The sequence below is a fragment of the Mycobacterium sp. genome, from assembly GCF_044370595.1.
GTDB lineage: Bacteria > Actinomycetota > Actinomycetes > Mycobacteriales > Mycobacteriaceae > Mycobacterium.
The window spans coordinates 1-55,058 of record NZ_JBILVF010000001.1; the positions used below are offsets into that span (position 1 = coordinate 1).

Here is a 55,058-nt window from a genome sequence, read left to right on the forward strand (position 1 = left end):
CGCGTACACCGGCACCTCGGGATCAGCCAGCAGCGCCGAGACCGGCCGGTGCAGGGTGGGCCGGCCCAGCATGATGACCTGCCGGGGCCGCAGCAGGGTCAACGCCAGCGGATGCAGCGGGTTGGCCGCGGGCGGGGCCGTGGGCTCAGAGACGGTGGGCAGGTGGGACAGGTCAGGATGCACCCCCGCACCGTGCCCGGCGATGACCACGGTGTCGGCGGTCAGGTCGATCTGCACCGGCTCGTCGAAGTTCACCGGCGGGGTGTAGGTCCACGGCATACCGTCGGGCCGACCCTGCGGGAAGTCCTCAGGGTTCGAATCTGCTTCCGGCACAAGGGGTTCGCGCAGCGGTATGTCGAACTGCACCGGCCCGGCGTTGGCGCTGCGCGCGCCGGTGGCCGCGGCCAGCACGCGGCAGGTGGCCGAACGCCACTGGGCGTTGAGGCCGTCGAGCCGGTCCGGGGCATCTTCAGCGAGTCCGAGGCTGATCGCCGCGCGGGCCTGACTGCCGAAGTAGCCCAACTGTTCCATGGTCTGGTTGGCACCGGTGCCGAGCAGTTCGTAGGGCCGGTTCGCCGACAGGACGATCAGTGGCACCCGTGCGTAATTGGCCTCCACGACCGCCGGGCCGAGGTTGGCCACCGCCGTCCCGGAAGTCATGGCGATCGGAACCGGCCGCCCGCTCCCGACGGCCAGTCCCACGGCCAGGAAGCCGGCGGTCCGCTCGTCGATGCGGACGTGCAGTCGTAGCCGGCCGGCCCGGTCGGCGTCAGCCAGCGCGAACGCCAGTGGCGCATTACGCGAACCGGGGCAGAGCACCACATCGCGCACGCCGCCGCGGATCAATTCGTCGACGACGACCCGCGCCTGTGTCGTCGAGGGGTTCACCCTTACAGCGTGGCACAGCCCCTCCGATGATCACAGGCGGCTGTTACACGGGCGTTCCGGCGAAGAAGTCCAGCATGGTCCGGTTGACCGGGTCGTAACGTTCCAGAAAACCCAGATGGCCGGCGTTGGCGATCTGGACGTACCGGCCGCCCGGGATGGCGTCGGCCACCTCCCGGCCCAGTGCCGGCGGGGTGATCACATCGTCGGCGAAACCGATCACCAGGACTTCGGTGGGGATTGACCGGTAGGCCGGCAGTCGGCTCTCATGCGGTGCGACGCCCAATTGTGCGCGCCACCCGGGGGTCCGTTTGAGCGGGAACGCGGTGAACATCTGCAGCCACTCGTCGATCGCCGGGGAGTTGATGGTCTTCGGCGAGAAGTTCTCCAGGATCCGCACCTTGGCCGCGTAGGAGTTGGGCAGTTCGATGCCGGCCTCGGCGAGTTCCTCGTCGGCGGTCCGGAAGGCGATCCGGGTGGTGTCGACGCGGCCGCGGGTGCCCATCAGCACCGCCTGCCGGACCAGGTCGGGACGAACCAGCATCAGTTCCTGGGCGATGAAGGCGCCCATCGACATCGCCACCACCCGAGTCGGGCCGCCGATGACGGTCTCGATGATCTCGACGGTGTCGGCGACCATCTGGGCGGTGGAGAATCCGTCGGCGTTCTCGGTGGCGCCCACCCCGCGGTTGTCGAAGGTGACGCAGCGGTAGCCGGCCCGCTGGAAAACCGGCACCTGGTGGATGTGCCAGGTGCGTCCGGCGCCGCCGGTTCCGGCGATGAACAGCACCGGGTCACCGGTGCCGGTGTCGTCGTAGGCCAGGTTGGTCACGGCCGCGACGGTAGCAGTGCGTGGCACTGCCGCACGCGGGCGATCCACCAGTCGCGGCGCTCAGCCGGGGCGGCCAGGTCAGACACCCGCGCCGGATCCGGGATGACGGCGCTGACGGTCAGGTAGCCGTCGAGGGGTTGCAGGTCGGCGACGTCGGTGACGAACAATCCGCCGGTGCCCAATCCGCAGGCGTGCTCCAACCGGGGCAACGCCGACGCGGCGGCCAGGCCGGCGGCGATGCCGACCGCGGAGTCCAACGCGCTGGAGACCACTACCGGGACGTCGATCTGGCCGGCGATGTCGAGCAGGGCGCTCACCCCACCGAGGGGTGCAACTTTGAGCACCGCGATGTCGGCGGCACCGGCCCGCACCACCGCCAGCGGGTCCTCGGCTTTGCGGATGCTCTCGTCGGCGGCCACCGGCACCTGCACCCGGCGCCGCACCTCGGCGAGTTCGGGCACCGTCCGGCACGGCTGCTCCAGATACTCCAGGGGCCCGTCGGCGGTCAACGCCTTCGCCGCCGACACCGCCTCAGCCACGGTCCACCCGCCGTTGGCGTCCACCCGGACGGTCGGCATCACCGCGCGGACGGCGTTTACCCGGGCGATGTCGTCGGCCAGCGTCTGCCCGGGCTCGGCCACCTTGACCTTGGCCGTTGTGCAACCGGGGAACCGGGCCAGCACCCCGGGCACCTGCTCGGGGGTAACCGCCGGCACGGTGGCGTTGACCGGAATGCGCTCCCGTAACCCCGAAGGCCCTGCGGTGTAGGCGGATTCGATCGCCGAGGCCAGCCAGTGCGCGGCCTCCGAAGCCGGGTATTCCAGGAACGCGCCGAACTCACCCCAGCCGAACGGGCCGTCGATGAGCGCCACCTCACGCACAGTGATACCGCGGAACCGCACCCGCATCGGCAGTGCGACGACGTGCAGGCGGTCCAGCAGGTCGCTCAGCGGCGGCAGCATCGATCAGCGCGCCGACGCCATCAGATGGCGCGTTCGCGGTTCTCCCAATACGGCTTACGCAGATCCTTCTTGAGCAGTTTCCCGGTGGGGTTGCGGGGCAGCACATCCATGATGTCGACGCTGCGCGGGCACTTGTAGCCGGCCAGCCTGTCCCGGCACCATGCGATCAGTTCCTCCGGTGACGCTTGCTGCCCGGCATAGAGTTCGACGACGCCCTTCACCGACTCGCCCCACTTTTCGTCAGGGATACCGAACACGGCGGCGTCCATCACGGCGGGATGGTCGGTCAGCGCCCGCTCCACCTCCACCGAATAGATGTTCTCTCCGCCGGAGATGATCATGTCCTTGAGTCGGTCCTCGACGAACACGAACCCGCCGTCGTCGATGCGGCCGATATCGCCGGTGCGGAACCAGCCGTCCGCGGTGATCGCCTCGGCGGTGGCCTCCGGCCTGTTGTGGTAGCCCTCCATCAACTGCGGTGTGCGGAACCACAATTCGCCCGGTTCGCCGGCGGGGACGTCTTCGAGGGTGTCGGGGTTGACCACCCGCACCTCGACCTGCCGGGAGGGTTGGCCGGCGCTGGTGATCCGCTCCGGCCGGGATTCGTCGCGGTGGGCCTCCGGGGACAGTTGGGTGACCGCGCCGCACACCTCGGTCAGGCCGTACACCTGGACGAATTCGGTGTTGGGGAACTCCGCCAGTGCCTGCTTCAGCAGGGTGGGCGGCATCGGCGAGGCGCCGTAGACGAAGGTGCGCAGTCGGTTGAACAGCTTGATGGCGTCGGGCCCCATCTCCATCACTTTGGCCAGCACCGCGGGCACCAGGAAGGTCCGGGTGGCCCCGGCCAGCATCGCCCCGGCCAGGGAGGCCCCGTCGACCTCGCGGGTCATGATGCTCGGGATCCCGGCGTGGATACCGAACTGCATATAGGACGAACCGCCGACATGGAACAACGGCATCGACACCATGCTCTTGTCGTCGGCGTCGAACTCGAAGGTGTTGGAGTTGATGGTGTGCGCCATCAGATTGGCCTGGCTGAGCCGGATTCCCTTCGGGTTTCCGGTGGTGCCCGAGGAGTACATGATCACGCAGACGTCCTCGGGGGTGACGTCGGCGCCGCGGTCACGGGGGGTTGCGGCGGCCAGCATCGCCTCGTACTCGTCGCCGTCCGCTCCTTCCGGGGTGACGGTGATGACGTGCTCGACGTGGGTGAGCCGGTCGCGGATCGCGTCGATCGAATCCTTCAGTTCGGCGCCGACGATGATGATTTTGGCGCCGCAGTCGCCCAGGACGTAATCCATTTCCGATCCGGCGAGGCGGAAGTTGATGATCGCGGTCGCCGCGCCCAGGCTGGCGGCGGCCATGGTGGTCTCCACACAGGCCGGGTGGTTCTTGTCCAGGAACGCCACCACGTCGCCGCGGCCGATGCCGCGGTCGGCCAGCGCCCCGGCAAGTCGGCGCACCCGGTCGTTGAACTGTGCCCAGGTGAAGCTGCGGCCCAGGTAGCTGATGGCCTCCTCGTCGGGCTTGACCTGAGCCCAGTGGGCCAGCCGTTCATCGAGAAAAAGCGGTTCGGCAGTCTGCTCCATACCGGACAGGGTGCCACTCCGAGCATCGTTCTTGGCCGATTTCCCCCAATCGGTTGATACCGGTGTCCCCTCCCATAACGGCCAGCCGGTTGACGGTCGTGGCGAACAACGCCCTGCAGAGTGGGCTTCACCAGCCCGGGAAACCAGCCGGGAGGGCCGACCAGAGCAAAGGAATCGAGATGACCACCACCATCACCCGCCGCATCGTCAACGCACTGACCGGATCGGCTCTCGCGGCCGGGATCATGGCCGGCGGCATAGCCCTCGGTGCGCCGGCCCAGGCCCAGCCGGGCACCGGCTCGGCCGCCACCTGCGTGACCGCGCCCGTCTCCGGCATGGCCCCCACGATGCTCAACCCGCTGACCCGGGCCGCCCAGGTAGCCGCCTACGACGCCCCGGGCCAGCCGACCGCAGCAGCCAGCAGCTGCATCGGCCACTGACCGGTCAGCGCCCTGGTCACTGCCCGGGGCTCCGAGGTCGCAGCAGCACCAGCGCCGCGACGATCGCCGCGGCCGGCACCACCGCCATGATGAGGCTCACCTCCCGGATGGCGCCCAGCCAACTGTCAGCGGCCTCGGAGACCACCCACCGCGCCTGGTCGGGGTCGAGGACCTCACTGCCAGACGCCGGGCTGGGTGCGCCTCCGTGGGCGACTCGCAGCGCTTCACGGGCCTGTTCCTCGCTGATCCCGGACCCTTCCAGCTTGCGCCGGGCGTCATTCAGGAACAGGGTGGTGCCGACAAGAGCGAACAAGGCCGGCCCCAGCGAATAGGCGGCCTGCCCGATCGCGGGTTTGACCGCCGAAACCGCACCGCCAAGTTCAGGTGGGGCGCTGGACATCATGATCGTCGACTGCGGTGTCTGTACGACCGCTCCGCCGATCGCATTGAGGGCGACGGCGACACCGAGAACCGCGATCGGGGTGCGCCCGTCGAGGCCAACCAGCATCACCATGCTGACGACCAGTACCGCCAGGCCGGCCACCAGCACTGCCCGCTCGCCGAACCGGATCACCGCCTTGCCCGCCGCGACCGCGGCGGCCGAGGCCACCAACATGGCGGGGATGAGCAGCAGGCCGAGCAGTTCCGGTGACTTGCCGCGGATGGTCACCAGGTAGTAGGCGAACAGCAGCGTGCCGCCGCCGCCGAGAAAGTTGAATGCGGCACCGGCGATCAGAGCGGCGTTGAACCGGCCCGACCTGAACAGCCGCATGTCCAATGCCGGGGCTTGGGCGCGCAGTTCCCACAGCACGAAGGCCACACCGAGGGCGAGCCCGATGGCGATCAGTGCCAGTGCCCCAGTGCTGAAACCGCCCTGCAATTCGGTGAGGCCATAGATGACGGTGATCAGCGCCGCGGCGATCAGCAGGATGCCGGGGATGTCCAGTGTGCGTTCGTCCCGGGCGGTCTCGGGAACGAAGCGCGCCGTGATGAACAGGGTCAGCAAGGCCAGCGCGGGCGTCACCAACAAGCAGGCCCGCCAGCCGTACTGGCCGGCCAGCCAACTGCCCAGAGCCGGCTGGAACACCGCCAGTGCGTGCCCGGCACCGAGGTAGGCGGCGATGGCGGCGGCTCGGCCGCCGGGCGGAAAGACGGCGTTGACGATCGCCAGCGACAGTCCCAGAACGAACGCGAACGCCACGCCCAGACCCGCCCGGGCGATGATCAGGACCGCGACGTGCGGCGCCGCCGCGCCGAGCAACCCGAAGACGATCGAGCCGCCGACGCCGATGACGAACATGCGCTTCATCCCGTGCAGGTCGCCGAGCGCACCGGCGCCCAGCACCGCCGCAGCCAGCGTCAGAGTGCACAGGCTGGCCAGGAAACTCGCTGTGCCAGGGCTGAATTGGAGCCCCTTGCGCACTTCGGAAAGGTTCGTCGACAGCGTCGCCGGATCGGCAGCGGTGATGCTGTAGCCCAGTCCCATCGCGACGATGGTCATCGTGGCGGCTACACCGCTGACGTGGTTCGGCGCCGCCGGGTTCGTCATTCGCCGATGCTAGTCCCACTCCCGGCCCGGGTGGCCCGGATGCGGATCGGTCCGCGCCACTGTCCGTCGGGGTCGACGACAGCGCCCTTCTGGGTGATCTCGACCTCACCGGCCCGGGCGAGCACGCGCGCCGCTTCCCGGACGGGTGTCATCAATTCACGCCACTGTGTCCCGCCGACCACCCGGGCGGCCTCTGACGGGCAGATGCTTCCCGGGCGCAGGCCGAGTAGTTGGCGTATCGCTACCTGGAGAGCTTCGGACTCACTGGCTCCGAATTGGAACACGTTCTAATGTTGCACCCATGACCGACGATCTGCTGCGCCACCCCCTGCATGCGGGGCACCTGACTGTCGGAGCGCTGAAGCGCCACCGGGACAAGCCTGTGCTGTTCCTCGGTGACACCACCCTCACCGGCGGCGAACTGGCGATGCGGATCAGCCAATACATCCAAGCTTTCGAAGCCCTGGGGGCGGGCACCGGCGCGACGGTGGGCCTGCTGTCGCTCAACCGCCCCGAGGTGCTGATGATCATCGGGGCCGGGCAGACGCAGGGCTACCGCCGCACCGCGTTGCACCCCCTAGGGTCGCTGGACGACCACGCCTACGTCCTGTCCGATGCCGGGGCGACAGCGTTGATCATCGACCCCAATCCGATGTTCGCCGAACGGGCGGTGGGCCTGCTGGAGAAAGTTCCCTCGCTGAGCCGGATCCTCACACTGGGGCCGGTCCCCCCCGAACTCGCCGAGGTGGGTGTCGATCTGATCGCCGAGGCGGCGAAGTATTCACCGAAACCGTTGGTGGCGGCTGATCTTCCGCCCGACCACATCGGCGGGCTGACCTACACCGGCGGCACCACCGGCAAACCCAAGGGCGTGATCGGAACGGTGAGTTCGATCCTGACGATGACCACCGCGCAGCTTGCCGAGTGGGAATGGCCGCAGCACCCCCGGTTCTTGATGTGCACACCGCTCTCGCATGCCGGTGCGGCGTTCTTCGTGCCGACGATCGTCAAGGGCGGAGAGATGATCGTGCTGCCCAGATTCGACCCGGCCGAGGTGCTTCGGGTGATCGAGGAACGCCGGATCACCGCCACCATGCTGGTGCCATCGATGATTTACGCGCTGATGGACCATCCTGACTCCGACACCCGCGACCTGTCGTCACTGGAGACGGTGTACTACGGCGCGTCGGCAATGAACCCGGTGCGCCTGGCCGAAGCCATCCGCCGGTTCGGGCCGATCTTCGCCCAGTACTACGGGCAGTCCGAGGCTCCGATGGTGATCACGTATCTGGCCAAAGGCGACCACGATGAGAAGCGGCTCACCTCGTGCGGACGCCCGACCCTCTTCGCCCGCACCGCCTTGCTGGATGCCGACGGAAATCCGGTGCCACAGGGCGACGTCGGCGAGATCTGTGTGTCCGGGCCACTACTGGCCGGTGGGTACTGGAATCTGCCCGAGGAGACCGCCACGACGTTCACCGGCGGCTGGCTGCGCACCGGCGATATGGCCAGGGAGGACGACGAGGGCTTCTGGTACATCGTCGACCGGGTCAAGGACATGATCGTGACGGGCGGCTTCAACGTGTTCCCCCGGGAGGTGGAGGACGTCGTCGCCGAGCACCCGGCCGTCGCGCAGGTCTGTGTGATCGGCACCCCCGACGACAAGTGGGGTGAGGCGGTGACGGCGGTGATCGTGCTGCGGCCGGGACACCCGTCGGACACTGACGCGGTTGCGGCCCTGACCGCCGAGATCCAGGCCACGGTCAAGGACCGTAAAGGGTCGGTGCAGGCACCCAAACAGGTGATCGTCGCCGAGTCGGTTCCGGTGACCGCCCTGGGTAAGCCCGACAAGAAGGCGGTGCGCGCGCAGTTCTGGAAGGGTACGGAGCGGTCCATTGGGTGAGGTGCGGGCGGTCCTGTTCGACTTCTCCGGCACCCTGGCCCGGCTTGAGGAGAGCGACAACTGGTTCGCCGGCATGGGACTCGACCAGCAGATGCGGGCGACGGTGATGGACCGCCTGACACACCCCACCGCGACGGTCACCCATCACGCCTGGGATCTCCGCGACCTCGACCCGGAGTCACACCGGGAGGCCTACCTCCATGTGCTGCGGGAATCCGGACTGGCCCAAGGGCACGCCGAATCGCTCTACCAGCGCTGCATCGACCCGGCGGAGTGGCAGCTGTACCCCGACACTGCTGCGGTGTTGAAAACCCTGCGGGCCAACGGTATTCGTACCGCCGTTGTGTCGAACATCGCCTGGGATATTCGCAGCGTCCTGACCTCCGCCGGGGCACAGGCCGACGAATACGTGCTGTCTTTCGAAGTCGGTGCCGCCAAACCCGACCCGCGGATCTTCCAGGCGGCGCTGAGCGCGTTGGGTGTGGCGGCCGCCGAGACCCTGATGGTCGGCGACAGCGTGGAGAACGACGGGGCGGCCTGCGCCCTGGGGTGTTCCTTCGGGTTGGTCGATCCGCTGCCGATCAGCGAACGGCCGGCCGGGCTGGTAGCGGCGCTGCGCGAACACCGCATCGCCCTCTAACGCCAAGCGTTACGCCAGCGTCACGCTGGGCACCGAATGTGACGCTGGGTTAACGCTCGGCGGGTCGAACGCGGTGGACTACCGTCACGTGCGTGAGCGACAACCCGTTCACTCCCGCACTCTGGACCACCGTCGGGGGTTTCGAGGACCTCACCGACATCACCTACCACCGACACGTCCATGACGGCGAACGGCAGCCGACGGTACGGGTGGCCTTCAACCGGCCTGAGATCCGTAACGCCTTCCGGCCGCACACCGTCGACGAGCTCTACCGGACGCTGGACCACGCTCGGATGTCCCCGGATGTGGGGGTGGTGCTGCTCACCGGAAACGGGCCGTCGGCCAAAGACGGCGGCTGGGCGTTCTGCTCGGGTGGGGATCAGCGCATCCGGGGACGCACCGGCTACCAGTACGCCGCGGGCGAGACGGCCGAAACCGTCGATCCCGCCCGCGCCGGCCGCTTGCACATCCTGGAGGTTCAGCGGCTGATTCGGTTCATGCCCAAACCGGTGATCTGCCTGGTCAACGGCTGGGCGGCCGGCGGGGGGCACAGCCTGCACGTGGTGTGCGACCTCACCCTGGCCAGCCGCGAGCATGCGCGGTTCAAGCAGACCGACGCCGACGTCGGCAGCTTCGACGGCGGCTACGGCAGCGCCTACCTGGCCCGCCAGGTGGGGCAGAAGTTCGCCCGGGAGATCTTCTTCCTCGGCCGCACCTACACCGCCGAACAGATGCACCAGATGGGTGCGGTCAACGAGGTGGTCGATCATGCGGACCTGGAGGACGTCGCCCTGCGCTGGGCCAAGGAGATCAACGGCAAATCCCCTCAGGCGCAACGGATGTTGAAGTTCGCGTTCAACCTGCTCGACGACGGCTTGGTGGGCCAGCAACTGTTCGCCGGCGAGGCCACCCGGCTGGCCTATATGACCGACGAGGCGGTCGAGGGCCGGGACGCATTCCTGCAGAAGCGCGAGCCCGACTGGACGCCGTTCCCCCGCTACTTCTGACCAGCCGCCGACTATAGACTCGGCACCCGTGAATCCTCTGCGCCGCAAGCTCACCGAGGCGATCGCCCTGACGGGCATGCGGCCGCCGCTTCGGATACCCAGCACCTCCCGGATTCCCCTGCGCGGCAAGCGGGTGCTGATCACCGGGGCGTCCTCTGGAATCGGTGAGGCGGGGGCCGAACGGTTCGCGCGCGAGGGTGCGGAGGTGATCGCCGTCGCCCGACGGGCCGATCTGTTGGAAGCCCTTTCCGAGCGGATCGGCAAGGCCGGCGGCACCGCGAGCCCCATCCCGTGCGATCTGTCCGACCTCGACGCGGTCGACGAACTCGCCGACACCGTCGCGACCCGCTTCGGCGGGGTGGACATCCTGGTCAACAACGCCGGCCGTTCGATCCGCCGGCCGCTGGCCGACTCCCTGGACCGCTGGCATGACGTCGAACGCACCATGACGTTGAACTACTACTCCCCGCTGCGCCTCATCCGTGGCTTGGCACCCGGGATGATTGAGCGCCGGGACGGCCACATCATCAACGTCGCGACCTGGGGAGTGCTCAGCGAGGCCTCACCACTGTTCGGTGTCTACAACGCTTCCAAGGCGGCACTGTCGGCGGTGAGTCGGGTGATCGAGACTGAGTGGGCCCGCTACGGCGTGCATTCCACGACGCTGTACTACCCGCTGGTGGCCACCCCGATGATCGCCCCCACGAGGGCCTACACCGGTATGCCCGCGTTGAGTCCGGGCGAAGCCGCGCAGTGGATGATCGACGCCGCCCGATACCGCCCGGTGCGGATCGCCCCGCGGTTCGGCGTCAGCGCCCGCGCCCTGGATGTCGTGGCGCCCGGCGTGCTGAACGCGGTGCTCAAACGTCAACGGATGCAACCGAGTTGATGGGGACAGCCATGGAGATTCTCGCTAGCCGTGTTCTCTTCCGCCCGAAGGATTACCAGAGTTCTCTGGCCTTCTACCGCGACGCGATCGGACTGGCGATCGCGCGCGAATATCCCGGTGGCACAGTCTTTTTTGCCGGTCAGTCGCTGATCGAACTCGCCGGTCACGGACGGCCCGACGATGCCGAGGGGCCCTTTCCGGGCGCGTTGTGGTTGCAGGTCCGCGATATCGAAGCCGCCCAGCAGGAATTGCGCGGCCGCGGGGTCGCGATCGCACGCGAGGCCCGCCAGGAACCGTGGGGCTTGTTCGAAATGCATGTCGAGGACCCCGACGGAATCACCCTGATTTTCGTGCAGGTGCCCGAGTACCACCCGTTGCGCGGTGCGATGCCCCGCCCCTAGCTGAGGTCAGCGGCCGTTCTCCAGTGGCCAGCCCACCGAGGCCAGTCGAGCGGCGACCTGATGAACCTCTTCGGGGTTGGGTTCCTTCTCGGTGACCTCGTGGATGGCGTCGCGAATCTGCTGCTCGCTCACCGGCGTATCGGCATCACCCTGCCGCACGATCGTCCGCGCCGCCTTGACCACTTCCTCCTCGGTGAGCGAGCGCATCAGCAACGCCAGCAGCGGGAAATAATCCTTGGGCGGCACCCCGTGCGGATAGCCCTCATGTAGCCATCCGACGACGTTGTCGACGAAACCGTCCTGGTGTTCCACGGACATCTCGGCTACCTCACTTCTTCGGGAACATCGGAAACAGGTCCACCCCGAAGTGGTGGTCGATCGTCGATCTGGTGATCCAGGCGACCGCCGTGACGATCACCAGGGCGACGAACACGAACAGCAGGATCCCGAGGTACTTCAACACCGGGTTTGGCTTGTGGATGAGGTGATCGGCCTCCTCGCCGCCGGCGCCGAAGGAGTAGGCCAGCATCCCGGTGGCGAACAGCGCAGGCAGTCCGGCCCCGAGAACCAATCCCACCACCAGCACGTTGAGAATCGACTCCAGATAACGCATCAGCTAATCCCCTCCTAGACCGGCGTCTTTGGTTGAGCAACCTCGGACGACTTCACAGTGACCTTGGCGCTGCTGGCCTCGCGAACATCTGCGGGCACAACGGAATTCGTTGTCTCGTCCCAATCGGCGTTGACGTTGCTGTGATCGACCTTCTGCTGCTGCGCCCGCCACCACATGTAGAAGGACAATCCCACCAGGATCAGGAAGATCAGACCGTCGCCGGCCAGCGCCGACCCGGTGGCCGACTTCACGAAGTAGGACAGCCAGTACGACAGTGCACCGACCAGCGCGGCGGCCGGCAGGGTCACCAGCCAGGCCACCGCCATCCGGCCGGCAACGGCCCAACGCACCTGCGCACCGGGCTTTCCGACACCGCTGCCCAGGATCGAGCCGGTCGCAACGTGGGTAGTGGACAACGCCATCCCGGCCGCGCTCGAGCTGAGGATGATCGCCGCCGAGGAGGCTTCCGCGGCCAGGCCCTGCGGCGACTCGATTTCGACCAGACCCTTGCCCAGTGTCCGGATCACCCGCCAGCCACCGAGGTAGGTGCCCAAGCCGATGGCGACGGCGCAGCTAGCGATGATCCAGAACGGCAGGCCGTCATTCTTGACGTCGCCGGTGAGATGACCGGTGGTGATCAGCGCAAGGGCGATCACCCCCATTGTTTTCTGCGCGTCGTTGGTGCCGTGCGCAAGGGCCACCAGCGAGGCCGTCGCGATCTGCCCCCAGCGGAAACCCGCTTCGCGACGCCGGTGCAGCACCTTGCGGGTGATGCGGTAGACCAGCCAGGTTCCGCATGCGGCGACCAGGCCCGCGATCACCGGTGCAGCCACGGCGGGGATGAGCACCTTCTGCGTCACGCCGGGCCAGTTCACCCCGCCCAGGCCGAGGGCCGCCAAGCCGGCGCCGATCAGACCACCGAACAGGGCGTGCGAGGAACTCGAGGGGATGCCGAACAGCCAGGTGAGCAGATTCCAGAGAATCCCGCCGATCAGGCCCGCGAAGATGATCGTCAACCCCATCGAGGCATCGATGTCCGGCAGTAGCTGCCCGGTTTTACTGTCTTGAACCTTCAGTACCGACGTCGTCACCGTGATGGCGACCTCGACCGAGAGGAATGCGCCGATCAGGTTCAGGAAGCCGGCGAGTATCACGGCGGTTTTGGGCTTCAGGGCGCCGGTGGCAATCGAGGTCGCCATCGCGTTGCCGGTGTCGTGAAACCCGTTGGTGAAGTCGAACGCCAGCGCGGTGGCGATGAGCAACACCAGGATGATCATCTCTGTCCCCATGTCGGTCATTGTGGGCCTTGCCGAAGAATTTTGGCCAATTACCGCCAGAGTCGGGACCTTGGTCCACCTGCGGCTTTACCCGGGGGGATCAGGAGTTCATCAGCAGTTCACTGCGCGTACGTCGAGGCTTTGCTGAATCGCGGGAACGGACGGAAGGGACGGGCAGCGCTGAGCAACAACAGACCCTAAAATCGGGACGAGTGATTTCGGCGCGTCCAGCTTTGAGGAGTGACACCGGTGAACCGATTCCTCGGAAACATCGTCTCCTGGCTGCGGGCCGGCTACCCCAACGGCGTTCCGCGCAATGACTACCTGCCGATCCTGGCGTTGTTGTCCCGGCGCCTGACCGCCGACGAGATCATCGAGGTGGCCGGCCAACTCCGCCATCTTCCTCAGCTTGGCTTCATCGACATCGGTGCGGAGATTCTGCGGATCACCGACCAACTGCCCCAACCGTCGGAGGTCGAGCGGGTGCGGGCCAAACTCGCCGCTTACGGCTGGCCCCTCGATGACGAACGCAGTGACGAACGCAGTGACGAACGCGGCACCGAGGAGTTCGGATAGCTACCCTTCGGGCGTTGATCGTTCCGCCCGGTCCTTCGGCATTGTCGCTGATGACCGCCCTGCTGGGAGTCCTTGACGGTCGCGATTCCCCCCTGGTTCCGGTTCCGGCCTGCGATCTAAGAGTGAGCGAATCGCTGGCGGCAGCACTGCGGATCGGCGCCGAGATCGCCGATGACATCGCCCTGGTGATTCCCACCTCCGGCACCACCGGCACCCCGAAGGGCTCGATGCTGACTGCGGCGGCATTGATCGCCAGCGCCTCGGCCACCCATGACCGCCTCGGCGGCCCGGGGACCTGGCTGCTGGCCCTGCCGACGCACCACATCGCCGGCGTTCAGGTTCTCGTGCGCAGCCTGCTGGCCGGAACGGTTCCGGCCGAGTTGGACGTCTCCGGCGGTTTCGACCCGGCCGAACTGCCGAGGGCGGTATCCGAACTCGGCTCCGGCCGCCGCTACACCGCACTGGTGGCCAACCAACTGGCCAACGCGCTGACCGACCCTGACGCGACCGCAGCGCTGGCCGACTTGGACGCCGTTCTGCTCGGCGGCGGGCCGGCCCCGGCTCCGGTGCTCGACGGTGCCGCCGAAGCCGGGATCACCGTGGTACGAACCTACGGTTCCAGCGAGACGGCCGGCGGGTGCGTCTACGACGGGGTCCCCCTGGCCGGTGTGCAGGTGCACATCGACGACCCCGATCCGGCCGGGGAGGGACGCATCGTCATCGGGGGCGCCACCCTGGCATCGGGGTACCGCAATCCCCCGCATCCCGACCCGTTCGGCGAGCCGGGGTGGTTCCACACCGACGACCGGGGATGCTTCGACGCGTCCGGCCGGCTGTCGGTGCTCGGCCGCACCGATGACGCGGTCAACACCGGCGGGCTGACGATTCTGCCCGGCCCGGTCGAAGCGGTCTTGAATCGGCACCCGGGGGTGGCCGAATGCGCGGTGTTCGCCGTACCTGACGATCGACTCGGCCAGCGAATGGCCGTGGCGGTAGTGCCGGCCGCGGCTGCGGCGAGCCCCACCCTGGCCGAACTGCGCAAGTTTGTGGCCCGGTCACTGGACGCCAAAGCGGCGCCGCGGGAACTGCACTTCGTCGAGGAGCTCCCTCGCCTCGGCATCGGCAAACTGGACCGGCGGGCGTTGCGCCAACGGTTCTCACCGTGACGAAAGCGTGACGATAGAACCGGTTGCGTTGCCGCCACGGTTAGGCTCGAAATTATGACCGCCCGCGTTCTGATCGCCGACGACGACGCCGTGGTGCGCGACGTCGTCCGGCGCTACCTGGAACGCGACGGGCTCGAAGTGCGGGTGGCCGGCGACGGCAGCGAAGCTTTGCGGGTGCTGGGCACCGAACGGATCGACGTGGCCGTCCTGGACGTGATGATGCCCGGCCCCAGCGGGTTGTCACTGTGCCGGACCCTGCGCCAAGGCGGCGACTACACCGTGCCGGTGATCCTGCTCACCGCCCTCGGCGAGGAGGACGACCGGATCGCAGGCCTGGAGGCCGGCGCCGATGACTACCTGACCAAGCCCTTCAGCCCACGGGAACTCGCGCTGCGGGTGCGCTCTGTGCTGCGCCGCACCCCGGCGCCGCCGTCGACGGTGCCACTGGAGATCACGGTGGGCCAACTGACCGTCTCCACCGCGTCCCGATCGGTGACCATCGCCGGTGAACCGGTCGGCCTGACCAACCGGGAATTCGATCTGCTGTTGTTCTTCTTGACCCACACCGACACCGTGTTCTCCCGGGAGGAACTGCTCAAGCGGGTGTGGAACTGGGATTTCGGAGACTTGTCGACGGTTACCGTCCACGTCAAGCGGCTGCGCTCCAAACTGGGCGACCACCATCGCGTCCAGACCATCTGGGGGCGCGGTTACCTTTGGCGGGGCGAAGCCGGCGGCGGTGACCGTGCCTCTGCCTGAGTTGTTCGGGGATGCACTGCTCGCGCTGGGCTGCTCACTGCCGGTGGTGCTCTTCGGTGCGCTGATCATCAGGCTGGCCCGGTCGTGGTCGCTGTTGGTCAGCATGGTTGTCCTGGTGCTCATTCCGACGCTGGCTACGCTCGCCGGAGCGTTCTGCGCCAGCCGGTTCATGGCTCAACCGAGTTTCCGTGCGCTTGCGCTCGTGCTGCTGGTCGTCGCGGTCGTCACCGTGCCCTCCGCGGTGATGATGGCACGCTACCTCGCCCGAAGGACCGTGTGGGAACAGGAGATTCAAGACGCGGAGGCCGCCGCAGAGCAGTCCCGACGCCAACTGGTCGCCTTCGTCAGTCACGACCTGCGCACCCCACTGGCAGGGATCCGGGCGCTGTCTGAGGCGATCGCCGACGGTGTGGTCAGCGACGACGAGGTACGAGTTCAGGCCAAGCGGATCGAGGGCGAGAGCATCCGCCTGCAGGAGATGGTCGACGACCTCTTCGAGATGGCCAAGATCAACGCCGGCGCGGTCAACGCGCCCTACGAACGGGTGGCGCTCGACGAGGTGGTCGACGATGTGATGTCCGCGCACGGAATCGCCGCCGAACGCGCCGGGGTGGCACTGCAAGCCGAGTTGCCGGCACATCCGGTCCGGGTGATCGGCAGCGATCGCGCCCTGGTGCGCGTGTTGTCCAACCTGGTCGCGAACGCGATCGCGCACACACCCGCCGGCGGCACCGTCACCCTGGCCGTGGGCGTCGATCAGGAGGGCGCCTGGGCCCGGGTGGACGACACCGGGGTGGGGATCGACGCCGCTGACCTGCCTCGAGTGTTCGACGTCGCCTACCGCGGCTCCAATGACCGCGTGCCGCGATCGGATTCGTCACTGCCCAGCGGATCGGGACTGGGCCTGGCGATCGCGGCAGGCCTGGTTCGGGCACACCGGGGTTCGCTGTCGGCGCGCAACCTGGCACGTGGTGCCCGGTTTGAAGTGCGACTGCCACTGGCGGCCGAGTAGCCTTCTGCCGGCGTTCGGTTCAGTCTGAGTGGGAGACCGCACGCCCGACGATCAGCGGGTCGGGCTGACCAACCGCCTCATAGTCCTTGTCGGCATAGTCGAACTTACTCAGGACATGGCGCATGGCGTTGACGCGAGCACGCTTCTTGTCGTTGCTCTTGACGACCGTCCACGGTGCGACCTCGGTGTCGGTCCAGGTGAACATGTCGACCTTGGCGGCGGTGTAGTCGTCCCACTTGTCCAGCGAGGCAAGGTCAGTCGGTGAAAGTTTCCATTGCCGGACCGGATCAACGTGCCGGATGGTGAACCGGGTCCGCTGTTCGGACGGGGACACCGAGAACCACAGCTTGGTCAGGCTGATTCCGTCGTTGACGAGCATCTGTTCGAACAGCGGCACCTGCCTGACGAATTCAGCGTGTTGCTTGGGCGTGCAGTAGCCCATGACGCGCTCGACCCCGGCGCGGTTGTACCAGGACCGATCGAAGAGCACGATCTCTCCGGCCGACGGCAGGTGTTTGACGTAGCGCTGGAAATACCACTGCGTGCTTTCCCTTTCGGTCGGCTTCTCCAGTGCCACGACGCGCGCTCCGCGCGGATTGAGGTGCTCCATGAACCGCTTAATGGTGCCGCCTTTCCCGGCGGCGTCGCGGCCCTCGAACACGATCACATGCCGCAGTCCGTTGGCCTTGGTCCAGTTCTGCAACTTCAGCAGTTCGACCTGGAGGATGTGTTTCTGCTCTTCGTAGTCAGGTCGGGACATTCGATGGTCATAGGGATAGTTCTCCCGCCAGGTATCCACCGCGACGCCGCTGGGATCGAGCAGGATCGGATCGTCGTCCTCGTCGTCGACAACGGTGTAGCCATCCAGGTGTATCTGCACGCGCGCACCCTAACGCTCGTCGACGGCCCTGGGGTTACCGACAGGTGAACGCTTGGCGGCCCCGGTCAGCCGATGCTGGTGACCGCACTGGCGACCCGGGTCTGAAGTTCGGGCGGCAACGGGATGTAGCCGACCTTGTTGAGATCGGTCTGGCCGACGGTCACCGCCGATTGCAGGAAGGCTTGCACGGCCTCGCCGGTTTGTTTGTCCGGGTAGCGGGAACAGACGATCGCATAACCGGCCAGCAGCAGTGGATATCCGAACTTCTCGGTCGGCTGGTAGGCCGGGGTCATATCGAGGACCAGGTTGTTGCCCTGCCCGGTGATGGTGACCGGCGCGATGGACGTGCCGACCCAGTCGGTACCGATGTGGGTGACACCTGCGGGGGTCTTGATGTCGGCGGTCGGCAGACCCTGGTCGATGGCGAAGGACCACTCGTTGTAGGAAATCGCGCCGGGTGTGTTCTTGACCTTCTCGGCAGCGCCCTGGTTCCCGGTGGCTCCCTGGCCGACCTTGCCGTTGAAGGTTTTACCGGCACCGGCCTTCCACGCCCCATCCGATGCAGCCTGCAGGTATTGCTGGAAGTTGTCGGTCGTACCGGACTGATCGCTGCGGTGGACGACCTTGATGTCCATCGCCGGCATCGAGGTGCGCGGGGTGGGGTGCGCTCGGCCGGACGGCAGGTTGAGGGCGGAGATGGCTGGATCGTCCCAGCGGGTGATCGCCCCCGAGAAGATGCCCGCCAGCGTCGGTCCGTCGAGGATCAACACGTCGGCCCCGGGCAGGTTGTAGGTGATCGCGATCGGCCCGAAGACGATCGGGATGTTGAGGGCATCAGCGCCATCGCACCGCTTCTTGGCCGCCTCGTACTCACCGCCTTGAAGGGGTGAGTCCGAGTTGCCGAAGTCGGTCTTCCCGCTGATGAATTCCTGGACTCCCGCACCGGAGCCGTTGGCTGTGTAGTCAAGTCCCTTGTCCGGGCAGGCGCTCTGGTACGCCTTGACGAAGTGGGTGATGGCGTTGGCCTGAGCGGTCGAACCGCTGGCAGTCAGCGACTGTTTGCCGGCACAGACCACCCGGACGTCCTGGGCGTAGGGCTGCACCGGTCCGGTCTGCGAGCAACCTGCGGCCAGGAACGCGGCCACGGCGACGACAGCGGCAGGGTTCCGTCTGGATCTCATCTCGGTTGCCTCCAGGGGACGTGGCGCATCGGGGGTTCAGTCGCGCCGGTCGGCCGACGATGCACCGGGTCGAAGCGGAACCCTAGGCCCGCGAGGCGACGCAGCGGTGAAGTCTGATTGAACACCGGGTGCACGGTAGGGTCGGACGAACTGCCGTTCACGCGCCGTTCACGCGCTGTCGGCGATTGATTCTCCTCCGACCTCTACCCTCGCCACATGCGGTCCGCGTACGGTGCCCAACTTCAGGCCCTGACCGATCAGCTGGCGCACATTTGCCAGTTAACCGGTAGCGCAATGGAAAACGCGACTCACGCTGTTCTCCAAGCCGATCTGCTTCTTGCGGAGCAGGTTATCGGAAGTCACGAGACCATCACGTTCCTCAGCTGCAAGGCTGAGGAGGCCGGTTTCCAACTGCTCGCCCTCCAGTCGCCGATGGGCCGTGATCTGCGGGCGGCGGTCAGCTCGCTACAAATCGTCGCCGACCTTGAACGTATGGCGGCACTGGCTGTCCACGTGGCCGAGATCGCCCGACTCCGCCATCCACAACACGCCCTGCCCGAAGACGTCAATGGCTACTTCGCCGAAATGGGCCGTATCGCTGTTGATTTGGCAGGGAGCGCGTACCAAGTCATCCAATCGTGCGACCTCGGCAGGGCCCGTTACATACGGGACGCCGATGATGCGATGGACGACCTGCACCGGCACTTGTTCACGGTATTGCTGGACCGAGAGTGGCGACACGGCACAACCGCCGCAGTAGACACGACTCTGCTGAGCCGTTATTACGAGCGGTTCGCCGACCACGCGGTGGAAATCTCGCGGCGGATCATTTTCCAGGCGACCGGGCAGATTCCCGCCGCGACCAGATCCGCCGCCGTCACACCCCGTTCACCGATTGCCGGTGTACGGCTCCGTGGCACAGCGCCGACAGTCCCCCACGGCCGTCCCTAGGCAGGTGCAGTGGGAGCACCTGGACGTGAACGGTGGTACCACGCGCCCGGACGATGCGCCGTATCGACGCCCACAGGGAATCCTCTCCGAGGAAAGCAGTCGCGGTGGACGGACTGCCGTCCCGGTGGTGGTAGCTCAGACGCAGGGGTTGTACCGGTCGGACCGCGTCGATGGCGGCCTGGAACAGCGCGGGTCTGAAGTCACCGTGATCGGTGCCGCAATAGGTGGTGCCTTCCGGAAAGGCGACCACGGTGTGCCCGTTGCGCAGTCGGTCGACCACGGTGTCGACAACGGCGGGAAGCTGACGAAGGCTGGCCCGGTCGATGGGAATGACGCTGGCCATTCGCGCCGCGATGCCAACCGCCGGCCAGTCGAAGACATCGGCACGCGCCACGAAAGAGCCCGGTAGTACTGCTCCGATCGCGAAGATGTCGACCCAGGACACGTGGTTGCTGACGACCAGCATGCCCCGAAGATTGCGGATGGGGTCCCCGGAGAGGGTGAATCGGATGCCCAGGCATCCCAGCAGGGTCCGGCAGTAGAACCGCTGCGCGTGAGGCCGCCACGGCAGCGGGAGGGCGAGCACGGGCAGCGTCGTCACAATCAGCCCGGCGGCGACGATCCGCCGGGCGGCCCGGATCGCGGCCACCAGGCGATGGTCGGGCTCACCGAGCCCGGCACGCACACATTCCGGTGTGCACGACGTCTTCGGCAGCCAGGCATGCTCGGTCGCGGTCACCAGCGGTGCGTTCCCTGAGCGATCGCGGCGGCATGCTGACCTGCCGCAGCAGCAGACCGCAGCCGGGTGAGGAATCGCAGATCGACTCTGCGCTTGTCCAGAAGTGCGAGGAAGTCACCGACTCCGAACTGGGGATCGTGGGCGGGTTCACCGCAGATCTGTGCACCAAGCCGAAGGTAGCCACGCATCAGGGCGGGGATGGTCGTGCGTGCAGGCGGGTCGATGCTGTCAAGGGGGCGGCCTTCGAGTTGCACCGGCCGGTAGGGACGCACGGTGAACTCCGGGGCGGCCCCATGCCGCTGCAGGACCGCATCCCGGATTCCCCGAAGCTGACTCCCCGGCGGCCCCTCGGTGTGGGTGGGGACGGAGACGCAGCCGATGACGTAGTCGTAGCCGCAACGATCCAGGTAGGCCAGGATTCCGGTCCACATCATCAGAATCACCGCACCGTTGCGATGATCTGCACGCACCACGGCACGCCCCATCTCGACCGTGAAGGGCCGGAGCGCGTCCAGTGCGGAAATGTCGAATTCCCGCGCCGAGTAGAGTCCGCCTGCGGCGATGGCGCCGGGCGGGGGCAGCATTCGATAGCAGCCCACAAGTTCACCGGTGTGGTCTTCGCGGACGATGAGGTGGTCGCAGTAGTCGTCGAAACAGTCGATGTCGAGTTGGTCCTCATTGCGAAGCGTGAAGCCCGACTCGGTCGAGAACACTTCGTAACGGAGTCGCTGGGCGGCCAGGATGTGGCCGGGCTCGGACGTCAAGAGCAGGGTGTAGCGGGGATCGCGGTCGAATCTCGTTTGTTGCGGGGCGATGAGTACTGACGTTGCGCTCACAACCCGAACGATGTTCGGGTCAAATGTCTGTATCGAAACCGAACGATGTTGTGTCGGTGTACATAACGTTAATCATCGGAGCATCGCGCCCGCTTCGATGTCGGGCGGCGGAGCGTCAGGCCAACAGCGGGTAAACAAGACCGTCCACAGGCACCCCGGATAACGCGATCAGAACCAGTCGGCCCGAGTCGCCGGCCCGCCAGGGACCTTCGGTGCTGATGGTTCGCCGGGTGGCAACCCGATGGACCACCGTGCGTCGATCGGGCGACTCCTTCAGCTGGACAATGCCTTTCACGCGCAGCACCCCCTCCGGAAGCCCGTCCAGGAATCGTTCGAGCCGCGGCCGGTCGATGGGCTGTTCCAGCGGGACACTCACGGTGAGGTAGTCGTGGCCATGGTCGTGGGCGGTCGGTTCGATGCCCGGCAGGCCATCGTGGGCGAAGCCGGCCAGTGCCGACACCGGAACGTCGCCGTCGCGGGCATGAAGCACCGGCACACCCGGCGCGGACCGGGCCAGCCACTCATCGAGTTCAGCGAGTTGGGCGGCCGAGACCAGATCGGTCTTGTTGAGCACCAACACATCCGCAGCAGCGAGCTGGCGGCGGATGGTGCGGCCGACCACCGGATGGCGCTCCCGGCGGCGCACCGTCTCGGCGTCCAGCAGCACCACGATCCCGTCCAGATCGAATCCGGGTGTCAGTGCGTGGTGGGAGATCGGGGCCGGGTCGGCGATACCGCTGGCTTCGATGACGACGTGATCCGGGGGGTCCTCGCGGTCGCGGACCGACCACAGTGCCGTCATGAGGTCACTGCCGATCATGCAACACACGCACCCGTTGGTCAGCGTGATGGTGTCACCGTCGGCCGCGGCGATGAGGTCGCCGTCAATGCCGATGTTGCCGAAGTCGTTGACCAGCACGGCGATCCGGCGCCCTACCGTCTGACGAAGCACCCGGTTGAGCAATGTCGTCTTTCCCGAACCGAGGTATCCGCCGATCACCGTGACGGGGATCGACGGCTTCACCGGCGTGCGGCCTGAAACACCTCGCCGCCCACCACGGTGCCCCACACCTCGATGTCGCGGATCCCCATCGGTTCGACGTCGAGTGGGGAGTCTTTGAGCGCTGCGAAATCGGCATACTTGCCAGCCTCGATGGAACCGATCTCGTGATCCATGTGCAACTGGAAGGCAGCACCGAGGGTGGCCGCGTGCAGCGCCTCGTACGGGGTGATCTTCTCGTACTCGCCGAGCACCCGGCCGCTGGGAGTGATGCGGTTGACCGCGCACCACATCGTCATCAGGTGGCCCACCGGGGTGACACCGGAGTCGGTGTGGAACGACAACGGCACGCCCGAGTTCAACGCCGTGCGGCACGCCCACATCCCACGGGTCCGCTCGGGGCCCATGGTGAGTTCATAGTGCTGGTCACCCCAATACCAGATGTGGTTGGTGAAGATGTTGGCGCAGATACCCAGCCGACCCATCCGGCGGTACTGGGCGGCGGTGGTCATCTGGGAGTGCTGCACGACGTGGCGGTGATCCAGCCAGGCATCGGTGCGCAGCACCTCCTCGACGGCGTCGATGAAGATCTGCCCGGCGCCGTTGCCGTTGCAGTGGCAGTGCACATTGAGCTTGCGGGCATGAAACGCCCGAACGGCGGCCAACATGTCCTCCGGGGAGAACATCAGCAGCCCGTGGTCCTCGCCGGTGAAGTAGCCGGGCTCGTTGACCACCGCGGTCCAGCCCTGGATCGAACCGTCGGCGACCAGTTTGATACCGGGGGCACGCAGTTTGTCGGATTCGATCTCACGCAACCTCAGCGCGGCGTCGGCCACCGCGTTGTAGTCCACGGTGCTGCCCGGCATCACCGGCAGGTTGTAGAGCACCATTCGAGCCGGGAACGTCGGCGCGTTGACCGTGTCCTGCCAGACCTTCACCTGATCCGGCGCGATCAGGAGCATTCCGATGAGTTCGGTGGACGTCGTCACCCCGGCATTGCGGCACATCGCCGCATGGATCTCGATCGGCCTCGGTCCGAGGCTGGCGGCCATCAGCTTGTCGAACGCCGACTTGGCCAGGGTCATGGCCGGAGCCTCCTGAAGCTCGCCGTTGAGTTCACCGTCGGCGTCGCGGCCGATGCCCGGCGTCGGCGAATCTTTGGTGATGCCCTCCGCCTGCAGCAGCGCGGTGTTCACCGTCGCCAGATGTCCGCTGGCGTGCCGGACGAAAACCGGCCGGACAGTGGAGACCTGATCCAGTTCGCGCCTGGACAGCCGCGGCAGATGCGGGAAGTAAATCGGGTCGAATCCGTTGGCCACCAGAGGTTCTCCCGGCGGCAGGACGGAGTCTTGAGCCTTCAGACGTTCGATGAGGTCCTCATAGCTGCGGATGGGTGTGGTGGCCCGGCCGTCCGACAGCGGGTAAGGGTGGTAGCCGACGTAGGGCATGAGTTCGCTGGCACTGTCAGCGGTATGGCCGTGGGCTTCGACGAAGCCGGGGATCAGGACGTGGTCGGCGAAGCGGTCGTCGACCTCCGCCGGTCCCCAGGACTGGCATTCCGCCAGGCTGCCAGCACATACGATCCGGCCCTCTCGCACCGCGACCGCCTGAACCTCCGGGTTGGCCGGATTCATGGTGACGACTTTGCGGGCCGTGAAAATCGTGGTCACGGCTCCCGAATCTAGGCCAGAGTCAGTCGTCGAGGGTGCGGAACAGCCGCTCGGCGGCGTTGACGTAGTCCTCGATGAACTCCAGGACCACCTCCCGGGCGGGTTTGATCTTGTTCATCAGACCGACACCCTGACCGACCCAGTAGGTGGACAGCGCCTGGGCGCCGGGGTGCCCGCCCTCGGCGAGCTTGTCGATGCGGCGCAACGCCGGTTCGGCGATCATCGCCTGCAGCGGCAGTGGCAACGGTTGGCGGCCTTTCGGACTGGGCGCCCAGGCGTCGGTCCAGTCCGACCGCAACTGCCGCGACGGCTTTCCGGTTCGGCCGGCCGAGCGGACGGTGTCCCGCGAGGACGCCGCGAGCATCTTCTGCTTGGTGAACGGAGCGGTCTCAGCCTCGTCGGTGGTCAACCACACCGAACCGGTCCACGCTCCCGCGGCGCCCATCGCCACACAGGCCGCCATCTGCCGGCCGGTGACGATGCCACCGGCGGCGAGCACCGGCACGTCCTTACCGCCGGGGATCTCGGCGATGGCGTCGAGCACCTCCGGGATGAGCACCAGCGTCGTCACCTCGCCGCAGTGCCCGCCGGCCTCGGTGCCCTGGACCACGATGAGGTCGACACCCGCCTGAACCTGCTTGATGGCATGTTCCTTGGCGCCGACCAGAGCAGCGACCGGAATCCCGCGTTCCTTGCCGGCCTCGATCATGTAATCCGGCGGCACGCCCAGCGCATTGGCCATCATCGCGATCGGATGGTTGAGCGCAACGTCGAGTAATCCCTTGCCGGTGTCTCCACCGAGTGCGGAGGAACCCACTCGCAGTTCCTCGGCCTCGATGTCGTGTGCCTGGAGAAGTTCGTTGATGAAGTCCCGGTACTCCGCCGGGATACGTTCGGCCAACTGGTCGCGCGTGAGATTTTCGCCCTTGCCCTCGTACTTGGCCGGAACGATGATGTCCACGCCGTAGGGCTTGCCGTTGACGTGCTCGTCGATCCAGGTCAGTTCCTGCTCGAGTTGGTCGGGCCGAAACGCCACGCCGCCCAGAACGCCGAACCCGCCCGCGTTGGTCACCGCGGCAACCACGTCGCGGCAGTGACTGAAGGCGAACAGCGGGAACTCGATGCCGAACCGGTCACAAATCTCTGTCTTCACGCAGTCCAGTATGGACACGGGCGTGACCAGTCGTTACGGCAGGTCGAAGGGAAGCTCCACACCCTCATGGGCCAGGCAGTGCGTGCAGACGCGTTCGGCTCTCACCCCGTCGATGGCGCGGTGCACCAACTCCTTGAACGGGCCGATGTTGCGCTCGAACTCCCCGAAAACGTCGACGGCGCGAACCCCCGCCCCGACCGTCACCCCGGCGTCGATATCGGTCACCAAGGCGATTGCGGCGTAACACATTTCCAGTTCCCGGGCCAGCACAGCCTCGGGATATCCGGTCATGTTCACCAGCGTGAAACCCTGCCGGGCGAACCACTGACTTTCCGCGCGAGTGGAGAACCGCGGCCCCTGCACCACCACCATGGTGCCGCCGTCGACCACCCCGGGCTGGGCTGCGGCGACCGCGCGCAGCGTCGGGCAGTACGGGTCGGCGAATTCGACGTGGATGCCGCCGGAATCGAAGTAGGTGTCGGGGCGGCCGCGGGTGCGGTCCACGAGTTGGTCGGGGACCACGACCGCGCCGGGGCCCAACTCGGCGGTGAGGCTGCCGACCGCGCACGGCCCGAACACTCTGCGCACCCCCAGCGCCCGTAGCGCCCACATGTTGGGGCGGTACGGCACGGTGTGCGGGGAGAACTCGTGGCTGCGACCGTGCCGGGGCAGGAAGGCGACCTCGTGGCAGCCCACCCGCCCGACCGTGATCGGTGCGCTCGGCGGCCCGTAGGGCGTATCCACGGTGACGCTGCGCGCATCCCTGCCGAAGAAGGAGTAGAAGCCGCTTCCGCCGATCACGCCGATCATCCCTGCATTGTCGGGCACTAGGCTCCTTCGAATGTTCCGGATCGGCACGGCGATTGTCCTGGGCCTCTGCGCCGCAGTGGCGGTCGGGGTGACCCGCAACCTGACCACCCGGCGGATGGCCAGCACCATCAACCTCGTCCTGGAACTGGCCGTCTGATGGCAACCATCGCCCAGTGGGTCGAGGGGGCACGGCCGCGGACCCTGCCCAACGCCGTCGCCCCGGTCATCGCAGGCACCGGCGCCGCGGCATGGCTCGGGTCGGCGGTGTGGTGGAAAGCGTCACTGGCGCTGGCGGTTTCGCTGGCGTTGATCGTCGGTGTGAACTACGCCAACGACTACTCCGACGGGATCCGCGGCACCGACGACGAGCGGGCCGGTCCGCTGCGACTGGTGGGCTCGAAACTGGCCGCACCCCGGGCTGTGCTGACCGCCGCGCTGGTGAGCCTGGGCGTCGCGGCGGTGGCCGGCGTCGCGCTGGCACTGCTCACCGCGCCGTGGCTGATCGGCGTGGGGCTGCTGTGCATCGCGGGGGCATGGCTGTACACCGGGGGATCACGACCCTACGGATACGCCGGTTTCGGCGAGATCGCCGTCTTCGTGTTCTTCGGTCTGGTGGCGGTGTTGGGCACCCAGTACGCCCAGGCGTTGCGGGCAGACTGGGTGGGGGTGGCCGCCGCGGTCGCCGTCGGGGCGATGTCCTCGGCGGTGCTGGTGGCCAACAATCTTCGGGACATCCCGACCGACCGGGTGGCCGGCAAGATGACGCTGGCGGTGCGCCTCGGCGATACGCGGACCCGGATGCTCTACCTGTCGCTGCTCGGGGTCGCCGCGGTGATGACGGTGGTTTTGATGCGGGCCACCCCGTGGTGCGGGCTGGGCTTCCTGTCGTTGCCACTGGCGGTGCGGGCCGCCAGGCCGATCCGCACCGGAAAGGGTGGACGTGAGCTGATCCCGGTACTGCGCGACACCGGCCTGACCATGCTCGTGTGGTCGATCGCGGTGGCCGCCGCTCTGGCGGCTGCCGGCTGACCAAGGCCGCGCAGCCTTACTCCGGTTTCTCGCCGCGCAGCCTGGCTTCCAACTGCTCGCGGTCGCGGCGGCGGCGCTCGTCCACCTCGGCGATACCCTCGGTGGCCCGCCGCCGCAGCGGAGCCAGCACCCAGATACCCAGCGGCAGCGCGATCACGATCGCGAACAGCACCGCCACCGCGAGCGGGACCTGGACGCCGATCAGCTGCGCCACGAAGTAGATCCCCGCGGTGAGGATGGCGACGAGGCCCAGCCGGGCCAGCGTGTAGACGACGATGTCGCGCACCATGCGGCCGGTGCTGCCGCCTGCCTGATTTTCCGTCACGGCGGGAAGCCTACCGACGCGCGTATATTCGCAACCAAGGAGGTTTTCTGCGTGGTCTACCTGCTGCTCATCCTCGTCGCCGCCGCACTGGCTTATGTCGCCCTGCGGGCGATCCGCGCCCGGGCCAATCGGCCCACGCCGCGTGTCATCGGACCCGATGACGACCCGGACTTCCTGTGGCGGCTCAGCCACGGGGACAACAATCCGGGCTGAACGCGTCCGCCGCCAGGCGCGGCAGCGGTCAGCTCACTCCCGCGTAGGAGTGCAGACCGACGGTCACCAGGTTGATGAAGAACAGGTTGAACACCATTGCGGCGAACCCGGCGATGTTGATCCACGCCGCTTTTTTGTCCCGCCAACCCGCCGTCGAGCGGGCATGCAGGTACGCCGCGTAGATCACCCAGGCGATGAACGACACCGTCTCCTTGGGGTCCCAACCCCAGTAGCGGCCCCATGCCTCCTCGGCCCAGATGGCCCCGAAGATGACGCCGAACCCGAAGACCGGGAAGGCGAAGATGGTGGTGCGGTAGGCGATGCGATCCAGCGTCTGGGCGTCGGGCAACTTGGCCACGATGCCGGCCCAGGCGCCGTGCGCATCCGGCGCGGCGAACCGCGACATCTTGAGCAGGAACAGGATGCTGGCCACGCCGGCGACGAGGAACACTCCAGAGCCCAGGCTGACCACCGAGACGTGGATCGGCAGCCAGTAGGACTGCAGCGCGGGCATCACCGGTGCAGCGTGGGTGTAGAGCCACTTACCGGAAACCGTCAGCAGGACCAACACCGGCACCAGGACGAAGACCCACAGCGCCCGGTACTGCGGTTTACGCAAGACCACTGCCGCGGCAACCAGACCGCAGAAGCAGGTCAGGTTGATGAACTCGTACATGTTGCCCCACGGCGCCCGATGGGTGGCCAAGCCGCGCAGCACGATGCAGGCCAGCAGCAGCAGGACGCCGAGGTAGACCAGACTGAGTCCGGCCTTGCCGACCCGTTCGGACAACGGCGGCGCGGGGGTTTCGGCGACCACGCCGGGGCCCTCGTCCGTCGTTTTTTGGTCGGCCAGGTCCACGCCGCCGGTGGTGCCCGACACCGGAGCCGTGGCGGCAACCAGTTCACGCTCGTGGACCCGGCGGGAGCGACTGGAGGCGAGTTCGACCGCCAGCAGCAGCAGGGCCAGAACCAGGACGACGACTGATGCGGTGAAGGCCCAGTCCGAGAACCGGGCCAGACCGAGGTCGATATCGGTATTCATGCGCGATCCGCCTTCGCTACTCGCTGCGCCTCATGGGCGATCCGCTGTCGCCATTCGCAGGCCCCGATGCGCGATCCGCTGCCGCCACTCGCTGAGCCAGCTTGTCCAACTCCTCACCCCACCCCGAATTATCGGTGCGGGCAAGGCCTCCCAACTCGACTTTCACCGTACCGGGTCCTACCTGATGAATGCGCGCCCACACCCGCCGGCGGCGCACCACCAGCGACACCAGCAGACCACCCATCATGGTCATCGAGAACACCAGCACCCATACCTGGCCGGGGTCGTGGGAGACCTGCAGATTGACGAACTCGGTGGCACCGTCGAATCGCACCGTGGTGCCGTCACCGAGATCGACCTGCTGACCGGCGGTGAGGTTGACCCGCTTGAGCTTGTTCAGCCGCCCCTGCTCGACGAGCCGGGTGTCCAGACTGAACAGGGACTGAGGGCGGCCGCTGTCCAGGCCGGTGTCGCCGCGATAGATGTCGACGGCGACCGCCGGATCCCGCATTTCGGGAAAGCTCGATGACAGCAGTTTGCCGTCCATCTGCTGGGTCGGGGCGAACAGCCCGGTGATGGCGATCTGGTTCTTGCGCCGCTCATCGGCGGCATACAGCCCGGCCGGCGGATCGATGCGCATCGTGCCCGACGAGAGCAGGCTCTGCAGATCATTGGGTAGGAATTGCACAGTCTGGGTGCGCTGCTGGCCATTGGGGAACGTGACGGTGAAAGTCGGGGCGTAACCGTGCCCCTGTAGGTAGACCCGGTCCCCGCCGACCCGCAACGGGTGGTTGACCTGCAGCCGGTAGGACCGCCACGTGCCGGTGTTCAGATCGTTTCCGGCTTGATAGTCGATGTTGGAGGCGAAGGAGACGGCCTGCCCGGTCGGCAGGTAGCGGGCTTGGAAATCGTTGACCCGGATACACATCGGGTACAGCGAGGTGCCATCGACGTTGTTGCCGGCCCGGAAGGAGTCGAACGCCGCCGGGGATGCCGAACAGAATCCCGGACCGCCGTTGGCGAGCACGATCACGTTGCCCTCGTAGCCGAACAACTTGCCGACGGCGACGGCGGCGAGCAGACCGATCAGGGAGAAGTGGAAGACGATGTTGCCGAACTCTCGCAGGTAACCCTTCTCGGCGGAGATCTCGACGACGTCGTCGCCGGCGCGGGTGACGCGCCGCCAACCCCGCAATTGCGCGCCGATGCCGGTGGCGATCTCTGCAGGGTTCCCGCTGAGGGTCATGGTGGTGTGCCGGGGCAGTCGGCTCAGATTTCGGGGCGCCGGCACCGGTGTGGCGCGAAGGCCACGGAAGTGCTCGACGGTGCGCGGCGTCAGACATCCCACCAGCGAGATGAACAGCAGCGCGTAGATGGCCGTGAACCAGAAACTGGAGAACACGTCGAACAGTTGCAGCCGATCGAACCATGGGCCGATCACCGGGTGCTGGTCGAGGTACTGCTGAACCTTGGACGCGTTGAGACTGCGCTGGGGAAACAGCGCTCCGGGAACCGCGCCGAGCGCGAGCAGGAAGAGCAACACCAGGGCAGTGCCCATGGAGGTCAATGCCCGCCACGGTCGCAGCGCGAGCAGACGTAAACGTCCCGCCAGCGGCGGCCTATCGGGAACGCCTATGTCTGTCTGCTCCAGGGAATGAGAAGTCAAATCGGCAGCCTCACATCGCTGACGAAGGCGTCGCGAACCCAGGAGGTGAAGTCGTTCCACAGCCCGGTCACCAGGGCGACGCCGACGGCGACCAGGAGCAGTCCGCCGAATACCTGGATAGCGCGGCTATGCCGGCGCAGCCAGCCGAAGGCATTCAGCGCCCAACCGGATCCCAGCGCCAGGAGCACGAACGGGATTCCCAGGCCCAGGCAGTAGGCGATGACCAAAACCACCCCACGGGCCACGCTCGCGCCGTCGGTGGCCGACGCGACCGCGATCACCCCGGTCAACGTGGGCCCCAGACACGGGGTCCACCCCAAACCGAACACCGCCCCGAGCAGCGGCGCCCCCGCCAGACCGGCCCACCTCCGCGGAGTGAACCGGGCCTGGCGTTGCAGCGCGGGGATGAAGCCGATGAAGACCAGACCCATGATGATGGTCACGACACCGCCGATGCGCTGCAGCACAATCTGATTGGTGATCAGTGTCGTCGTCATGCCCAATACCGCCACGGTGCCGAGCACGAACACGGCGGTGAACCCGGCGACGAACAACAGCGCCGACCCCGCCACCCGCCAGCGGGTCCGGGTGCCGGAGCCGGACTCGGGCGCAGCACCGGCGGCACCGGGGGCACCGGGGGCACCGGGGGCACCGGGAGCACCGACGACCGCGGCTAGGTAGGACAGGTAGCCCGGCACCAGGGGCACCACACACGGGGACGCGAAGGACACCAGGCCGGCCAGAACACACAGCCCCAGGGCCAGCGCGAGGGGGCCAGCGGCAGCGGTCTCCGCCAGACCGGTCACGAGGATTCCGGCGCTGGTTCGGCCGCCAACCGTCTCACAAGCGCAAGCAGATCATCGTCGAGCAACTCCCGAAGGAACACCGCGGCCACCCGGTGTTCCCGGTCGAGCACCACAGTCGACGGGATCACCGTGGTCGGGTATTTGCCGCCGAAGGCGATCATGGTGCGCATCGCCGGGTCGTAGATCGACGGAAAGCTGACCTTGCGGTCGATCACGAAGTCCCGCGGAGCTTGGATGTCGTTGTCGCGCACGTCGATACCCAGCACTGCCACACCATCGGCGCGGGTCGCGTCATAGAGCTTCTGCAGCTCGGAGATCTCCGCGCGGCACGGTCCGCACCACTGACCCCAAACATTGATGACCACGACCTGACCGGCAAAGTCCTCGAGCGAGATGGTCTTGCCGGTGTCCATCAGGTCCGGACCGGACAACGGCCCGGGCCTGCCGCGGGCGGACGGCGGATCGTAGAAGATATCGGTCTTGCCGCCGGGAGCCACGAACTGGAAGGTGCCGCCTTGGGCGACCGCGTCGTCACCGGTGGCGCAGCCTGTCACGCCACCCGTCATCAGGACCGCTGCCAGGACTGCCACCAACAACTTCACCGGCCGGCAAGCTCCGAGTATCCCCACCCGACATAGTCGTCTCCGTCGAAGTAGAACGACGTCACCGAGGCCAGATTGCACATCCGCTTGGTCGGGAAGTGATGCAGCGGTTCGTCGTTCATCGCCCTGCGCAAGGTCTCGACGGGTAGTTGGTGGCTGACCGCGACAGCTTCGTGGCCCGCGCCCTTGACTCGGGCCCGGTGCAGCGCAGAACTCATCCGGTCGGCGATCTCGTGGTAGGGCTCACCCCAGGACGGCGAGCGAGGGTTGCGCAGGTGCCACCAATTGCGTGGATCACGCAACGCGCCGTCGCCGGGTGAAACCCGCTGACCCTGAAAGACGTTGTGCGACTCGATCAGCGACTCGTCGACGTCAACCGTCAGGTCGTGGTGAGCGGCGATCGGAGCGGCCGTCTCCTGGGCGCGCTCCAACGGCGAGGCGACGACGTAGATGATGTCGCGCTTGGCCAGCCACGCGGCGACCGCCTCGGCCTGGGCGCGGCCGCGTTCGGAGAGGTGGTAGTCGGGAAGGCGGCCGTAGAGAATCTTCTCCGGGTTGTGCACCTCGCCGTGGCGCATCACATGAACGATGGTCCGGCCTCCGCTGGCCGGCCCGCCCGATTGGGTGAGTTCGCTCATGACGGTCTCGCTTCCGCGGCGGCCCGGGATGCGACAGGAAGGGCGGCCGCGATCCGCTCGAAGGCGGTGTCGTCGAGTGCTGCTGAGACGAACCAGGTTTCGAAGGCGCTCGGCGGCGCGTAGACACCGGCGTCGAGCAGTGCGTGGAAGAACGGCGGAAACCGGAAGGTGTCACTGGCCCGCGCCGAGGCGAAATCGGTCACCGGGTCCTCGGTGAAGAACACCGAAAGGAAGTTACCGGCGCGCGCGACGCGATGGGCGACGCCGGCATTCGACAGTGCCTCGCCCAGCATTGCGGCCAACCTGTCGGCGTTGACATCCAGGGCGGCGTACACCGCGTCGTCGGCGTGCTGAAGGGTGGCCAAGCCCGCTGCTACCGCGACCGGGTTCCCCGAGAGGGTGCCGGCCTGGTATACCGGCCCGAGTGGGGCCAGTCGTTCCATCACCTCGGTTCGTCCGCCGAAGGCCGCCGCCGGCAGTCCGCCACTCATCACCTTGCCGAAGGTGAACAGGTCGGCGTCGACCGGGTCAATGCCGTACCAGCCCGATCTGCTGATCCGGAAACCGGTCATGACCTCGTCGACGATCAGCAGGGCACCGTGCTCGGCGGTGATGCGGCGCAGGGCGGCGTTGTAGCCCGGCAGCGGGGCCACCGCTCCCATATTGCCCGCGGCGGCCTCGGTGATGACCGCGGCGATGGTGTTGCCGAAGGCCGCGAACGCCGCCTCGACGGCGTCGATGTCGTTGTAGGGCAGCACAATCGTGTCGGCGGCGGTGGCACCGGTGACCCCGGGCGAGGACGGCAGACCGAGGGTTGCCACCCCCGAGCCGGCGTCGGCGAGCAAGGCATCCACGTGGCCGTGGTAGCAGCCGGAGAACTTGACGACCTTGGACCGGCCGGTGAAACCGCGCGCCAGTCTTACCGCGCTCATAGTGGCCTCGGTGCCGGAATTGACCAGACGAACCCGATGCACCGGCGCGACGCGGGCGATGATCTCGGCCGCGAGGTCGGTCTCACCCGGGGTGGGCGCCCCGAACGACAGTCCGTTGGCGGCCGCTCGGCCGACCGCCTCCACGACCGCCGGATGGGCGTGGCCCAGGATCATCGGGCCCCAGGAGCACACCAGGTCCACATACCGGTTGCCGTCGGCGTCGGTGAGCCAACACCCCGTCGCCGAGGTGATGTAACGGGGTGTGCCGCCGACGGCGCTGAACGCCCGGACCGGCGAGTTCACCCCGCCGGGGATCACCGCGCAGGCCTGTTCGAACAGCTTCGCCGAGGCGGTCACCGAGTGGTCGCACAGCACTCCGGAGCCCGACTGCTCACTCATGAGGACCAGTGTCCCAGCCGCGGGTGAACGAACAACTACAGGGTGTAGTTGGGGCCTTTTGACCCTGTCCCGCATTGCGAGGTAACGCTACCCTAACTTTATGTCCCCGGTTTCTGAGATGATGCGGAAACGCACGCTGGCCGGTGCGGATTCACACACCTCACCAACGCTCGCCGACCTTCGACGCGGCGAGCGCGCAGCCGTGGTCGGGTACGGCGACACTGAACCGGCCGTGGCCCGTCGACTCTTCGACCTCGGACTGGTACCCGGGGTGCAGATCACCATGGTGCGCCGTGCGCCCCTCGGTGACCCGGTGATCTACCGGGTCGGCGACTACGAGATCGCGCTGCGGGGCAGTCAGACCCGCTGCATCGCCGTCGTACCGGTTCGGTGAGCCTGGAATCTGTGAGCGGCGCACACTGCGGAACCGGTGGCGCCTCGGCGACCGCTACCCCGGGCCTGACCCGGTTCGCTCTGGTCGGCAGCCCCAACTCGGGCAAGACCACGCTGTTCAACGCGCTGACCGGGTTGCACGCCAAGACCGGTAACTATCCGGGTGTCACCGTCGCCAAGTATGAGGGCAAGGCGCGCCTCGATGACACCCACACGGTGGTGATCGAGGATCTGCCCGGTACCTACAGCCTGGATCCGATCAGCCCGGATGAAGCCATCGTGGTGGAGGTGCTCGACACCGGGCACCAGCACCTCGACGCCCCCGACGCCATGCTGGTGCTACTCAATGCCACCACGCTACGGCGTGCGCTCGGCCTGCTGGCCCAGGTACAGCAAACCGGCCTGCCGACGTGTGTCGTGCTCACCTTCACCGATGACCTCACTCGTCGTAACGGCCGAATCGACGCACCGGCACTGAGCAGGGCCCTGGGCGTACCGGTGGTCGCGGTGGCCGGCGGCAGGCGGGAAGCCGTCGCCGAGCTGCGCCGCGTGATGGCCGCCCACCTGTCCTGGATGCAGCCGGTCGTGCCGCCACCCACCGACCCCGCCGAGGTGCCGGGGTGGACCGAATCAGTCCTGGAGTCCTCCGGCTACCGGTTGCCCGACGTCGATCCGCGCACCCAGCGCATCGACGCGGTGCTGCTGCACCCGGTGATCGGCACGCTGGTCTTTCTGCTGACGATGTTCGTCTTCTTCCAGACGATCTTCACCGTAGCGGCGCCACTGCAGGGCTACGTCGAGGGGTTCTTCGGCTGGCTCGGCGACCTGGTGGGTTCCCATCTACGGGCGGGGTGGCTGTCGGCGTTCCTGTCCCAGGCAGTTATCGGGGGGATCGGTGGGGTGCTGGTGTTTTTACCCCAGATTGTTCTGCTGTTCGTCCTCATCGCCGTACTGGAGGGGACCGGCTATCTGGCCAGGGCGGCGTTCCTGATGGATCGGGTGATGGCGCGCGCCGGCCTGGAGGGCCGCGCCTTCGTCGCCCTGCTGTCGTCATTCGCCTGCGCGATCCCCGGGATCATGGCCACCCGATCGCTGCCGTCGGCGCGTGACCGACTGGCCACCATGATGGGCGCACCGCTGATGACCTGCTCGGCGCGCCTTCCGGTGTACATCCTGCTGGTAAGTCTGCTCTTCACTGCCGATGCCAAGGTCGGGGGGTTCAACGCCCGCGGGGTGGTGATGTTCGCGCTGTACTTTTTCGGCGCGATCTCGGCGATGCTGGTGGCGGCCGTGTTCAAGAAGCTGTCATCACGCAGTGGCTCGCTGCTGCCGTTCTACATGGAGATGCCGCCGTATCAGATTCCGCGGCTGAAAAGCGTTGCCGCCGAGGTGTGGACGGCGGCGGCGGCGTTCCTGCGCAAGGTCACCACGATCATCCTGGCGACCACGATGGTGTTGTGGGCGTTGCTGAATCTGCCAATGCGCGATGCGACCGCCATCGCCGCGGCGGGGGTGGACACCACCGACGCGGCCGCCGTCGAAGCCTACGTCGTGAACAATTCCTACGCGGCGGCGATCGGCCGGGCGGTCGAGCCGGTGTTCGCACCGCTCGGCTTCGATTGGCGCATCAACATCGGCATCGTGTCCTCGCTGGCCGCCCGCGAGGTGTTCGTGGCCACCCTGGGTCAGGTCGCCGCGGCCGAGAATCCCGAGGAACCGGCCCAGGCGCTGCGCCAGATGCGGGTGCAGCAGGAGCCCGGGTCCGATCCGGGGGCCACGCGGGCGTTGTTCGACGCCCCGACCATCGCCGCCCTGCTGGTGTTCTTCATGTATGCGCTGCAATGTGTGTCCACCGTCGGCGTGATGCGGCGGGAGAGCGGATCGTGGAAATGGCCGGCGCTGGCGTTCGGCTACATGTTCGTCCTGGCGTGGGTGATGGCACTGGCGGCCCGCACTGTCGTGGCAGCGCTCCAGTCGACATGATCGGCATCCACGCCGAGCGGGTCGGCGGTGACGACCGCGCGGTGCGCTGGGTGACGACCGGGGCGGTGTTGCCCGTCGGCCGAGTAACCCGGGCGCCTGGCCGACTGGGTGAAATGCTCTACCACGGAACCTTTTCCGGTGCCCTCACCGAACGCTCGGCGGTCTGGCTGTGGCTGGGCGAAGGCCTGTCGTGGTCGACGTGCGGCAGCGAGGTGCGGACCGCACTGCGCGATGCGTTGGAGGATCCGACCGGCTGGGTGGTTGCGCCCGCCCCCGGGGAGGTGCTCGACCTCGTCACCGCTGATCTGTTGGCCGGCTCGATCGGGGACTTCATCGGCTCGCACGGCGGCACGGTGCAGTCGCAGCGATACGGCGACGAGGTGGCGGTGCGTCTGGGCGGCGCCTGCGAGCACTGCCCAGCCGCCGAGTACACGCTGCGACTTCGCCTGCTGGAGGCGTTACGCGGCCGCTGCCCGGATCTGGTCGAGACCGGGAGCGGCCAGGGGCAGTTGCGGTTGCGGATCGGCGGTCGGTAAAGCTAGCGCCTTGACCGCCGGCTCGTGCGGTCGTCCTCGCGCGGCCGAAGCCGCAACCCGTCCGCCATCCAGCCGATGCCGCCATCAGCGTTGCGCACGAACGGGATCCGCACTCCGCCGGCCACCGCGAGGTCCGGTGCGATGAAACTCACCGGCATCGGGTCGGCGGGCGGCGAGGAGAAGGCCGGCCGCCACGCACCCGGTTCAGGGGTCAGCTCGGAAACCTTCTCCAGCCGCTGCCCCGCGATCCGGAACGTAGAGACCTGGCCTGGGTCGATGTAGCGGCCCGCATAGGCCTGCAACTGTTCGGCGGCCACCTCGATGGTGTCCAGATCCGCAGGAGCCAGCAGCGCCCGCATCAATCCGACCCGCCCCGCCATCGCAGCCATTGCGGGATAGCCGGCCAGCGCGGTATCCAGGGCGGCCAATGCCGCGGCGGCTCCGGGCTGACCGTTGAGCAGCAGGACGAAGGCAAACCGGCGTTCGGGCACCGCGAGCAGGACGGCGTGCTGGCCGGAGGTGTCGCCGTTGTGCGAGATGACCCGCAGGCCGTCCACCTCTTGGACGAACCAGCTGCGCCCCATGTGCAGACCGAGCCCCGGAACCGCAACGGCCGGCCGCTGCATCGCCTGGCGGCTGGCCGCGCTCAACAACGCGTCCTCTCCGGCAGGATCACCCAGATGCATTCTGGCGTAACGCAATACATCCCGCGTGGTCGACCAGATGCCGCCGGCGGGGTCCACACAGCGCGGCAACCACACCGGCGTCTGCACCAGCACGGCGTCCTGGCCGTTGACCGGCATCGCCGTATGTCCATCGGCGTATTGCCGATTGAGCACAGCCGAGCGCGCGAGCGTCGTGTCCTGCACGCCAAGGGGGTTGATGGAACTGCCGCGACGCGTCCTCTGCGAGGTTAGTGACGATGTCCATCAGACCGGCACCGTCCGCAACGCCGCCGGCAGGCTGGGCAGGAAATGATTCGTGGCGAAAGACCGGACTTCGTCAACGGTTTGGACTGGCTCGGCGCTGGGCAAGAGCAGCAGCAGCATGGCGTAGCGCCAGGTGTTGTCGGCGAGTTCGTGAACCGTCCGAGAGCCGATCCGATCCGCGAAGCCCGGCGGAAAGATCACGTGCAACGCCATCTCGATACGACCGACGGCGGCGTGATAATGGCGACGGGCCAACTCCAGGCTCAGCGCGGGTTCCTCGGCGATCATCCGGTTCAGCACCCGATGCCGACGGGTCCGCAGAATCGCGGCGGTGAACGCCTCGACATAGATATTGGACTGCGGACGCGCGCCTTTGAGTTCTTCGGCGATGTCAGCGAACAACCGGGCGTTCTCTCTTTCCATCACGGCGGCGACGAGGTCGTCCCGGTTGGCGAAGCGCCGGTAGATGGTGGTGCGACTGACCCCTGCTCGGCGTGCGACGTCGTCGAGGGCCACTTTGCGGATGCCGTGCCGATCGAACTCGTCGAGAGCCGCGTCGAGGATCGCTTCGGTCGCGGCGCCGTCAGGCATACCGGGCGAAACCTTCTCTGGCGTAGGGGACATAGCGCAACTTCATCGGCACCCGCTGCCATGCCCAGTTCACCGCCCGGGACCGGCAGAACGCGGCGAAACGCTGATAGCGGCGCTCCTTCTGGTCGTCCCAGGGAAGGCCGAGAATCTCACGGGTGCGCGGCGGCATACCACCGGTGGTGAGGAAGGCCGCCAGCGGATTGAACACCGGGGCAACGATTTTCCACACCGTCGGCGAGACCCCTTTGGGTTTGGGGAATCCTTTGGTGACGTAGCCGATGCCGTACCTGGCGGTGCGGTGCGCCACCAGCACGTCGTTGATCATGTGGTCCCAGTACTTCTCGAAGGCGGCGTAGTCGGCGGGCATCGGACGGTCACTGACGCCGTAGCGGCGGTACCACGTCTTGGACTCGAGGTACATCTGTTCCTTCTCGGCACGCGAGAGCGTCTTGACGAAGGTGTCGGTGAAGTAGAGGGCCTGGTCGAAGAAGGTGGCGTGCGCCCAGAAGTAGGTGTCCGGATCCAGGGCGTGATACCGGCCTCCCCCGAACTCCGCCGGCATCTCGCCCTTGATGTTGGTGTGGAACTCACGGACCATCGGCCCGGCGTTGTCCTCGTCGCTGCCGTAGACGGTGCGGTAGATCGGCGGCAGCGATCGCTTGATCCGGGCGGCGGTGTCGGCGAAGAACACCGAGTGGTCGACAACGCCCTGACCGAGTTCGGCCAACATGTTCTGCAGCACGGCGGGTCGGGGGCCGATCAGCGCGATGCGGCGGTCACCGAAGTACTTCCACACCAGCGAGTCCGGCCCCAGCGGACGCGAGTCATCGGCGGCCTCGGCGGCCTGCGTGGTCTCCGGGTTCTGCACGAGCTCGGTCACAGGAGACAGTGTTACAGATTTCGTCTTTTGTACCAACCGCGGCGGACGCGACCACCGCGGCCGAGGCCACAGGACTTCTTAGCGGAAGCGCTTCAGCCGCAGGCTGTTGGTCACCACCAGTACCGACGACAGCGCCATCGCCGCACCCGCAATCATCGGGTTGAGCAGGCCCAACGCCGCGAGCGGAATGGCGGCGACGTTGTAGCCGAAGGCCCAGAAGAGGTTCTGCTTGATGGTCCGCAGGGTGCGGCCGGACAATCGCAGCGCGGTTCCGACCGTGCGAAGGTCGCCACGGACCAGCGTGATGTCACCGGCTTCGATGGCGGCATCGGTGCCGGTGCCCATCGCCATGCCGATATCGGCGGTGGCCAGGGCAACCGAGTCATTGACACCGTCGCCCACCATCGCGACCCGCCGTCCGGCGGCCTGCAGTCGGGAGATCGCATCGGCCTTCTGTGACGGCAGCACGCCGGCGAGGACGTCGTCGGCCCCGATTCCGACCTCGGCGGCAACCCGGCTGGCGACTGCGGCGTTATCGCCGGTCAGCAACATAGGGGTGATGCCCATCGACTTCAGTTCCGCGATCGCCGGCGCGCTGGTCGGCTTGACCGAGTCGGCGAGCCGGATGACCCCCCGCCGCTGACCGTCCCAACTCACCGACACGCTGGTTCGTCCATCGCTGTCCGCCGCACGGACCACCTGGACCTGCAGGCCGTCGACCACGCCCCGGACGCCGGTGCCGGGATCGTTGACGAAGTCGGAGACGGCGGGGATGGGTAACCCCCGCTCGCGGGCGAAAGCCACAATGGCGGCGGCTACCGGATGTTCGGAGGCCGACTCCACCGCGGCCGCGCGGGTCAGCACGGTGTCAGCATTCTCACCCGCCTCCTCGTCGACGGACTCCACGCTCATCTCCCCGGTGGTGACCGTGCCGGTCTTGTCCAGGACGACGGTGTCGATGCCGCTGACCGTCTCCAGTACCTGCGGCTCCTTGATCAGCACGCCGAGTTGAGCACCCCGGCCGGTGCCGACGAGGATGGCGGTCGGGGTGGCCAGGCCCAGCGCGCACGGGCAGGCGATGATCAACACCGCCACCGCCGCTGTGAACGCCGCCGCGACGGAGTGCCCGGTCAGCAGCCATGCCGCCAGCGTGACCGCAGCGATCACCAGCACCGCCGGAACGAACACCGCCGAGACCCGATCGGCGAGCCGCTGGATGGAAGCCTTGCCGCTCTGGGCCTCGGCGACCATCCGGGCCATCCGCGCCAGCTGGGTATCGGACCCGACCTGCTTGGCGCGCAGCATGATTCGTCCGTATGTGTTGACCGAACCACCGAGAACATCGTCGCCGGGGCGCACGTCGACGGGAACCGACTCGCCCGTCATCACCGAAGTGTCCAGTGCCGAGACGCCGTCTACCACCACACCGTCGGTGGCCACCCGTTCACCCGGGCGCACCACGATCACGTCACCGACCAGCAACGCATCAGCGGCGACCCGGACCTCGGCGCCGTCGCGCACCACGGTGGCCTCTTTGGCGCCGAGTGACAGCAGTGCGCGCAGCGCCGAACCAGCGGCACGTTTGGCCTTTGCCTCCGCGTACCGGCCGGCCAGCAGGAAGACCGTCACTGCGGCGGCCACTTCGAAGTACACATGCTCCCCGCCATGACCCCGCCCGTGTCCGGCGCCGGTGAGCAGGACGACCACCGACCACAAGTAGGCGGCCAGCGTGCCCAGCGACACCAGGGTGTCCATGGTGGAGGTGCCGTGCCGCGCACTGGTGAGCGCGGCCCTGTGGAACGCATAACCGCCCCACCACACGATGGGAGTGGTCAGCGCCAGCGCCACCCACTGCCATCCGGGGAATTGCCACGGCATCACCATCGACAGCGCCAGCACCGGCATCGCCAGCACAGCCGAACCGATCAACCGCGAGCGCAACTGCTGTTGGGGCACCTCGTGGCTCATGTGGTCGTCATGGCCCGGCCGATGCATCACCGCGGCGTGATAGCCGGTGGACTCGACGGCTCGCACCAGGTCCTCGACGGTCACCTGGGGGCCATGTTCGACGTGGGCCTGTTCCACCGCGAAGTTCACCGAGGCCTGCACACCGTCAAGATGGTTGAGGCTGCGTTCCACGCGCGCCGCACACGAAGCACAACTCATTCCGGACAGTCGCAGTTCGGTGGTGGTCACACGTCGAATATACCCCAGGGGGGTATCACCGCGCCACCAGGTACGCCAACGCTCCGCAGTATCCGGCCTTGAGCCACAGCAGTCCGGGGAACGCCAACCCAGCCACCCCCAGCCCTGCGACCAGAACGCCGCAGGCCAAAACGATCGCGGCCGCCGAGATCCCGTAACGCAGCCCGTACCCGACCCCACGCCGGGCGAACACCGCGACCAGCACGCACATGATCACCGAGGTGATCGCCAGATTCACCAGAACCGCCGAAAGCGGTTGGAAGCCGCCGGGATTGAGGAATTTCTCGATCAGCGGGTTGAGCACCGCGTTGATCACAGCCGCGACGACAGCCGAGCCGCGAGCTGAGACGTGCGGCGTGGGCATATCAGCCATATCAGCGCCCGGGCGCGCGTTTCCGATTGCGCCGCAGGCCGGCCATGCCGAGCACGGCAAGCACTCCCCCAACGGTGACCAACACCCAGCTGAGCATCATCAGCGGCGGGTCATAGACCACCGAGACGGTGGCGGGCTCGCCTTCCCTGACGGGCGGGACATCAACCAGGCTGGTGACCTGCAGCCAACACAGTGCCGCCGCGACGATGGCGGCGCCGGCCAGCAGCAGCTGCACGATGTGCTTCACGGCGGGCGTCACCCCACCAGCCGGTTCAGCTCTGCGCGCAACGCATCGGCGTCTCGGGCCCATGCCTGGACCAGCCGCCCCCCGGCCAGTTTCAGCCCCACCCCGGTGCGGCCGCGGGGCACCCCGGACAGCTCGCCGAGCGCCCGGGCCCGCTGCCAGGGTTCCGGCATCTCGACGGGTTTGACCCGCCAGCTGCTGACCGGCCCCTTGGATCTCGCCGGCTCTGGCGGCTCGGGGAACACCGAGACGATCTCCTTGATGTCGATGAGTTCGGTGCCTTCCCGCAAGGTGTCGGCAGTCAGTTCGACGCTGGTGTGGATACGGGCGGCCTTGACCTGCAGCGCCAGGAACCCCGTGACCAGGATCAGGAACATCAGCGGGACGGCCAACCGAAACCCCAGACCGGCCCGATACTGCACGAAGATCATCGCCAGCGCGGCCAGCGGGCCAGCCAGCAACCACAGCCAACTGGCCCCGCATTCGAACAACAACGGTTCTTGTCTGCCGGAATCCTGCGCCTTATTCACCGGCATACCACTCCACGACAGCAGGCCGGCTCAGCAGCAGTGTGCCGACGATGATCGGAAGGATGCTGAGCAGCGCCAGGATATGGGTTCCGGAGAGCACCGCCGCCACCGCGACGAGCACGACGATGGCGAGACTCAGCGCCATCGCCGCGCGGCGGGAACGCAGGTCGCGGCGTCGAGCACGTCCGGCGAACCACACCAGCGCGAGGCCGGCGAAGCCGAACAACAACCCCGCGCCCCGGTACAGCCGGGCGTAGGCACGGACCGCGTCGTCGGTGACCGACGGCGGGCTGGTCTGGCGCAGTGAGTCGAAACTCACCAGACCGGCGAGTAGCCCGCCGGCCATCAACAGAACCGCGCCGAGCACCAGCAGCCAGCAGGCGGTGGTCACCGCGCTGGGTCGGGTCTCGCTCATAGTTCGGCAAGCCTAACTCTGCCGGTCAGCGGGTGAAGAACCGGTGAGAGTCCGCTCGGTGCAGCAGATAGATCCCGCCCGCAATGAAAACCGAACCGAAGATGCCGGTGACGGCGTAGATCACCGCGGGCAGCGGCGGTCTGGGCGGGCCGAACAGCCCTGCGACCGTGACGAAGATGGTGACCAGTCCGCCGCTGGTGAGCAGCGTTCGGGCCCACCGGTAGCCCGACCGCAGCAGGGCCAGAAAACCCACCACCACCCCGCCGAGAATGGCGACGACGAATGCGGTGGTGACGAACACGAACGGCGATCCGGCATCCTTGGCGGCCACGTAGGCGTCGGCGAGTTGACCGATGACCATCAGCAGGACGGCGACCAACCAGAGCCAGAAACCGGTGTCGACGTCGGGCGGGCGCCCATCACCGGTCTGCTGCTGATCGGTCACGCCAGCCAACCCGCGGCCTCAGCCGCCCAGTAGCTCAGCACGATGTCGGCGCCGGCCCGGCGGATACAGGTCAAGGACTCCAGCGCAGCGGCACGCCCGTCCACCCAGCCGTTGGCCGCAGCCGCGCTGATCATCGCGTACTCCCCGGAGACCTGATAGGCCGCGACCGGCACGGGGGAGACCGCGGCGGCCGCCGCGACGACATCGAGGTAAGCCATCGCCGGCTTGACCATGACGATGTCGGCACCCTCCCCGACGTCGAGTAGTACCTCACGGACGGCCTCGCGGCCGTTGCCGCTGTCCTGCTGGTAGGAGCGGCGGTCGCCGGTCAGGCTGGAGGCCACGGCGTCCCGGAACGGGCCGTAGAACGCCGAGGCGAACTTGGCGGCGTAGGCGAGGATGGCCACGTCGGAGAAACCGGCAGCGTCCAGGCCGTCCCGGATGGCAGCCACCTGACCGTCCATCATTCCGCTCGGACCGACTACGTGCGCACCCGATTCGGCCTGGGCCACGGCAAGTTTGACGTAGGCAGCATTGGTCGCGTCGTTGTCGACCCGGCCACGTGCGTCCAGAACACCGCAGTGCCCATGGTCGGTGAATTCGTCCAGACAGGTATCTGCCATCAGGACGGTGGCGTCCCCGAGATCCTCGGCGAGGTCGCGCAGTGCGACGTTGAGAATCCCGTCCGGGCGGATCCCGCAGGAGCCGACGGCGTCCTTGTCCGCCTCGCGCGGCACCCCGAACAGCATCAATCCGCCGACCCCCGCCTCGACCGCGGCGGCTGCCGCCCGGCGAAGCGAGTCGCGGGTGTGCTGGAGGACACCGGGCATGGACGCGATCGGCTGCGCTTCCTCGAGGCCATCGGCCACGAACATCGGCAGCACCAGGTGCCGGGGTTCCAGGGACGTCTGAGCCACCAAACGGCGCAGGGCCGGGGTGGACCGCAGCCGTCGGGGGCGCTGCCGGGGGTATGTCATCGCTGTGCCGACTGTGCCGACTGGGCCGACCTAGCGGCGGCGGCTCTTCTTGCGCGGCGGCGGCAACGCGCCCTCGGACCGCAACCGGGCGGCATGCTCAGCCAGCGCTTCGACCAAAGGACCCACCGCCGCGGTTTCGGGCTGGACGTCCACCCGGAGGCCGAATTCCACCGCGGTCTCGGCGGTTTTGGGCCCGATGCAGGCGACGATGGTTCGGGCGTGCGGCTTGCCGGCGATGCCGACCAGGTTGCGCACCGTGGAACTGGACGTGAAGCAGACCGCGTCGAACCCACCGGTCTTGATCATCTCCCGGGTCTCCGCCGGCGGCGGGGCCGCGCGCACGGTGCGGTAGGCGGTGACATCCTCGATCTCCCAACCACGTTCCCGCAGACCCTCGGCCAAGGTTTCGGTGGCGATGTCTGCTCGCGGCAGCAGCACCCGGTTGACCGGGTCGAAAATGCTGTCGTACTCCGGGAATTCATCGAGCAGACCCAGGGAGGACTGCTCACCGGAGGGCACCAGTTCAGGGCTGATCCCGAACGCGCGAACCCGGTCGGCGGTCGACTCACCGACGCAGGCGATCTTGACCCCGGAGAAGGCCCGGGCATCCAGACCGAATTCGCCGAACTTCTCCCACACCGCACGTACCGCGTTGGTGGAGGTGAACACCACCCACTGGTAGCGGCCGTCGACGAGGCCCTTGACGGCGCGCTCCATCTGCGCCGGACTGCGTGGGGGTTCGACGGCGATGGTGGGCACCTCGATCGGCAGGGCGCCGTGCGCGATGAGCCGATCACTCATCTCACCGGCCTGCTCCTTGGTACGCGGCACCAGCACGGTCCAGCCGTACAGCGCACGACTCTCCCACCAGTTGAGTTTGGCGCGCGCGGTCACGGCCCGGCCGATGGTCACCACCAGCGGTCCGGCCAGCGGTCCGGCGGAGTCCCCGGCTCCCAGAGCCCGGTCGGTGAGGCCGTGCAGGGTCGATTCCACCGAACGCTGCCCGCAGGTGGTGCCCTGGGCACTCACCACGCACGGGGTGCTCTCGGCAAGGCCGTACTCGATGAGCGAACGCGCCGCATCGGGCAGATGCGAGGACGTCGCAGTCAGGATCAGCGGACCGGGGGCGGCGGCCAGCGCAGCCCAGTCAACCTCACCGCGCACATCGGCGACGGTGTGGGTGGACCCCAGCGGCAACCCCGCGTAGGTGGGCACCGCGACGGTGGCCGGAAGGCCGGGCACGATCTCGAACGGCAGATGGGTCTTGGACACCGCGGTCACCTCGGCGCCGACCGCGTCCACCGACAGTGGGTCTCCGGCGACCAGCCGGACCACATCGACACCGGTTTTGGCCTCGGCCACCAGGGTCTTGGCCACTTCGGCCGGCTCACCGAGTGCCGGGCGGATATCCGGCCCGGCGCTGACCACCGGCGAATCCCCACCGGCGCCGTCGGGCGCCGGTCCGGCAGCGGGCGGCAGGTCGGTACCGACGAGTCGGAGCACCGCCTCCGGCACGTCGGGGTCGGTGAATACGCATGCGGCGTTGGCCAGGACGGTGCGCGCCCGCGTCGTCAGCAGACCCGGGTCACCGGGGCCGGAGCCGACGAACGTGATGCGTCCCGGCTTCGCCTTGCGCCCTCTCGGGGTCACGTGACCAGTCATAGCCTCTCCTGATCCACCGTTGTCACGGCAGTTCCCGCTCGTGCGACATGACCTCCCGCGCGCCCAGTTCGACCAACTCCGCGGCGACCGAGAGCCCCAGCTCTGCGGCCCGGCCGGGAGTGCCGATGCCAGACGCACGGATCACGTCGGATCCGTCTACTGCCGCCACGCAAGCGCGTAGCGACAGTTCCTCGAAGACACGGTCGTCATCATCGATGGACTCGACCACCTCAGCGATCGCGCCCACCGGTGCGGAACAACCCGCCTCCAAGTCGGCCAGCAGGACTCGCTCGGCGGTGACCGCGGCGCGGGTGTCGGGGTCATCCAACTCCGCCAACAGCGCCGCAAGCCCGGTGTCGCCGGATCGGCATTCCACCGCCAGCGCTCCCTGAGCAGGTGCTGGCAACATCTGCACCGGCTCCAGCGTCTCAGTGACATCGCCGAGTCGACCGAGTCTGGCCAGACCCGCCCGAGCGACCACGATGGCATCGAAATCACCGCTGCTTACCCTGTTCAACCTGGTATCCAGGTTGCCTCTTAGGGGGCGGATTTCCAAACCGAGACCCAGTGCTCTAAGCTGCGCCGCCCGCCGGATCGACGAGGTCCCGATCACCGATCCGACCGGCAACTCCCCGAGCACCAGACCGTCCCGGGCTACCAGGGCGTCGCGGGGGTCCTCCCGAGGCGGAACTGCGGCGATGACGAACCGTTCGTCGGCGGCGGTGGGCAGATCCTTGTAGGAGTGCACCGCCATGTCGACCCGACCCTCGGCGATCGCCTCCCGGAGTGCGGCGGTGAACACCCCGACGCCGATCTCGACGACAGGCGCCGAGGACCGGTCACCGGCGGTGCTGACGATCACCAGTTCGGCGTCATGACCGCGCGCGACGAGTTGGTCCCGGATCGCCCCGGCCTGGGTGGTGGCCAGTAGGCTGCCGCGGGTACCGATCCGGATCAAGCGTCGGAATCCGTTGGGCGCAGCACCATTTCACCGGCGGCCACGGCATCGACCGCCTGCGGATCGAGTTCGAACAGCTCCCGTAGCGCCTCGGCATAGGTGTCGGCGCCCGGGGCCCCGGCCAGTTGTTTGACCCGCACGGTCGGGGCGTGCAGCAGCTTGTCGACCACCCGGCGCACGGTGCTGGCGACCTCCTGGCGCTGGTCGTCGTCCAAGCTGGGCAGCCGGCTCTCCAGCCGCAGCAACTCGGCCTCCACCAGATCGGCGGCACGTTGGCGCAGCGCGGTGACGGTTGGGGTGACCTCGGCCATCCGCTGGCTGGCCAGATAGCTGGCGACCTCGGCGGCGACGATCCGGCGGGCGGCCTCGGCGTCGTCGGCGGCAGCCCGGGCCGACGGTTCACGCTGAACCCGGTCCATGTCGACCACCCAGACGCCGGGCAGTCCGGCGACGGCGGGGTCGACGTCGCGGGGCATGCCCAGATCACACAGCACCAGCGGTGTGGTCAGTTCATCGCGCTGCGAGGCGGCCAGTGCGTGGTGCACATCGGCCAACGACACCACCGGCCGCACCGCTCCGGTGCAGCTGACCACCACGTCGGCGTCGACCAGGGCGGCGGGCAGCTGGTCCAACGTCCAGGCGTGGGCGGTGACGCCCTGCTCGGTGAGGCCGGCCGCCAGACGTTGAGCGCGCGGCAATGACCGGTTGACCACGTTGATGTGACCCACCCCGGCGCGGACCAGATGCGCCGCGGTGAGGCTGCCCATGGAGCCGGCACCGATCACGGTGGCGGTCCGCCCGGCCAGCGCGGTGTAGGACGGTCCCAGTTCAGGCCGGTAGAGCCGCTCGGCCGCGACGTGCAGGGCCACCGAGACCACGCTGCCCCCGGCAGCGTCGATGGAGGTCTCTGAGTGCACCCGCTTGCCCACCGACAGTGCCCGCTGCGACAGATCGTGCAGGACCCGCCCCACGGTCCGGTTGGCTTCGGCGGTGGCGTAGGCCCGGCGGACCTGGCCGAGCACCTGCTGCTCGCCGACCACCGCGCTGTCCAGGCCGCTGGCGACGGCAAAAAGATGCTCGACGGCCGCTTCGCTGTAGCGCACGTAGGCGTGTTTGGTCAGATCACCCATCGACAGACCCGAGCGCTCGGCGAGGACCTGCCCGATCGCGGAAAGTCCGCCGTGGAATGCCTCCACGACCGCGTAGACCTCGACCCGGTTGCAGGTGGACAGCAACATGGCCTCGGTCACCAACGGGGACTGCAGCACCTGCTGGATCAGCTTGGCCTGGTCGGACTCGTCGGCGGAGAGCTGCTCGAGGACCGACACCGGAGCGCTGCGGTGAGACACCCCGAACAACAGGACGCTCACGGCACGATCACCTGGCTTGCTCCCTCGAGGCGGCGGAATGGCTCCCGGCTGGTGTTTCTGGGGAGAGAAACTACTCGCAACGGTAATCCGCGCGCAGCGGCCCGATCAAATTCGCTTCGTGACGTCGGCGCGCAATCGGGGCTCGTCGACATCCCAGTAGCTGTGCTCACGGCCGTCGAGCAGGATCACCGGCAGCCGGTCGCCGAACTCCGCCCGCAGCGCCGGTTCGCCGGCCGCCGCCGCGGCGTCGACGTCGGTGCTGGACAACTCGAAGTCCAGTTCGGCGGCCAGCTCGGCCAATCGGCGGTATGCCCGCTCGCACAGCCCGCAGCCGGACCGGGTGAGCAGTTCAACATGTGCGCGGCTCATCACCGGCCAGTCTGGCATCCACCGATAGGGTGAACAGCATGGGATCCGGGGACGAGCAGCCTCGCGCCGCGGAGGCCAGCGCCCAGCGGGCGGTCGAGGGACTGGTGACCGAGGCCCGGCTGGACAGCCTGTCCGCTGATCCGATCCCGCCACAGCGTGATCTGACCGCAGCGGCGTTCTTCGACGTCGACAACACCCTGGTTCAGGGGTCGTCGCTGGTGCACTTCGGCCGCGGCCTGGCCGCTCGCAAATACTTCCGGTACGGCGAGGTGTGGAAGTTCATCTATGCGCAGGCCAAGTTCCAGCTGACCGGCCGGGAGAACAGCGAGGACGTCGCCGAGGGCCGACGCAAGGCGCTGGCGTTCATCGAGGGCCGCACCACCACGGAGTTGAGCGTGCTCGGCGAGGAGATCTACGACGAGATCATCGCCGACAAAATCTGGCCGGGCACCCGGGCGCTGGCGAGGGCGCACCTCGACGCCGGTCAGCAGGTGTGGCTGGTCACCGCGACCCCTTACGAGCTGGCCGAGGTCATCGCTAGGAGGCTGGGGCTGACCGGGGCGATGGGAACGGTGGCCGAATCGGTGGACGGGGTGTTCACCGGACGACTGGTCGGCGACATCCTGCACGGGCTGGGCAAGGCCCACGCGGTGCGGGCGCTGGCGATCCGCGAGGGGCTGAACCTCAAACGCTGCACCGCCTACTCCGACAGTTTTAACGACGTTCCGATGCTCTCGCTGGTGGGTACCGCGGTGGCGGTCAACCCCGACGCCGACCTTCGCGAACTGGCACGGGAAAAGGGTTGGGAGATCAGGGATTTCCGTACCGCTCGTAAAGCAGCGAAGATCGGGGTGCCCTCCGCGCTGGCCCTCGGCGCAGTCGGTGGCGCCGTCGCCGCGGCTGTGTCGCGCCGCCACGAGAACGACTGAAGCCCCGAACTCAAGGCCGACGTCGGCCGGCAGCACGACGCGATAAACTCGCCCAATGTCCTTTGCCAGCGACATCATCGGCACCCACTACCGCTACCCGGACTACTACCTGGTGGGCCGCGAGAAGATCCGCGAGTACTGCAACGCGGTCCAGTGCAAGGATCCGATCAGCCTGGACGGGGAGGCGGCTCGCGCCGCCGGCTACCCCGATGTGGTGGCCCCGCTGACCTTCATCGCGATCCCCGGACGCCAAGTCCAGCTGGACATCTTCCGCAACTTCGACGTCGGCATCAACATCGCCCGGGTGATCCACCGCGACCAGAAGATCACTTATCACCGTGCAATCTGTGCCGGGGACAAGCTGTACTTCGACTCCTGGCTGGAATCGGTGGTCGAGTCCTTCGGTGCCGTCATCAGCACGCTGCGAACCGAGGTGACCGACGCCGAGGGCAAGCCGGTGATGACGACCTTGGTCACGATGTTCGGTGAATCCGCAGGGTCCGAGGAGGACAACGCGCAGGTGGCGGCGATCGCCGCGGCGGCGCTGGGCCGAAAGAACTGATCAGCCCAGGAAGGTATTGCGCCGCTGACTGAGCAGGCCGAACAGCGTCTGCTGGATGGTCTCGCGCACCTGATCGGTGATCTCGAAGGTGACCATCGGGTCGTCGGCGGCATGCTCGTCGTAGCCGCTGGTGTCGATCGGGTCGCCGAAGGCGATGTGCCACTTCGACGGTAACGGCATCAAACCGGCCGGCCCCGCCAGCGGGAACAGCGGAGTGATCGGGAAGTAGGGCACCCCGAGCACCCGGGCGAGCAACTTGACGTCGGCCAGCATCGGGTAGATCTCCTCGGAGCCGACGATGGAGCACGGGATGATCGGAGCCTTGGCGCGCAGTGCCGCCGACACGAAGCCGCCGCGGCCGAACCGCTGCAGTTTGTAGCGGTCCCGGAACGGCTTGCCCAGGCCCTTGTAGCCCTCCGGGAACACCGCGGTGAGTTCCCCGTTGCCCAGGAGCCGATTGGCGTCGGTGTTGCAGGCCATGGTGTGCCCAGCCTTGCGGGCGACCGGGCCCAGCACCGGCAAGTCGAAGAGCATGTCGGCGGCCAGCAGTCGCAGAGTGCGGTGCGCCGAGTGGTGGTCGTGGACCGCGACAGCCAGCATCGGTCCGTCGAAGGGCAGGGTGCCGGCGTGGTTGGCCACCACCAGGCCCGGCCCGGTGCTGGGCAGGTTCTCGATCCCGCTGACCTCGACGCGGAACCACGTGTCGTAGAAGAACCGCAGCGTCGGCAAAACCACCGCATCGTTGTAGTCAGGATCGAAACCGAACTCATCGACGATGTAGTCGCCGGTGAGCCGTTTGCGCAGGAACTCGGCAAGACCGGCGATGCGGGTGATGAGATCGCTGTGGTCGGACTCGCTGCCGCGCTGCCCGATCTCCCGGATGACGGCATCGAGGTTCTCGTCGACACCCGGCGACGGCGCCGCCGGCGAACCCTTCCGAGCACCGGATCGGGACGAATCACCGTGCAGCGGAATGACTTTTGCTTTCTCACCGGACACAGCTACACCCCCCGACTCTCACTTGCTTGGCTTCCCAGTCGCTGCACCAAGTCCAGCGCGCGGCCCTCCAGAGAGCGTACCCACTCGGTGTCGACGATAGGCGTAAGGCCCCGCCCTCGGACGAAGTCGTCAAATGCTTCCATCGTGGTCCACTTCGGTTGGAAGCCCAGTTCGGCGCGCATCCGGGTGGTGTCCATCACACGGCCGTAGCTCAGATAGTCGAGTTGATCCCGATTGAGCTCACTGTTCATCGTCGCTTTGCGTACCGAGTCGGCCAGACGCACCGCGAAGGTGGGCACCGCCAGGGGCAACCGGCCGGCCCGCCGGATGGCCTGCGACATCATGATTATGCCGTCAGCACCGATGTTGAAGGTTCCGGCCCGGCCCGCCATGGTGGCGCGTTCCAGGGCCCCCAACGCATCCTGCTCGTGCAGCAACTGCAGTCGTGCGTCGTGGCCGAACACCGTCGGCACCACCGGTCCGGTCAGGTAACGGGCCAGCGCGGTGTCCATCGCCGGGCCGATCATGTTGGCCAACCGGAGGATGGTCACGGCGATGTCCGGCCGGCGCCGGGCCAGCCCACGGGCATAGCCCTCGATGTCGAGGCTGTCATGCGCGAAGCCCTCACCGAGTGGGCGACGGCTGCTGCTGTCCTCGGTGTGCACCACCGGGTCGTAGGGGTGCGACCCGTAGACCTCCGAGGTGGACTTCAAGATGACCCGGCGCACCGTCGGCGCTTTCTGGCAGGCCGCGAACAGCTGCATGGCCCCCATCACATTGAGCTCTTTGAGGGTCGCTCTTCCCCCGGACCGCGGGGCGTAGGAGGCGGCCGCCGCGTGGACGACGGTGTCGACGTCGCTGTTGCGGATCACTTTGGCGATGAACGGATTGCGGATGTCGGCGCGGACGAACTCCGCGCGCCCCATCCGACGTTGCAGATCCTTGCTGGGGGCGATCGCATCGACCGCGATGACTTTGTTGATCAGCGGGTTCTGCGCCAACCGCGCGGTGAGGTAGCCGCCGAGGAACCGACAGGCACCGGTCACCAGCACCACGTTGGGGTAGTGCGGCGCGTCAACACCGGGGCGGCCGGAATCCATGCGCTAAAGCCTATCGGTCGAGAGCCCGACCGGCATGCATGGCGCCGGCCGCGGCAGCCAGTGCTGGTGCGGGGGTTACTTACCGAGTTTTCTGCGCTGGACCCGGGTGCGACGCAGCAGCTTGCGGTGCTTCTTCTTGGACATGCGCTTGCGCCGCTTTTTGATGACTGAACCCATGAACTCCGCTACCTCAGTGCCAAAACGCCCCGTTGGGGCGTGCCTCCGTCGATGGCCCATCGAGGACCCTGTGTCGGGCTCACACCTTACCCATGCAAACCGCGGGGCCGTTAGTCGGCTGTCCCCCGCGCTCCTCCCCGTGCCCCGGGGGGCGAATCGTCACCCGGCGTCGAAGTAGGAGGTCTCGAGCAGATCGTGGACGGCTTTGGCGTGAACCCGAAAGGACCGACCCACCCGCACCGCGGGCAACTCGCCGTTGTGGACCAGCCGGTAGACCGTCATCTTGCTGACGCGCATGAGGGCGGCAACTTCAGCGACGGTCAGAAACTGTGTCCTCGTCACCGGCTGCCCCTCGGCCGCACCGGCGTCGCGCGCCGACTTTCCGCCAGCGGAATCCCGCCCATTCATAGACGTCATCGCAACCCAATCGGTCAGGCGCGGACAGTTCCAGCGGCTTCCCCACCGCTGGCACCAACCCGTGCGTTAGAAGGAGAATAGCGTGGCCAATGGTGTTACTGCGACGGGTGTTTGTTAATCCGCCAGAGAATTCTCAAACTACTCAGATGTAATTCCAAGCTGCTCAGAGCGGGTTTTCGCGGCCTCCACCGCGGCGGCGACGGCGGCCCGCAAACCACCCCGCTCGAGTTCACGCAGGCCAGCAGCGGTTGTACCGCCCGGGGAGGTCACCAGCGCACGCAATTCCGCTGCCGAGGTATCCGGCCGACCGGATCGGTCCCGCTGGGCGGCCTCGGTGCGATCCAGCAGCATCGCCGCCGATCCGGCCAGCGTCTGAACCGCAAGGTCGGTGGCCACCGTCCTGGCCAGGCCGCTGGCCACCGCCGCGTCGACTAACGCTTCGATGAACAGGAACACGTACGCCGGACCGGACCCGGAGACCGCGGTGACGGCGTCCATCTGGCCTTCGGAAACGGTCAGCACCGCGCCGACACATTCGAAGAGTTCGGCCGCCGCACCCAACTGCTCTGCGGTGGCGAATCGGCCGGCGGCCAGCGCGCTGACTCCTGCCCCGACCAAGGCGGGGGTGTTGGGCATCACCCGGATGACCGGAGAGCCGGCCGGCAGTCGGGATTCGTAAAATCCGGTCGTCACTCCGGCGATCACACTGACGAGCACCTGCTCGACGGTGTTGCCTTCGGCTTTTGTTGCCGCATCGGCGATCTCGGCGATCACCGATTCGGCGTCACCCGGCTTGACCGCCAGGATCACGAACGCGGCGTTCTCTACCGCGTCGGCCAAGTCGGTCACCCGCACGGCATAGGTCTGCGACAGGTGGGCGGCCCGGCCGGACGATTTCTCTGCAACGACCAGGTCGCGGGTCGGGCGGCCGGCTTTGAGCAGCCCTGCCAGCAACGCCTCGCCCATGTTGCCGCCACCGATGATCGCAATCCTGGCCATAGCGCAGCACCCTACCGACCTGGCACCAACGCAAGCTGGCGGGTTTGCACGACTATGCGCCCCGTGCTGTCGACGACGGTGTGGTCCGCGTCGAACCAGTCCTGGCCGATCTGGGTGGCGGTGCAGAGCACCCGCAGCCACCCGTCGGCGGGTAGCGCCCGCAGATAGGCGGTCAGTTGGACGGTCGGAGCCCAACCGCGACGGCCGACTGCGTACGACACCGGCAACGAGATATCTCCGCACATGAGGGCGAAGAACTCGTCGACCGCACCCTCTTTGGGGCGCACCCAGAAGGTGAACATCAACGGTTGGTCGCTGCCGAGTTCCTCGATAACCCTCGGGTGGATGGCACAACCACGCGCCAGGTTGTTGATCGCGGCACCTGGGTGGCCCGGACCGATCACCGGCACGTCCGCCGGCGGTTCGGCAGGAACCTGGGCACACAGCGGCGCGTCGAACCACAGGGGCTGCGCGTCGTGTTCGGGCTCCCCGAGGGTGACCGCCGCATGCACGCACGAGCGGTCGCCCTGAAGCAGTTCGACATCCACGAGTCCAATGCGACGGCCCCGCTTGCGCACCGCGGTGACCAGACGCACGGCGCCGGGATCGGGCGCGGACAGAAAGTTCACCGAGACGGCCACCGGGTGGGCCCCCTCGTCGGTTGCCCTGTCGCCGGGTCCCCGGTTGTAGGCGACCCGCGCGGCCTTGGCGCACAACGCAACCATCACCCCGCCGTGCACCTTAGGCCCGATGGTCCAATTCTCGTTGAGATCGGCCCCGAACTCAGCCCCGGCGTGCGGTCCGCTGACCGGGCGCAACGCCATCGCATCGGAGAACCGCGGGATCGCCGTCTTCATCCAGAGTGCCCTTTCCTCACCGGAGCAGGTGGGTGCGGGCGAACTCTAGCGACTCGGTGAGCAGGACCTCGCGTTCGGCTTTGGACCGTGCGCCGGAGGTGGTGACCTCCAGAACGACGTGACCGGCGAAGTCGCTGCCCGCCAGCATCTGGCAGACCTCGTGGGTGGGTTGGGTGCCGCGGCCGGGCACCAGGTGTTCGTCGGTGGAGGCGCCGTTGCCGTCGCAGAGGTGCAGATGTACCAGGCCCTCACCCATTCGGCGGGCCATGTCCAAGGCATCGGTTCCGGCCGTCGCGGTGTGCGAGAGATCCAGCGTGTAATGGGCGTGGTTACCGTCCAGCGGGTCATAGGACGGGGCGAACGCCGACACCGCCGCCCCGGGGCGCCCGCCGCGGCGACGCATCCGTTCGATGGAGGACTGCCCGGATCCGAAAAACCGGTCGGCCCGGAACGGGAACATGTTCTCCACCGCGACCATGACGTCGCTGCGTTCCTCCAGCCAGGCCACCTGCTCGCTGAAGCCTTCGGCGTAGCGGCGCTGCCAGCGAAACGGCGGATGCACCACGACTGTCTGCGCGCCGAGTCGCTCGGCCGCCTGCACGCTGCGGTCGAGTTTGGAAATCGGATCCGAACCCCATACCCGCTGCGAGATCAACAGGCAGGGGGCGTGCACCGACAGCACGGGAACACCGTAGCGGCGAGACATCTGTGAGATGGCGCCGATGTCCTGGCTGACCGGCTCGGCCCAGACCATCAACTCGACGCCGTCGTAGCCCAATTCTGCGG

Annotated in this window: 64 protein-coding genes (1 of these 64 running past the window's edge); 19 read left to right on the forward strand and 45 right to left on the reverse strand. The window is 67.5% G+C overall.

Annotation, left to right across the window (positions count from 1 at the left end; genetic code table 11):
• The 4 genes from menD to ADBZ5N_RS00020 all read right to left on the reverse strand — a co-directional run.
• A partial coding sequence (gene menD, locus ADBZ5N_RS00005) for a 2-succinyl-5-enolpyruvyl-6-hydroxy-3-cyclohexene-1-carboxylic-acid synthase (RefSeq protein WP_526255428.1) occupies window positions 1-888 on the reverse strand: 888 nt, incomplete at its 3' end.
• A 43-nt stretch (window positions 889-931) separates the two neighbouring features.
• A complete protein-coding gene (locus ADBZ5N_RS00010; RefSeq protein ID WP_526255429.1) occupies window positions 932-1,717 on the reverse strand; it encodes an alpha/beta fold hydrolase in 786 nt (261 codons plus the stop codon).
• A complete protein-coding gene (locus ADBZ5N_RS00015) occupies window positions 1,714-2,679 on the reverse strand; it encodes an o-succinylbenzoate synthase (protein WP_526255430.1) in 966 nt (321 codons plus the stop codon). The genes ADBZ5N_RS00010 and ADBZ5N_RS00015 overlap by 4 nt, the downstream gene beginning before the upstream one ends.
• Window positions 2,680-2,699: 20 nt before the next feature.
• Window positions 2,700-4,268, reverse strand: a complete 1,569-nt coding sequence (locus ADBZ5N_RS00020) for a long-chain-fatty-acid--CoA ligase (RefSeq protein ID WP_526255431.1) — start codon at window positions 4,266-4,268, stop codon at window positions 2,700-2,702.
• A gap of 179 nt (window positions 4,269-4,447) precedes the next feature.
• Between ADBZ5N_RS00020 and ADBZ5N_RS00025 the strand changes: the two genes are divergently transcribed.
• Window positions 4,448-4,708, forward strand: a complete 261-nt coding sequence (locus ADBZ5N_RS00025) for a hypothetical protein (RefSeq protein ID WP_526255432.1) — start codon at window positions 4,448-4,450, stop codon at window positions 4,706-4,708.
• A 16-nt stretch (window positions 4,709-4,724) separates the two neighbouring features.
• On the opposite strand, the gene ADBZ5N_RS00030 is transcribed toward ADBZ5N_RS00025, so the two are convergent.
• Entirely contained in the window at window positions 4,725-6,257 is a 1,533-nt protein-coding gene (locus ADBZ5N_RS00030) for an MFS transporter (protein ID WP_526255433.1), read from the reverse strand.
• Window positions 6,254-6,541 carry a DUF3253 domain-containing protein gene (locus tag ADBZ5N_RS00035; RefSeq protein ID WP_526255434.1) on the reverse strand — a complete coding sequence of 96 codons (288 nt, stop codon included), beginning with the start codon at window positions 6,539-6,541 and terminating at the stop codon, window positions 6,254-6,256. Before ADBZ5N_RS00035 ends, ADBZ5N_RS00030 begins: the two co-directional genes overlap by 4 nt.
• Before the next feature lie 17 nt (window positions 6,542-6,558).
• On the opposite strand from ADBZ5N_RS00035, the gene fadD8 reads away from it, so the two are divergent.
• From fadD8 to ADBZ5N_RS00060, 5 genes are all read left to right on the forward strand, one after another.
• On the forward strand, window positions 6,559-8,160 hold the full coding sequence (gene fadD8 / locus ADBZ5N_RS00040; RefSeq protein WP_526255435.1) for a fatty-acid--CoA ligase FadD8: 1,602 nt from the start codon (window positions 6,559-6,561) through the stop codon (window positions 8,158-8,160).
• Window positions 8,153-8,800, forward strand: a complete 648-nt coding sequence (locus ADBZ5N_RS00045; RefSeq protein WP_526255436.1) for an HAD family hydrolase — start codon at window positions 8,153-8,155, stop codon at window positions 8,798-8,800. The genes fadD8 and ADBZ5N_RS00045 overlap by 8 nt, the downstream gene beginning before the upstream one ends.
• A 92-nt stretch (window positions 8,801-8,892) precedes the next feature.
• Entirely contained in the window at window positions 8,893-9,807 is a 915-nt protein-coding gene (locus tag ADBZ5N_RS00050) for a 1,4-dihydroxy-2-naphthoyl-CoA synthase (protein ID WP_526255437.1), read from the forward strand.
• A gap of 28 nt (window positions 9,808-9,835) precedes the next feature.
• Window positions 9,836-10,696 carry an SDR family oxidoreductase gene (locus ADBZ5N_RS00055; protein WP_526255438.1) on the forward strand — a complete coding sequence of 287 codons (861 nt, stop codon included), beginning with the start codon at window positions 9,836-9,838 and terminating at the stop codon, window positions 10,694-10,696.
• Between the two features lie 11 nt (window positions 10,697-10,707).
• Complete coding sequence (locus tag ADBZ5N_RS00060; protein WP_526255439.1) at window positions 10,708-11,097, forward strand: VOC family protein; 390 nt, start codon at window positions 10,708-10,710, stop codon at window positions 11,095-11,097.
• A 6-nt stretch (window positions 11,098-11,103) separates the two neighbouring features.
• On the opposite strand, the gene ADBZ5N_RS00065 is transcribed toward ADBZ5N_RS00060, so the two are convergent.
• From ADBZ5N_RS00065 to ADBZ5N_RS00075, 3 genes are read right to left on the reverse strand one after another with little or no spacing between them, the layout of a single operon-like run.
• Entirely contained in the window at window positions 11,104-11,415 is a 312-nt protein-coding gene (locus ADBZ5N_RS00065; protein ID WP_526255440.1) for a DUF3349 domain-containing protein, read from the reverse strand.
• A 10-nt stretch (window positions 11,416-11,425) separates the two neighbouring features.
• Window positions 11,426-11,710, reverse strand: coding sequence for a hypothetical protein (locus ADBZ5N_RS00070; RefSeq protein ID WP_526255441.1), 285 nt, complete (start codon window positions 11,708-11,710; stop codon window positions 11,426-11,428).
• A 14-nt stretch (window positions 11,711-11,724) separates the two neighbouring features.
• Window positions 11,725-12,999 (reverse strand): inorganic phosphate transporter, encoded by a 1,275-nt coding sequence (locus ADBZ5N_RS00075; RefSeq protein ID WP_526255442.1) that lies wholly within the window; start codon window positions 12,997-12,999, stop codon window positions 11,725-11,727.
• A gap of 237 nt (window positions 13,000-13,236) precedes the next feature.
• Here ADBZ5N_RS00075 and ADBZ5N_RS00080 point away from each other — a divergent pair, with 237 nt between their 5' ends.
• Genes ADBZ5N_RS00080 through ADBZ5N_RS00095 form a run of 4 tightly spaced genes read left to right on the forward strand, consistent with a single transcriptional unit; the run spans window position 13,237 to window position 16,500 of the window.
• A complete protein-coding gene (locus ADBZ5N_RS00080; RefSeq protein ID WP_526255520.1) occupies window positions 13,237-13,563 on the forward strand; it encodes a DUF3349 domain-containing protein in 327 nt (108 codons plus the stop codon).
• A 50-nt stretch (window positions 13,564-13,613) separates the two neighbouring features.
• Complete coding sequence (menE, locus tag ADBZ5N_RS00085) at window positions 13,614-14,729, forward strand: o-succinylbenzoate--CoA ligase (protein ID WP_526255521.1); 1,116 nt, start codon at window positions 13,614-13,616, stop codon at window positions 14,727-14,729.
• Window positions 14,730-14,783: 54 nt separating this feature from the next.
• Window positions 14,784-15,488: a response regulator transcription factor gene (locus ADBZ5N_RS00090; RefSeq protein WP_526255443.1), complete on the forward strand. Its 705-nt coding sequence runs from the start codon at window positions 14,784-14,786 to the stop codon at window positions 15,486-15,488.
• Window positions 15,475-16,500: a sensor histidine kinase gene (locus ADBZ5N_RS00095; protein ID WP_526255522.1), complete on the forward strand. Its 1,026-nt coding sequence runs from the start codon at window positions 15,475-15,477 to the stop codon at window positions 16,498-16,500. Before ADBZ5N_RS00090 ends, ADBZ5N_RS00095 begins: the two co-directional genes overlap by 14 nt.
• Before the next feature lie 19 nt (window positions 16,501-16,519).
• On the opposite strand, the gene ppk2 is transcribed toward ADBZ5N_RS00095, so the two are convergent.
• A complete protein-coding gene (gene ppk2, locus ADBZ5N_RS00100; RefSeq protein WP_526255444.1) occupies window positions 16,520-17,380 on the reverse strand; it encodes a polyphosphate kinase 2 in 861 nt (286 codons plus the stop codon).
• Between the two features lie 65 nt (window positions 17,381-17,445).
• Window positions 17,446-18,561: a phosphate ABC transporter substrate-binding protein PstS gene (gene pstS, locus ADBZ5N_RS00105; protein ID WP_526255445.1), complete on the reverse strand. Its 1,116-nt coding sequence runs from the start codon at window positions 18,559-18,561 to the stop codon at window positions 17,446-17,448.
• A 216-nt stretch (window positions 18,562-18,777) separates the two neighbouring features.
• Between pstS and phoU the strand changes: the two genes are divergently transcribed.
• A complete protein-coding gene (gene phoU, locus ADBZ5N_RS00110; RefSeq protein ID WP_526255446.1) occupies window positions 18,778-19,512 on the forward strand; it encodes a phosphate signaling complex protein PhoU in 735 nt (244 codons plus the stop codon).
• Here phoU and ADBZ5N_RS00115 read toward each other — a convergent pair.
• The 6 genes from ADBZ5N_RS00115 to ADBZ5N_RS00140 form a co-directional block, all read right to left on the reverse strand.
• The gene (locus ADBZ5N_RS00115; RefSeq protein ID WP_526255447.1) at window positions 19,439-20,251 is read right to left on the reverse strand and encodes a lysophospholipid acyltransferase family protein; all 813 of its coding nucleotides are present in this window, start codon (window positions 20,249-20,251) and stop codon (window positions 19,439-19,441) included. The two genes, phoU and ADBZ5N_RS00115, sit on opposite strands and share 74 nt — an antisense overlap.
• Window positions 20,248-21,087 carry a GNAT family N-acyltransferase gene (locus ADBZ5N_RS00120; protein ID WP_526255448.1) on the reverse strand — a complete coding sequence of 280 codons (840 nt, stop codon included), beginning with the start codon at window positions 21,085-21,087 and terminating at the stop codon, window positions 20,248-20,250. The genes ADBZ5N_RS00115 and ADBZ5N_RS00120 overlap by 4 nt, the downstream gene beginning before the upstream one ends.
• A 115-nt stretch (window positions 21,088-21,202) precedes the next feature.
• Window positions 21,203-22,111, reverse strand: a complete 909-nt coding sequence (locus tag ADBZ5N_RS00125) for a CobW family GTP-binding protein (RefSeq protein ID WP_526255449.1) — start codon at window positions 22,109-22,111, stop codon at window positions 21,203-21,205.
• Complete coding sequence (locus ADBZ5N_RS00130; RefSeq protein WP_526255450.1) at window positions 22,108-23,757, reverse strand: amidohydrolase; 1,650 nt, start codon at window positions 23,755-23,757, stop codon at window positions 22,108-22,110. The genes ADBZ5N_RS00125 and ADBZ5N_RS00130 overlap by 4 nt, the downstream gene beginning before the upstream one ends.
• Before the next feature lie 22 nt (window positions 23,758-23,779).
• Complete coding sequence (locus tag ADBZ5N_RS00135; RefSeq protein WP_526255451.1) at window positions 23,780-24,910, reverse strand: NAD(P)H-dependent flavin oxidoreductase; 1,131 nt, start codon at window positions 24,908-24,910, stop codon at window positions 23,780-23,782.
• A 33-nt stretch (window positions 24,911-24,943) separates the two neighbouring features.
• On the reverse strand, window positions 24,944-25,720 hold the full coding sequence (locus ADBZ5N_RS00140; protein ID WP_526255523.1) for an S-methyl-5'-thioadenosine phosphorylase: 777 nt from the start codon (window positions 25,718-25,720) through the stop codon (window positions 24,944-24,946).
• A gap of 31 nt (window positions 25,721-25,751) precedes the next feature.
• On the opposite strand from ADBZ5N_RS00140, the gene ADBZ5N_RS00145 reads away from it, so the two are divergent.
• Both ADBZ5N_RS00145 and ADBZ5N_RS00150 read left to right on the forward strand, forming a co-directional pair.
• On the forward strand, window positions 25,752-25,877 hold the full coding sequence (locus tag ADBZ5N_RS00145; protein WP_526255452.1) for a hypothetical protein: 126 nt from the start codon (window positions 25,752-25,754) through the stop codon (window positions 25,875-25,877).
• Window positions 25,877-26,749 carry a 1,4-dihydroxy-2-naphthoate polyprenyltransferase gene (locus ADBZ5N_RS00150; protein WP_526255453.1) on the forward strand — a complete coding sequence of 291 codons (873 nt, stop codon included), beginning with the start codon at window positions 25,877-25,879 and terminating at the stop codon, window positions 26,747-26,749. The genes ADBZ5N_RS00145 and ADBZ5N_RS00150 overlap by 1 nt, the downstream gene beginning before the upstream one ends.
• A gap of 16 nt (window positions 26,750-26,765) precedes the next feature.
• Here ADBZ5N_RS00150 and ADBZ5N_RS00155 read toward each other — a convergent pair whose 3' ends face one another.
• Window positions 26,766-27,038 carry a DUF4229 domain-containing protein gene (locus tag ADBZ5N_RS00155; protein ID WP_526255524.1) on the reverse strand — a complete coding sequence of 91 codons (273 nt, stop codon included), beginning with the start codon at window positions 27,036-27,038 and terminating at the stop codon, window positions 26,766-26,768.
• Between the two features lie 87 nt (window positions 27,039-27,125).
• On the opposite strand from ADBZ5N_RS00155, the gene ADBZ5N_RS00160 reads away from it, so the two are divergent.
• Window positions 27,126-27,287: a hypothetical protein gene (locus ADBZ5N_RS00160; RefSeq protein ID WP_526255454.1), complete on the forward strand. Its 162-nt coding sequence runs from the start codon at window positions 27,126-27,128 to the stop codon at window positions 27,285-27,287.
• A 28-nt stretch (window positions 27,288-27,315) separates the two neighbouring features.
• Here ADBZ5N_RS00160 and ccsB read toward each other — a convergent pair whose 3' ends face one another.
• The 6 genes from ccsB to hemL form a co-directional block, all read right to left on the reverse strand.
• Complete coding sequence (gene ccsB / locus ADBZ5N_RS00165; RefSeq protein ID WP_526255455.1) at window positions 27,316-28,329, reverse strand: c-type cytochrome biogenesis protein CcsB; 1,014 nt, start codon at window positions 28,327-28,329, stop codon at window positions 27,316-27,318.
• Between the two features lie 16 nt (window positions 28,330-28,345).
• A complete protein-coding gene (gene resB / locus ADBZ5N_RS00170; RefSeq protein ID WP_526255456.1) occupies window positions 28,346-29,887 on the reverse strand; it encodes a cytochrome c biogenesis protein ResB in 1,542 nt (513 codons plus the stop codon).
• 104 nt (window positions 29,888-29,991) lie between these two features.
• Window positions 29,992-30,801 (reverse strand): cytochrome c biogenesis CcdA family protein, encoded by an 810-nt coding sequence (locus ADBZ5N_RS00175; protein ID WP_526255457.1) that lies wholly within the window; start codon window positions 30,799-30,801, stop codon window positions 29,992-29,994.
• Complete coding sequence (locus ADBZ5N_RS00180) at window positions 30,798-31,403, reverse strand: TlpA disulfide reductase family protein (protein ID WP_526255458.1); 606 nt, start codon at window positions 31,401-31,403, stop codon at window positions 30,798-30,800. Before ADBZ5N_RS00180 ends, ADBZ5N_RS00175 begins: the two co-directional genes overlap by 4 nt.
• Entirely contained in the window at window positions 31,400-32,041 is a 642-nt protein-coding gene (locus tag ADBZ5N_RS00185) for a histidine phosphatase family protein (RefSeq protein WP_526255459.1), read from the reverse strand. The genes ADBZ5N_RS00180 and ADBZ5N_RS00185 overlap by 4 nt, the downstream gene beginning before the upstream one ends.
• Window positions 32,038-33,372, reverse strand: a complete 1,335-nt coding sequence (gene hemL / locus ADBZ5N_RS00190; RefSeq protein WP_526255460.1) for a glutamate-1-semialdehyde 2,1-aminomutase — start codon at window positions 33,370-33,372, stop codon at window positions 32,038-32,040. The genes ADBZ5N_RS00185 and hemL overlap by 4 nt, the downstream gene beginning before the upstream one ends.
• Window positions 33,373-33,472: 100 nt before the next feature.
• Here hemL and ADBZ5N_RS00195 point away from each other — a divergent pair, with 100 nt between their 5' ends.
• From ADBZ5N_RS00195 to ADBZ5N_RS00205, 3 genes are read left to right on the forward strand one after another with little or no spacing between them, the layout of a single operon-like run.
• Window positions 33,473-33,766, forward strand: coding sequence for a FeoA family protein (locus ADBZ5N_RS00195; RefSeq protein WP_526255461.1), 294 nt, complete (start codon window positions 33,473-33,475; stop codon window positions 33,764-33,766).
• Between the two features lie 11 nt (window positions 33,767-33,777).
• Window positions 33,778-35,748: a ferrous iron transporter B gene (gene feoB, locus ADBZ5N_RS00200; RefSeq protein WP_526255462.1), complete on the forward strand. Its 1,971-nt coding sequence runs from the start codon at window positions 33,778-33,780 to the stop codon at window positions 35,746-35,748.
• Entirely contained in the window at window positions 35,745-36,284 is a 540-nt protein-coding gene (locus ADBZ5N_RS00205) for a NifU family protein (protein WP_526255463.1), read from the forward strand. The genes feoB and ADBZ5N_RS00205 overlap by 4 nt, the downstream gene beginning before the upstream one ends.
• Before the next feature lie 2 nt (window positions 36,285-36,286).
• Here the strand turns inward: ADBZ5N_RS00205 and ADBZ5N_RS00210 are convergent, their stop codons facing one another.
• The 14 genes from ADBZ5N_RS00210 to ADBZ5N_RS00275 all read right to left on the reverse strand — a co-directional run bounded on the left by ADBZ5N_RS00210 (window position 36,287) and on the right by ADBZ5N_RS00275 (window position 48,232).
• Entirely contained in the window at window positions 36,287-37,153 is an 867-nt protein-coding gene (locus ADBZ5N_RS00210) for a serine hydrolase domain-containing protein (protein WP_526255464.1), read from the reverse strand.
• Window positions 37,154-37,213: 60 nt separating this feature from the next.
• Window positions 37,214-37,804 (reverse strand): TetR/AcrR family transcriptional regulator, encoded by a 591-nt coding sequence (locus ADBZ5N_RS00215; RefSeq protein ID WP_526255465.1) that lies wholly within the window; start codon window positions 37,802-37,804, stop codon window positions 37,214-37,216.
• The gene (locus tag ADBZ5N_RS00220; RefSeq protein WP_526255466.1) at window positions 37,797-38,684 is read right to left on the reverse strand and encodes an oxygenase MpaB family protein; all 888 of its coding nucleotides are present in this window, start codon (window positions 38,682-38,684) and stop codon (window positions 37,797-37,799) included. The genes ADBZ5N_RS00215 and ADBZ5N_RS00220 overlap by 8 nt, the downstream gene beginning before the upstream one ends.
• A gap of 78 nt (window positions 38,685-38,762) precedes the next feature.
• On the reverse strand, window positions 38,763-40,880 hold the full coding sequence (locus ADBZ5N_RS00225; RefSeq protein WP_526255467.1) for a heavy metal translocating P-type ATPase: 2,118 nt from the start codon (window positions 40,878-40,880) through the stop codon (window positions 38,763-38,765).
• 25 nt (window positions 40,881-40,905) lie between these two features.
• Entirely contained in the window at window positions 40,906-41,253 is a 348-nt protein-coding gene (locus tag ADBZ5N_RS00230) for a hypothetical protein (protein WP_526255468.1), read from the reverse strand.
• 10 nt (window positions 41,254-41,263) lie between these two features.
• Window positions 41,264-41,521 (reverse strand): hypothetical protein, encoded by a 258-nt coding sequence (locus ADBZ5N_RS00235; RefSeq protein ID WP_526255469.1) that lies wholly within the window; start codon window positions 41,519-41,521, stop codon window positions 41,264-41,266.
• Window positions 41,518-42,042 (reverse strand): transport-regulating membrane protein Mce1N, encoded by a 525-nt coding sequence (gene mce1N / locus ADBZ5N_RS00240; RefSeq protein WP_526255470.1) that lies wholly within the window; start codon window positions 42,040-42,042, stop codon window positions 41,518-41,520. Before mce1N ends, ADBZ5N_RS00235 begins: the two co-directional genes overlap by 4 nt.
• Window positions 42,029-42,451 carry a hypothetical protein gene (locus tag ADBZ5N_RS00245; protein ID WP_526255471.1) on the reverse strand — a complete coding sequence of 141 codons (423 nt, stop codon included), beginning with the start codon at window positions 42,449-42,451 and terminating at the stop codon, window positions 42,029-42,031. The genes mce1N and ADBZ5N_RS00245 overlap by 14 nt, the downstream gene beginning before the upstream one ends.
• A gap of 25 nt (window positions 42,452-42,476) precedes the next feature.
• Window positions 42,477-42,896, reverse strand: a complete 420-nt coding sequence (locus ADBZ5N_RS00250; protein ID WP_526255472.1) for a hypothetical protein — start codon at window positions 42,894-42,896, stop codon at window positions 42,477-42,479.
• Window positions 42,893-43,873, reverse strand: coding sequence for a porphobilinogen synthase (gene hemB, locus ADBZ5N_RS00255; protein WP_526255473.1), 981 nt, complete (start codon window positions 43,871-43,873; stop codon window positions 42,893-42,895). Before hemB ends, ADBZ5N_RS00250 begins: the two co-directional genes overlap by 4 nt.
• A gap of 30 nt (window positions 43,874-43,903) precedes the next feature.
• A complete protein-coding gene (locus ADBZ5N_RS00260; protein ID WP_526255474.1) occupies window positions 43,904-45,535 on the reverse strand; it encodes a bifunctional uroporphyrinogen-III C-methyltransferase/uroporphyrinogen-III synthase in 1,632 nt (543 codons plus the stop codon).
• A gap of 22 nt (window positions 45,536-45,557) precedes the next feature.
• Window positions 45,558-46,493: a hydroxymethylbilane synthase gene (gene hemC, locus ADBZ5N_RS00265; protein ID WP_526255475.1), complete on the reverse strand. Its 936-nt coding sequence runs from the start codon at window positions 46,491-46,493 to the stop codon at window positions 45,558-45,560.
• On the reverse strand, window positions 46,490-47,863 hold the full coding sequence (locus tag ADBZ5N_RS00270; RefSeq protein ID WP_526255476.1) for a glutamyl-tRNA reductase: 1,374 nt from the start codon (window positions 47,861-47,863) through the stop codon (window positions 46,490-46,492). The genes hemC and ADBZ5N_RS00270 overlap by 4 nt, the downstream gene beginning before the upstream one ends.
• 105 nt (window positions 47,864-47,968) lie before the next feature.
• Entirely contained in the window at window positions 47,969-48,232 is a 264-nt protein-coding gene (locus tag ADBZ5N_RS00275; RefSeq protein ID WP_526255477.1) for a glutaredoxin family protein, read from the reverse strand.
• 38 nt (window positions 48,233-48,270) lie between these two features.
• Between ADBZ5N_RS00275 and ADBZ5N_RS00280 the strand changes: the two genes are divergently transcribed.
• Both ADBZ5N_RS00280 and ADBZ5N_RS00285 read left to right on the forward strand, forming a co-directional pair.
• Complete coding sequence (locus ADBZ5N_RS00280; protein WP_526255478.1) at window positions 48,271-49,161, forward strand: HAD family hydrolase; 891 nt, start codon at window positions 48,271-48,273, stop codon at window positions 49,159-49,161.
• 55 nt (window positions 49,162-49,216) lie between these two features.
• A complete protein-coding gene (locus tag ADBZ5N_RS00285) occupies window positions 49,217-49,723 on the forward strand; it encodes an FAS1-like dehydratase domain-containing protein (RefSeq protein ID WP_526255479.1) in 507 nt (168 codons plus the stop codon).
• Here ADBZ5N_RS00285 and ADBZ5N_RS00290 read toward each other — a convergent pair whose 3' ends face one another.
• The 7 genes from ADBZ5N_RS00290 to ADBZ5N_RS00320 all read right to left on the reverse strand — a co-directional run.
• Window positions 49,724-50,722 (reverse strand): lysophospholipid acyltransferase family protein, encoded by a 999-nt coding sequence (locus ADBZ5N_RS00290; protein ID WP_526255480.1) that lies wholly within the window; start codon window positions 50,720-50,722, stop codon window positions 49,724-49,726. It lies immediately after the preceding gene.
• 2 nt (window positions 50,723-50,724) lie between these two features.
• Window positions 50,725-51,822 carry an SDR family oxidoreductase gene (locus ADBZ5N_RS00295; RefSeq protein WP_526255481.1) on the reverse strand — a complete coding sequence of 366 codons (1,098 nt, stop codon included), beginning with the start codon at window positions 51,820-51,822 and terminating at the stop codon, window positions 50,725-50,727.
• 75 nt (window positions 51,823-51,897) lie between these two features.
• Window positions 51,898-51,999 (reverse strand): 30S ribosomal protein bS22, encoded by a 102-nt coding sequence (locus ADBZ5N_RS00300; protein ID WP_003402602.1) that lies wholly within the window; start codon window positions 51,997-51,999, stop codon window positions 51,898-51,900.
• A gap of 159 nt (window positions 52,000-52,158) precedes the next feature.
• Complete coding sequence (locus tag ADBZ5N_RS00305) at window positions 52,159-52,416, reverse strand: helix-turn-helix domain-containing protein (RefSeq protein ID WP_509716252.1); 258 nt, start codon at window positions 52,414-52,416, stop codon at window positions 52,159-52,161.
• 138 nt (window positions 52,417-52,554) lie between these two features.
• Window positions 52,555-53,415: a pyrroline-5-carboxylate reductase gene (proC, locus tag ADBZ5N_RS00310; RefSeq protein WP_526255482.1), complete on the reverse strand. Its 861-nt coding sequence runs from the start codon at window positions 53,413-53,415 to the stop codon at window positions 52,555-52,557.
• Between the two features lie 11 nt (window positions 53,416-53,426).
• Complete coding sequence (locus ADBZ5N_RS00315; protein ID WP_526255483.1) at window positions 53,427-54,272, reverse strand: acyl-CoA thioesterase; 846 nt, start codon at window positions 54,270-54,272, stop codon at window positions 53,427-53,429.
• 16 nt (window positions 54,273-54,288) lie between these two features.
• Window positions 54,289-55,058, reverse strand: the 3' portion of a protein-coding gene (locus ADBZ5N_RS00320; protein ID WP_526255484.1) for a sugar phosphate isomerase/epimerase family protein. The gene runs 76 nt beyond the window's last position; the window shows 770 of its 846 coding nt (coding positions 77-846); its start codon lies beyond the right edge, outside the window; it ends in the stop codon at window positions 54,289-54,291.

Excerpts from the sequence above, each read along its gene's own strand:
- hemL (WP_526255460.1), bottom strand. The coding sequence starts at position 33,372 with ATGAGTGAGCAGTCGGGCTCCGGAGTGCTGTGCGACCACTCGGTGACC.
- ADBZ5N_RS00285 (WP_526255479.1), top strand. The coding sequence starts at position 49,217 with ATGTCCTTTGCCAGCGACATCATCGGCACCCACTACCGCTACCCGGAC.
- ADBZ5N_RS00140 (WP_526255523.1), bottom strand. The coding sequence starts at position 25,720 with ATGATCGGCGTGATCGGCGGAAGCGGCTTCTACTCCTTCTTCGGCAGG.
- ADBZ5N_RS00070 (WP_526255441.1), bottom strand. The coding sequence starts at position 11,710 with ATGCGTTATCTGGAGTCGATTCTCAACGTGCTGGTGGTGGGATTGGTT.
- ADBZ5N_RS00020 (WP_526255431.1), bottom strand. The coding sequence starts at position 4,268 with ATGGAGCAGACTGCCGAACCGCTTTTTCTCGATGAACGGCTGGCCCAC.
- pstS (WP_526255445.1), bottom strand. The coding sequence starts at position 18,561 with ATGAGATCCAGACGGAACCCTGCCGCTGTCGTCGCCGTGGCCGCGTTC.
- resB (WP_526255456.1), bottom strand. The coding sequence starts at position 29,887 with ATGGGCACTGCCCTGGTGTTGCTCTTCCTGCTCGCGCTCGGCGCGGTT.
- ccsB (WP_526255455.1), bottom strand. The coding sequence starts at position 28,329 with ATGAATACCGATATCGACCTCGGTCTGGCCCGGTTCTCGGACTGGGCC.
- ADBZ5N_RS00075 (WP_526255442.1), bottom strand. The coding sequence starts at position 12,999 with ATGGGGACAGAGATGATCATCCTGGTGTTGCTCATCGCCACCGCGCTG.
- ADBZ5N_RS00030 (WP_526255433.1), bottom strand. The coding sequence starts at position 6,257 with ATGACGAACCCGGCGGCGCCGAACCACGTCAGCGGTGTAGCCGCCACG.
- ADBZ5N_RS00195 (WP_526255461.1), top strand. The coding sequence starts at position 33,473 with ATGTCCCCGGTTTCTGAGATGATGCGGAAACGCACGCTGGCCGGTGCG.
- menE (WP_526255521.1), top strand. The coding sequence starts at position 13,614 with ATGACCGCCCTGCTGGGAGTCCTTGACGGTCGCGATTCCCCCCTGGTT.
- ADBZ5N_RS00060 (WP_526255439.1), top strand. The coding sequence starts at position 10,708 with ATGGAGATTCTCGCTAGCCGTGTTCTCTTCCGCCCGAAGGATTACCAG.
- ADBZ5N_RS00295 (WP_526255481.1), bottom strand. The coding sequence starts at position 51,822 with ATGGATTCCGGCCGCCCCGGTGTTGACGCGCCGCACTACCCCAACGTG.
- ADBZ5N_RS00280 (WP_526255478.1), top strand. The coding sequence starts at position 48,271 with ATGGGATCCGGGGACGAGCAGCCTCGCGCCGCGGAGGCCAGCGCCCAG.
- ADBZ5N_RS00260 (WP_526255474.1), bottom strand. The coding sequence starts at position 45,535 with ATGACTGGTCACGTGACCCCGAGAGGGCGCAAGGCGAAGCCGGGACGC.
- proC (WP_526255482.1), bottom strand. The coding sequence starts at position 53,415 with ATGGCCAGGATTGCGATCATCGGTGGCGGCAACATGGGCGAGGCGTTG.
- ADBZ5N_RS00090 (WP_526255443.1), top strand. The coding sequence starts at position 14,784 with ATGACCGCCCGCGTTCTGATCGCCGACGACGACGCCGTGGTGCGCGAC.
- ADBZ5N_RS00155 (WP_526255524.1), bottom strand. The coding sequence starts at position 27,038 with ATGGTGCGCGACATCGTCGTCTACACGCTGGCCCGGCTGGGCCTCGTC.
- mce1N (WP_526255470.1), bottom strand. The coding sequence starts at position 42,042 with ATGCCGGTGAATAAGGCGCAGGATTCCGGCAGACAAGAACCGTTGTTG.
- ADBZ5N_RS00315 (WP_526255483.1), bottom strand. The coding sequence starts at position 54,272 with ATGAAGACGGCGATCCCGCGGTTCTCCGATGCGATGGCGTTGCGCCCG.
- ADBZ5N_RS00185 (WP_526255459.1), bottom strand. The coding sequence starts at position 32,041 with ATGAGCGAACTCACCCAATCGGGCGGGCCGGCCAGCGGAGGCCGGACC.
- hemB (WP_526255473.1), bottom strand. The coding sequence starts at position 43,873 with ATGACATACCCCCGGCAGCGCCCCCGACGGCTGCGGTCCACCCCGGCC.
- ADBZ5N_RS00025 (WP_526255432.1), top strand. The coding sequence starts at position 4,448 with ATGACCACCACCATCACCCGCCGCATCGTCAACGCACTGACCGGATCG.
- ADBZ5N_RS00275 (WP_526255477.1), bottom strand. The coding sequence starts at position 48,232 with ATGAGCCGCGCACATGTTGAACTGCTCACCCGGTCCGGCTGCGGGCTG.
- ADBZ5N_RS00145 (WP_526255452.1), top strand. The coding sequence starts at position 25,752 with ATGTTCCGGATCGGCACGGCGATTGTCCTGGGCCTCTGCGCCGCAGTG.
- ADBZ5N_RS00230 (WP_526255468.1), bottom strand. The coding sequence starts at position 41,253 with ATGCCCACGCCGCACGTCTCAGCTCGCGGCTCGGCTGTCGTCGCGGCT.
- ADBZ5N_RS00205 (WP_526255463.1), top strand. The coding sequence starts at position 35,745 with ATGATCGGCATCCACGCCGAGCGGGTCGGCGGTGACGACCGCGCGGTG.
- ADBZ5N_RS00215 (WP_526255465.1), bottom strand. The coding sequence starts at position 37,804 with ATGCCTGACGGCGCCGCGACCGAAGCGATCCTCGACGCGGCTCTCGAC.
- fadD8 (WP_526255435.1), top strand. The coding sequence starts at position 6,559 with ATGACCGACGATCTGCTGCGCCACCCCCTGCATGCGGGGCACCTGACT.
- phoU (WP_526255446.1), top strand. The coding sequence starts at position 18,778 with ATGCGGTCCGCGTACGGTGCCCAACTTCAGGCCCTGACCGATCAGCTG.
- ADBZ5N_RS00015 (WP_526255430.1), bottom strand. The coding sequence starts at position 2,679 with ATGCTGCCGCCGCTGAGCGACCTGCTGGACCGCCTGCACGTCGTCGCA.
- ADBZ5N_RS00245 (WP_526255471.1), bottom strand. The coding sequence starts at position 42,451 with ATGAGCGAGACCCGACCCAGCGCGGTGACCACCGCCTGCTGGCTGCTG.
- ADBZ5N_RS00300 (WP_003402602.1), bottom strand. The coding sequence starts at position 51,999 with ATGGGTTCAGTCATCAAAAAGCGGCGCAAGCGCATGTCCAAGAAGAAG.
- ADBZ5N_RS00065 (WP_526255440.1), bottom strand. The coding sequence starts at position 11,415 with ATGTCCGTGGAACACCAGGACGGTTTCGTCGACAACGTCGTCGGATGG.
- ADBZ5N_RS00305 (WP_509716252.1), bottom strand. The coding sequence starts at position 52,416 with ATGACGTCTATGAATGGGCGGGATTCCGCTGGCGGAAAGTCGGCGCGC.
- ADBZ5N_RS00150 (WP_526255453.1), top strand. The coding sequence starts at position 25,877 with ATGGCAACCATCGCCCAGTGGGTCGAGGGGGCACGGCCGCGGACCCTG.